The sequence below is a fragment of the Streptomyces sp. STR69 genome (assembly GCF_024519455.1).
Lineage (GTDB): Bacteria > Actinomycetota > Actinomycetes > Streptomycetales > Streptomycetaceae > Streptomyces.
The window spans coordinates 57672-108471 of the sequence record NZ_JALJRY010000029.1 but is presented as its reverse complement, the minus strand read 5'-3'; the positions used below and the strand labels follow the sequence as shown (position 1 = coordinate 108471).

General features: G+C 70.8%; 37 protein-coding genes (1 of these 37 running past the window's edge). 11 read left to right on the top strand and 26 right to left on the bottom strand.

The window, feature by feature from the left end; all coding sequences use genetic code 11:
- Together OC490_RS38740 and OC490_RS38735 are read right to left on the bottom strand one after the other, a co-directional pair.
- Positions 1 to 2763: glycoside hydrolase (locus OC490_RS38740; protein WP_262062732.1), on the bottom strand; the 2763-nt coding region annotated here is incomplete at its 3' end.
- Positions 2764 to 2896: 133 nt separating this feature from the next.
- Positions 2897 to 3781, bottom strand: coding sequence for a MurR/RpiR family transcriptional regulator (locus OC490_RS38735; protein WP_200713152.1), 885 nt, complete (start codon positions 3779 to 3781; stop codon positions 2897 to 2899).
- A gap of 118 nt (positions 3782 to 3899) precedes the next feature.
- Here OC490_RS38735 and OC490_RS38730 point away from each other — a divergent pair, with 118 nt between their 5' ends.
- Complete coding sequence (locus OC490_RS38730) at positions 3900 to 4664, top strand: SIS domain-containing protein (RefSeq protein ID WP_262062731.1); 765 nt, start codon at positions 3900 to 3902, stop codon at positions 4662 to 4664.
- Between the two features lie 214 nt (positions 4665 to 4878).
- Here OC490_RS38730 and OC490_RS38725 read toward each other — a convergent pair whose 3' ends face one another.
- From OC490_RS38725 to OC490_RS38700, 6 genes are read right to left on the bottom strand one after another with little or no spacing between them, the layout of a single operon-like run.
- Complete coding sequence (locus tag OC490_RS38725) at positions 4879 to 5961, bottom strand: class I SAM-dependent methyltransferase (RefSeq protein WP_262062730.1); 1083 nt, start codon at positions 5959 to 5961, stop codon at positions 4879 to 4881.
- Complete coding sequence (locus OC490_RS38720; protein ID WP_262062729.1) at positions 5958 to 7157, bottom strand: glycosyltransferase; 1200 nt, start codon at positions 7155 to 7157, stop codon at positions 5958 to 5960. The genes OC490_RS38725 and OC490_RS38720 overlap by 4 nt, the downstream gene beginning before the upstream one ends.
- Positions 7154 to 7966 carry an alpha/beta fold hydrolase gene (locus OC490_RS38715; protein ID WP_262062728.1) on the bottom strand — a complete coding sequence of 271 codons (813 nt, stop codon included), beginning with the start codon at positions 7964 to 7966 and terminating at the stop codon, positions 7154 to 7156. Before OC490_RS38715 ends, OC490_RS38720 begins: the two co-directional genes overlap by 4 nt.
- A 3-nt stretch (positions 7967 to 7969) precedes the next feature.
- Positions 7970 to 8272 (bottom strand): acyl carrier protein, encoded by a 303-nt coding sequence (locus tag OC490_RS38710; protein WP_019071397.1) that lies wholly within the window; start codon positions 8270 to 8272, stop codon positions 7970 to 7972.
- Positions 8269 to 12735 carry a beta-ketoacyl synthase N-terminal-like domain-containing protein gene (locus tag OC490_RS38705; RefSeq protein WP_262062727.1) on the bottom strand — a complete coding sequence of 1489 codons (4467 nt, stop codon included), beginning with the start codon at positions 12733 to 12735 and terminating at the stop codon, positions 8269 to 8271. The genes OC490_RS38710 and OC490_RS38705 overlap by 4 nt, the downstream gene beginning before the upstream one ends.
- A 1-nt stretch (position 12736) precedes the next feature.
- Positions 12737 to 19609 carry an SDR family oxidoreductase gene (locus tag OC490_RS38700; protein ID WP_410099229.1) on the bottom strand — a complete coding sequence of 2291 codons (6873 nt, stop codon included), beginning with the start codon at positions 19607 to 19609 and terminating at the stop codon, positions 12737 to 12739.
- A gap of 369 nt (positions 19610 to 19978) precedes the next feature.
- Between OC490_RS38700 and OC490_RS38695 the strand changes: the two genes are divergently transcribed.
- Positions 19979 to 20584 (top strand): GOLPH3/VPS74 family protein, encoded by a 606-nt coding sequence (locus tag OC490_RS38695; RefSeq protein ID WP_262062726.1) that lies wholly within the window; start codon positions 19979 to 19981, stop codon positions 20582 to 20584.
- Positions 20585 to 20887: 303 nt separating this feature from the next.
- Here OC490_RS38695 and OC490_RS38690 read toward each other — a convergent pair whose 3' ends face one another.
- Positions 20888 to 22342 carry a sensor histidine kinase gene (locus tag OC490_RS38690; protein WP_262062725.1) on the bottom strand — a complete coding sequence of 485 codons (1455 nt, stop codon included), beginning with the start codon at positions 22340 to 22342 and terminating at the stop codon, positions 20888 to 20890.
- Entirely contained in the window at positions 22339 to 23028 is a 690-nt protein-coding gene (locus OC490_RS38685; RefSeq protein WP_262062724.1) for a response regulator transcription factor, read from the bottom strand. The genes OC490_RS38690 and OC490_RS38685 overlap by 4 nt, the downstream gene beginning before the upstream one ends.
- A 150-nt stretch (positions 23029 to 23178) precedes the next feature.
- Here OC490_RS38685 and OC490_RS38680 point away from each other — a divergent pair, with 150 nt between their 5' ends.
- Genes OC490_RS38680 through OC490_RS38670 form a run of 3 tightly spaced genes read left to right on the top strand, consistent with a single transcriptional unit; the run spans position 23179 to position 25706 of the window.
- Positions 23179 to 24516 carry a ferric reductase-like transmembrane domain-containing protein gene (locus tag OC490_RS38680; RefSeq protein ID WP_026178960.1) on the top strand — a complete coding sequence of 446 codons (1338 nt, stop codon included), beginning with the start codon at positions 23179 to 23181 and terminating at the stop codon, positions 24514 to 24516.
- Between the two features lie 10 nt (positions 24517 to 24526).
- The gene (locus OC490_RS38675) at positions 24527 to 24973 is read left to right on the top strand and encodes an FMN-binding protein (protein ID WP_262062723.1); all 447 of its coding nucleotides are present in this window, start codon (positions 24527 to 24529) and stop codon (positions 24971 to 24973) included.
- A gap of 1 nt (position 24974) precedes the next feature.
- On the top strand, positions 24975 to 25706 hold the full coding sequence (locus OC490_RS38670; RefSeq protein WP_262062722.1) for an FAD:protein FMN transferase: 732 nt from the start codon (positions 24975 to 24977) through the stop codon (positions 25704 to 25706).
- Between the two features lie 72 nt (positions 25707 to 25778).
- On the opposite strand, the gene OC490_RS38665 is transcribed toward OC490_RS38670, so the two are convergent.
- Positions 25779 to 27944, bottom strand: coding sequence for an ArnT family glycosyltransferase (locus OC490_RS38665; RefSeq protein WP_262062721.1), 2166 nt, complete (start codon positions 27942 to 27944; stop codon positions 25779 to 25781).
- Complete coding sequence (locus OC490_RS38660) at positions 27941 to 28783, bottom strand: glycosyltransferase family 2 protein (RefSeq protein WP_315986726.1); 843 nt, start codon at positions 28781 to 28783, stop codon at positions 27941 to 27943. The genes OC490_RS38665 and OC490_RS38660 overlap by 4 nt, the downstream gene beginning before the upstream one ends.
- A 244-nt stretch (positions 28784 to 29027) precedes the next feature.
- Here OC490_RS38660 and OC490_RS38655 point away from each other — a divergent pair, with 244 nt between their 5' ends.
- The 3 genes from OC490_RS38655 to OC490_RS38645 are packed head-to-tail and all read left to right on the top strand — an operon-like array spanning position 29028 to position 31530.
- Positions 29028 to 30158, top strand: a complete 1131-nt coding sequence (locus OC490_RS38655; RefSeq protein WP_262062720.1) for an ABC transporter ATP-binding protein — start codon at positions 29028 to 29030, stop codon at positions 30156 to 30158.
- Positions 30155 to 30865 carry an ABC transporter permease gene (locus OC490_RS38650; protein ID WP_262062719.1) on the top strand — a complete coding sequence of 237 codons (711 nt, stop codon included), beginning with the start codon at positions 30155 to 30157 and terminating at the stop codon, positions 30863 to 30865. The genes OC490_RS38655 and OC490_RS38650 overlap by 4 nt, the downstream gene beginning before the upstream one ends.
- Positions 30862 to 31530, top strand: a complete 669-nt coding sequence (locus OC490_RS38645; protein WP_262062718.1) for an ABC transporter permease — start codon at positions 30862 to 30864, stop codon at positions 31528 to 31530. Before OC490_RS38650 ends, OC490_RS38645 begins: the two co-directional genes overlap by 4 nt.
- A gap of 65 nt (positions 31531 to 31595) precedes the next feature.
- On the opposite strand, the gene OC490_RS38640 is transcribed toward OC490_RS38645, so the two are convergent.
- Genes OC490_RS38640 through OC490_RS38625 form a run of 4 tightly spaced genes read right to left on the bottom strand, consistent with a single transcriptional unit; the run spans position 31596 to position 35636 of the window.
- A complete protein-coding gene (locus OC490_RS38640; protein ID WP_200715196.1) occupies positions 31596 to 32195 on the bottom strand; it encodes a GTP-binding protein in 600 nt (199 codons plus the stop codon).
- Positions 32182 to 32637: a DUF742 domain-containing protein gene (locus OC490_RS38635; RefSeq protein ID WP_262062717.1), complete on the bottom strand. Its 456-nt coding sequence runs from the start codon at positions 32635 to 32637 to the stop codon at positions 32182 to 32184. Before OC490_RS38635 ends, OC490_RS38640 begins: the two co-directional genes overlap by 14 nt.
- Before the next feature lie 36 nt (positions 32638 to 32673).
- Positions 32674 to 33150 (bottom strand): roadblock/LC7 domain-containing protein, encoded by a 477-nt coding sequence (locus OC490_RS38630; protein ID WP_019071413.1) that lies wholly within the window; start codon positions 33148 to 33150, stop codon positions 32674 to 32676.
- Positions 33147 to 35636: a sensor histidine kinase gene (locus OC490_RS38625; protein ID WP_262062716.1), complete on the bottom strand. Its 2490-nt coding sequence runs from the start codon at positions 35634 to 35636 to the stop codon at positions 33147 to 33149. Before OC490_RS38625 ends, OC490_RS38630 begins: the two co-directional genes overlap by 4 nt.
- 364 nt (positions 35637 to 36000) lie before the next feature.
- Here OC490_RS38625 and OC490_RS38620 point away from each other — a divergent pair, with 364 nt between their 5' ends.
- Complete coding sequence (locus OC490_RS38620) at positions 36001 to 36963, top strand: ABC transporter substrate-binding protein (RefSeq protein ID WP_019071415.1); 963 nt, start codon at positions 36001 to 36003, stop codon at positions 36961 to 36963.
- A gap of 76 nt (positions 36964 to 37039) precedes the next feature.
- Here OC490_RS38620 and OC490_RS38615 read toward each other — a convergent pair whose 3' ends face one another.
- From OC490_RS38615 to OC490_RS38590, 6 genes are all read right to left on the bottom strand, one after another.
- Entirely contained in the window at positions 37040 to 38437 is a 1398-nt protein-coding gene (locus tag OC490_RS38615; protein WP_262062715.1) for a glycoside hydrolase family 43 protein, read from the bottom strand.
- Positions 38438 to 38621: 184 nt separating this feature from the next.
- Complete coding sequence (locus OC490_RS38610; protein ID WP_262062714.1) at positions 38622 to 39557, bottom strand: ROK family protein; 936 nt, start codon at positions 39555 to 39557, stop codon at positions 38622 to 38624.
- Complete coding sequence (locus tag OC490_RS38605) at positions 39554 to 41209, bottom strand: dipeptide ABC transporter ATP-binding protein (RefSeq protein WP_262062713.1); 1656 nt, start codon at positions 41207 to 41209, stop codon at positions 39554 to 39556. The genes OC490_RS38610 and OC490_RS38605 overlap by 4 nt, the downstream gene beginning before the upstream one ends.
- Positions 41206 to 42084 (bottom strand): ABC transporter permease, encoded by an 879-nt coding sequence (locus OC490_RS38600; protein WP_262062712.1) that lies wholly within the window; start codon positions 42082 to 42084, stop codon positions 41206 to 41208. The genes OC490_RS38605 and OC490_RS38600 overlap by 4 nt, the downstream gene beginning before the upstream one ends.
- A complete protein-coding gene (locus tag OC490_RS38595; protein WP_262062711.1) occupies positions 42081 to 43040 on the bottom strand; it encodes an ABC transporter permease in 960 nt (319 codons plus the stop codon). Before OC490_RS38595 ends, OC490_RS38600 begins: the two co-directional genes overlap by 4 nt.
- A gap of 3 nt (positions 43041 to 43043) precedes the next feature.
- On the bottom strand, positions 43044 to 44801 hold the full coding sequence (locus OC490_RS38590) for a peptide ABC transporter substrate-binding protein (protein WP_262062710.1): 1758 nt from the start codon (positions 44799 to 44801) through the stop codon (positions 43044 to 43046).
- Positions 44802 to 44981: 180 nt separating this feature from the next.
- On the opposite strand from OC490_RS38590, the gene OC490_RS38585 reads away from it, so the two are divergent.
- Together OC490_RS38585 and OC490_RS38580 are read left to right on the top strand one after the other, a co-directional pair.
- Positions 44982 to 46175 (top strand): ROK family transcriptional regulator, encoded by a 1194-nt coding sequence (locus OC490_RS38585; RefSeq protein WP_262062709.1) that lies wholly within the window; start codon positions 44982 to 44984, stop codon positions 46173 to 46175.
- Between the two features lie 76 nt (positions 46176 to 46251).
- Positions 46252 to 47760, top strand: a complete 1509-nt coding sequence (locus tag OC490_RS38580) for a M81 family metallopeptidase (protein WP_262062708.1) — start codon at positions 46252 to 46254, stop codon at positions 47758 to 47760.
- On the opposite strand, the gene OC490_RS38575 is transcribed toward OC490_RS38580, so the two are convergent.
- The 4 genes in view from OC490_RS38575 to OC490_RS38560 are tightly spaced (at most 11 nt apart) and all read right to left on the bottom strand, a layout consistent with a single transcriptional unit that may run on beyond the window.
- Positions 47741 to 48358, bottom strand: a complete 618-nt coding sequence (locus OC490_RS38575; RefSeq protein WP_200715062.1) for a GTP-binding protein — start codon at positions 48356 to 48358, stop codon at positions 47741 to 47743. The two genes, OC490_RS38580 and OC490_RS38575, sit on opposite strands and share 20 nt — an antisense overlap.
- Positions 48345 to 48704, bottom strand: a complete 360-nt coding sequence (locus OC490_RS38570; RefSeq protein ID WP_262062707.1) for a DUF742 domain-containing protein — start codon at positions 48702 to 48704, stop codon at positions 48345 to 48347. The genes OC490_RS38575 and OC490_RS38570 overlap by 14 nt, the downstream gene beginning before the upstream one ends.
- Position 48705: 1 nt before the next feature.
- Positions 48706 to 49137 (bottom strand): roadblock/LC7 domain-containing protein, encoded by a 432-nt coding sequence (locus OC490_RS38565; protein ID WP_019071426.1) that lies wholly within the window; start codon positions 49135 to 49137, stop codon positions 48706 to 48708.
- 11 nt (positions 49138 to 49148) lie between these two features.
- Positions 49149 to 50800: the 3' portion of a nitrate- and nitrite sensing domain-containing protein gene (locus OC490_RS38560; protein ID WP_262062706.1), read on the bottom strand. 712 nt of this gene lie beyond the right edge of the window; only the last 1652 of its 2364 coding nucleotides appear in the window; the start codon falls outside the window, past its right edge — the gene reads right to left on this strand; its stop codon occupies positions 49149 to 49151.

The window sequence follows — 50800 nt, the reverse complement described above, 5'->3', positions numbered from 1 at the left end:
GGGGGGGGCTCCCGCCACCACGAGCAGCGGCAGCCGTTCCAGGTCGCGCAGGTCGGCCCCGGGCACCCACTCCTCGCGCAGCCCGGCACGCGGCGCGACCCACACCGCCGCCATCGCCCGCTCGGCCAGTTGCCGACGCAACTCGCGCCCGGCTGCCGGGTCCCAGCCGAGAGCCTCGGCGACCACCGAGTTGCGCTCGGGCGCGCCCACCGCGATCCGGAAGTCCGGGAGATTGGAGTCCACTTCGAGGTCCCCGTAGCGCGGACCGCCCGCGATCGTCGAGGTCGCGGTGACCCCGACGCGGACCAGGGCCGCCGCGAGCGCGGCACCGAGTTCACCGGCCTCGTCCCAGTCGGCGTAGACGAGTTCGGCGACCCCGATCGACCGGTGGCCGAGCAGCCGGCCCGACTCGTCGTGCACCGCGACCCGCGCGGTGGACCCGAGCCCGAACCAGGTGTTCGCCGGGTTGTCGAGCGTCCACGGGAACTCCTCGCTGTCCACCTCGACGAACCCGAACCCGCGCCCGATCACCGCGTCGGCCACCTCGTGCACGGGCAGTCCACCCGTCACGTCGGACGGCCAGCGCACCCTGATCAGCCGGTCGGCGCCGTCGTAGCCGTCGATCGTGGTCGTCACGTCCAGGCGTGGCACCCCCGTCCAGAGGGTCAGTCGCTGGGTGTACCGGAACAGCCCGAGGTCGGCGGTGACGGTGATCCGCGAACCGGCGGGGGAGTGCTGGACATCGATGTCGGCGGTGACGTCCCGGCTGCGGGCGGCGGTGGTTCCGGTGGGGGTGAGGTGCCAGGGGCCCTCGCCGAACCGCGGGTGGCGCGCGTACTCCTCCTGTACGACGAGTTCGTTGCCGATGTCACCCGCGCGCAGCAACTCCCGGCCCTCCTCGGCCAGTTCGCGCAGGCTGCTGACGCCGCCGCCGCGCGCGGGGTCGACCGTCACCTCGTAGAACTCGTTGCGGATGGTGAGGCCTTCGCCGGGCGTCCACTCGGGTACCGAACCCTCCGCGAGCGGGAGGGCCTTGAGGCCCATGCCGGGTACGTCCGGTACGACGAGCCGGAGTTGGTCGCCCTCGCGCACGGCGGGGAGGGGCAGGCCGGTGTCGTCGAGGGGGACCAGGCCGGGGTCGGCGACGGTCAGCACGTCGCGGCGCTCCCAGGTCGCCGAGTTGAACACCACCAAGTCGTCGGTCGCGCCCGGGAGTTGGGCGACCTTCCCGGCGATGGCCGCCGTCGCGTCGGCGTGCACCGTCTCCGCCAGGTCGTACAGCTCGCGCCAGCCGGTCATCAGGTCGATGTACACCTGGTCCGACTCGGAGCCGGTGATCGCGTCGTGGTGGGCGCCGTAGATGAGCTGCCGCCAGGCCTTGTCCAACGCCGCGTCCGGATAGGGGTGTCGGGCCACGAGCGAGGCGAGCGTCGCCCAGGCCTCGGCGTCGGCGAGGAGGGTCTCGCCGTGGCGCTGGGCCTGCTTGGTGTCGATGTACGAGACGTCCTTGCCGGTGTAGACCGGGTTCATGTCCCGGGTCTGCGGCGACGCCTTGCGTCCCTCCTCGGCCAACTCGGCGCGGACGGCCGCGAAGAAGTCCCGGGGGATCGCGCTGACGAAGCGCGGCCAGACGTAACGGGCGTTCCAGTCACGGTGGATGTCCATCACCCAGCGGCACGGCGGCGCGTAGTCACCGCCGACCGGCAGCAGCACATTGCGGGTGAGCGCGACCTTCTTGAGTCCCCGGAACAGCTTCAGCGCCGCCGCTTCGGCCTCGGGGAGCGTGGGCGCGTTGTCGATGGCCCAGCCGGCGCCGTAGTGGTTGACCATGTAGGCGGTGAGCAGCCCGCGCCCGGAGGGGGCGATCCAGCTGAACTCGGCCGGGAACTGCATGCGTTGGGGATCGCGCGGCTCCTCGCCGAAGACGGAGAGCGTCGGCCCCCACTGGTGGAACGGTCCGCGCGCCCACGAGCTGGAGGAGACTCCCGCGTCCGCCATGAGCCCGGGGAACTGCGGGTCGTGCCCGAACGCGTCGAGCTGCCAGGCGGTTTCGGGTGAGGCTCCCAGGATGCCGCGCTGAAAGCCGTCCCCGTACAGGGCGTTGCGCACGGTCGCCTCGGCGCCGGTGAGGTTGGTGTTCGGCTCGTTGTACGTGCCGCCCATGATCTCGACCCGGCCGGTGCGGATCAGCTCGCGCAGAAAGGCGCGTTCCTCGGGGAAGGCGTCCCAGTAGGGCTTGAGGTAGTCGACCTCGGCGAGGACGAAGGTGTACGCCGGGTCGCGGCGGGCCAGGTCGCAGTGGGCCCGGACGAGGCTCATGCCGGACTGGCCGCGCGAGTCGAAGGTGCGGGCGGGGAGACCCGTGGTGGCCGGGTCGTCGGCGACGTCCCAGGTCTCGGTGTAGGCGCCCTGGGTGTTCCACCAGACGGGGTCGTAGTGGAAGTGACTGACCATGAACATGGTCCAGCCGGGTTCGGCGGCCGTGAACTCGGTGCTGTACGTGGCCAGTTGGCCGCCGTCGGCCGCCGTCACCTCGATTGCGCACCGCTCGCCGGGCGCGAGGCCGCAGGCCACGGGTATCTCGGCGCGTGCGGTGCCGTCCTCGCCGACGACCGTCTCCGCGCTGCCGTGCAGGCCCGGACCCTCGACCGTGAGGCGCACCGGCCGGCCGGGGACATGGGCGAGTTCGACGGCCACCACCTGGAGCGGATGCTCGGCGGTACCGGCGAACAGCTCGGTCGACAGGGCAGCGGTGACGCGCATGGGTCTCCTACCAGAGGCTCGGCGGAGCGCCCATCCTGACATCGCGAAGATGATTCAAACAACCATCCCCGCGTAACTTCGGTGGTTCATCCATGCAGACTCGGCCGAGATCGTGGGCCGGTCCGGGTTCAGATCACCGGCCCCTGCGGGACTTCACCGTGTGCTCCCCGGCGATGTGGTCGGTGAGGGCCAGCGAGGCGCTCGCGCGCTGGTAGGAGAGCTGCGCGATGCGGACGTAGAGGCAGTCGATGAGGACCAGCACCGAGTGGCGGGCGCCGATGATGCCGGTGGGGAAACTGGTCGCCGAGGACGAGGAGATGAGCCGGATGTCGGCGGCGCGGGCGAGTGCGGAGCGCGGATCGGAGGTGAGGGCGATGGTGGTGGCGCCGCGCTCCTTGGCGAGTTCGAACGGTTCGATGGTCTCGCGCGTCGAACCCGAGTGGGAGATACCGATGGCGACGTCCGCCGGGGTGAGCAGCGCGGCGGAGGTGGCGGCGGCGTGCACCTCGGTCCAGCCGCGCACCGCGCAGCCGATGCGGAACAGCCGGGTCTCGGTCTCCTGGGCGACCGCCCCGCTGCCGCCGATGCCGTAGACGTCGATGCGCCGGGCGCGGGCGGCGGCGGTGGCCGCGCGCTCCACCGCGTCGAGGTCGATCCGGTCGATGGTCTGCTGCACCGCGCGCAGGTCCGCGCTGCCCACGACCTGCACGACCCGCTCCAGATCGTCGTCCGGGGAGATGTCCGGGCCGATCTCGGCGGTGCCCCAGTCGGACACCTCGCCGCGCCCGCGCTCCTGGGCCAGTTCGATCAGCAGATGCTGGTACGAGTCGAGGCCCACCGCGCGGCAGAACCGGGTCACCGTCGCCTGCGAGGTACCGGTGCGGCGGCCCAGCTCGGCGGCCGAGCAGTGGGTGACGGCGGCCGGATCCTCCAGGATCAGCTCGCCGACCTTCCGCAACGAGCCCGCCAGCCGGGGCAGCTCCGTGCGGATGAGGGTGGTGACGTCTGTCGGGGGCATGTGGAGAAGGTATCAGCCACCCCAGAGGCCTTCGATTGAATACCAGGACCGCGTGTGATTTATTGATTCATTGATCGGGAAAGAATAGGTGGTTTGATCCACCGGTGGGGAGTAGCGTGTGTCCGCCGAGTCCGTGAGTGCCGAGATCTTCGCGCGCGAGAGCCTGGCCGTCCTCCAGCACATCACCGAATCCAGCCGCGAGACCGTGTCCCGCGCCGCCGCACTGATCGCGGACTGCGTCCGCACGAACGGCGTCATCCAGGCCTTCGGCACCGGCCACTCCCAGGCCATGGTCCTCGAACTCGCGGGCCGCGCCGGGGGTCTGGTGCCCACCAACCGCCTGAGCATCGCCGACCTCGTCCTCTACGGCGGCGACGCCCCGAGCGTGCTCGACGACCCGCTGCTGGAGCGGCAGGCCGGAGTCGCCGACCGGCTCTACGACCTGGCCGCGCCCCACCCGCAGGACCTCTTCGTCATCGTCTCCAACTCCGGTGTCAACAAGGTGATCGTGGAAATGGCCCTGCGGGTGAAGGAGCGCGGACACCGCCTCCTCGCCATCACCTCGCTCGCCCACACCCACGCCGTCCCCGCCGGTCACCCCAGCGGCAAGAAGCTCGTCGACCTCGCGGACGTCGTCCTCGACAACGCGGCCCCGCGCGGCGACGCCCTCCTCGAACTCCCGGGCGGGGGTGCCGTTTGCGCCCTCTCCACGCTCACCGGCGCGATGCTCGTGCAGCTGACGGTGGCGGAGGCGGCGGCCCAGCTCCTCGCCTCGGGCGACCGGCCGCCCGTGTACGTCTCGGCCAATGTGCCGGGCGGCTTCGAGGGCAACCTGGAGCTGGAGAAGCGGTACGCGGGGCGAATTCGCCGTACCGCGAGCTGAGTTCAGGGTCTGTGGACGAGCGGCCGGAGCCCCCGGAACCGGGCCGCGACCGCTCGTCGTCACCTGCGCCGCACTTGTCGGAACTCAGACGGGAATTGCTGGAATCACCGGCTGATGCTAGACGCGGTGAATGCATCATTCAATGGGGGCCAGCCGGTAGTCGACCCGTGCGCAGCACCGTCGGGCCCTCTTCCCTGTTGCGGTCGACCACGGCTCAGTCGCGCCGTGCCACCAGCCGGTACGCGTTCGACACCCTCAGCCGGTGCGACAGCCCCTTCACCACGAACCGGTCCAGCAGCGTGCCGAGGATCAGCGCCGGAATCCCCGCGATCAGCACCGCCGCCCGGAGCGTACGGGCCGGAGCGGACGGCGGCTTCGGCAGCCACGGGAGGTTGTCGCGGGGGGCGGCCGTGTCCAGCGCCAGCCAGGTGCCGGCGAGGAGGTCGACCGGGTCGTGCGGCTCCGCGTGCTGTTCCGCCACGACCGTGAAGCCGAGGTCCGTGAGACGGGCCCGCAGGTTCTCCACCGGGATGAAGTGCAGATGCTGGGGCTGGAGCCACGGCAGCCACCAGCGGCCCAGCAGGCGGGAGTAGCGGCTGTCGGGGTCCGGGACCTCGATCAGCAGGTGGCCGCCGGGGCGGACCGCCTGGTGTGCGGCGGCCAGTTCGCGTTCGGGCTCGGTGCTGTGCTCCAGGTAGTGGAACATGCTGACGACGTCGTAGTGGCCCGCGAGATTCGGGGCCAGTTCCGGGAAGCTGCCGCGATAGCCGCGCTCCACCCGCCCCGCCTGCTCGGCGAGTTCGGCTCCGTCCGTGAAGTCGAGGCCGTCGAAGGTCGTGCCCGGGTACACCGTGCGGGCCGACTCGCAGAAGTGGCCGTGCCCGGTGCCGACGTCCAGCCAGTTCTTGGGAGTCGGCGCGTGCGCGAGCAGTGACTCCGCTCGCTGCTCGTACATCTTGGTACGGGCCGCGAACGTGTTGCCCAACTGCTTCTCGCCCAGGCCGTCGTAGAAGTCCCGGTAGTAGAACTCCAGTCCCGCCGGACTCAGTCGGGGATTCTGGAACGTGTGTCGGCAGTCCTCGCAGCGGTCCAGGACGAAGGTGCCCGGCTTGTGCTGGATCAGATCCCTCGTGCGCAGCCGGGTCTTGAGCCGCGACGAGTCGCACCAGGGGCAGGTCTCGCGCCGGGGCTCGAAGAAGCGGTCCAGGCCGTCGGCCAAGTCGGCCTGGTAGACGGGCCGTAGAGCCGCTACCTGGTCGTTGCGGCTCGGGGCCTGGGGTTCGTCCTCGGTGCTCACGGGGTCTCCTTCGGGGACGCGCCGGTGGCCAGCTGTTCCAGGTGGGTGGCCGCCGCGCGGCTGCCTCCGGCCGCGCGGAACGCCGTACGGATACGGTCGGCGGCGGCGCGGTGGTCGGGTTCGTGGAGTACGGCGTCGATCGCCGCGCCCAGCTTCGGCGCGGTGACCCGGCCGAAGCGGACCCGGATGCCCGCGCCCGCGCCGGTGACCTGCCCGGCGATCACCGGCTGGTCGTCGCGGATGGGCGCCACGACGAGGGGGACGCCGTGCCACAGCGCCTCGCACACCGTGTTGTGCCCGGCGTGCGACACAACCGCGTCCGCCCTTTCGAGCAGCGGGAGTTGGGGGATCGAGGGGAGGACCAGGAGATCCTTGTCCTGGTCGTCGGGTGCGCCCAGCGCGCCGCCCGGATCCGCGATCACCGCCTGTACGCGGTCTGTTCGCGCCCGCAGCGCCGTCACGCACTCGGTGAGGAAGCGGGCGCCCACATCGCTGTTGGCGGTGCCGAGGCTGACCAGGACCAGGGAGCGGGCCGGGTCCAGCCAGTCCCAGGAGAAGTCCGGTGCGGCCGGGCGGGGCGCGATCGAGGGGCCGACCCAGCGGATCTGCTCGCCCTGCCGTGCTTCGGGGCCGACGAGTTCCGGGGTGCTGAACGCGAGCACCAGATGCGGCGAGAAGCGGGGGTCGGCGGTGCCGGACGGGTCGCCGAGGTCGGCGCGGAGCCGGTGCAGCAACTCGTCCAGCCAGAGGCCGACTTTGGGGATGCCGGCGAACACGTCGGTGAACTCGGCCGAGGTGGTCGCCGAGGTCGCCCACGGCAGACCGAGGCGTTCCGCCACCAGGCCGCCGGCCAGGGCCTGTTGGTCGGCGACGACCGCGTCCGGCCGGAACTCCTCGACAGCGGCGGTGACTCCGGGCGCCATCTGTTCGGCGAGTGGCGCGAGGAACGCCTCCCACAGGAACTTCAGCGCCTCGGGGCCACGGAGGTCCGGCGGCCGTACGCTCTCGCCCGTGCCCGGCACCGGACCGGCGCACGGGAACACCCGGGCCGACTCGCCGGCGAGCCGCCGTACGAGCGCGGGGTCGGCGCAGGCCCACGCCAACTCATGTCCCCTGGCGGCGAGTTCGGCCGCCACGCCCGTCGCCGGGTTGATGTGGCCCACCAACGGCGGTACGACGAACAGGAACCGGCTCACCGGACGGCCACCTCGGTCGCGCTCGCCTCCTGGATCAGCGAGAGGATGTGGCCGCCGACCGTGCCCGCCGCCTCCACCAGCACCGAGTGCTCGTGGCCGGGGACGACGACGGTCCGGCAGTCCGGCAGCACGGACTCCAGCCACGGGGCGAGCAGGGCGAGGTCGGAGTCGCCGCCGTAGACGCCGAGCACCGGGCAGCGCACCGCCCGGATCTGATCCTCCGTCAACACCTTGCTGGCCGGGATGTCCTGGGAGAGGGAGGTCTCCCGGGCCAGCCGGGCCGCGCCCTTCGCGAGGCGGGCGGTGTTGTGGCCGCGGTTCGCGCTGATCCAGGCGATCGCGTCGTCCTCGTTGTGCGCCAGCTCGTGCAGCACGCGGTCCAGGATGCCGCGGAGCTTCGGCGCCCAGGCATCCGTCGCCGGTTCCGACTCGATGAGGGAGACACTGGCGGCCCGCTCCGGATGGCGGGCCGCGTAGCCGAACGCGACTGTCCCGCCGTAGGAGTTGCCGACCAGATGGACCGGGCCGGTCACATCGAGGCGGTCGAGCAGCGCCTCCAGGTCGTCGATGTTGTCGTCGAGGGTGTAGCCGGTCGCCGGCCGCCCGCTGCGGCCGTGACCGCGCAGGTCGTACATGACGACGTCGACGCCCGCCAGCGCGAACGGCGGGGCGATGGTGAAGTAGTAGCTGGCCAGGCTGTCGGTGAGCAGACCGTGCACCAACACCGCGGTCGCCGTGGGTCGGCGGCCCTCGGGCGGGCTCATTCGCTGTACGTGCAGCCGGAGTTGACCGGTGTCGACCATCGCCATGGCTCAGCCCGCCTCTGCTGCCTTGAGGCTCTGCACGACGTACTCGACGAGCCGGCCGACGGTGAGTTCGATGATCTCGTCGAACTCCATCCCGGCCAGGAACTCGGCGAAGTTGACCTTCGTGCCGTAGTGCTCCTGGAGCAGCCCGGCCAGGGTCACCAGGTCGATGCTCTCCAGCTCCAGGTCGCGGTTGAAGGTCGTCGTCATGGTGATCTCGACGTCGTCGACGCCGTACTCGTCCTCCAGGAGCGCGGTCAGCATGCCGGTGAGGTCGGCGAGGACGGTGTCCTCGGTGGTGGGGGTCATCGGTCGTACTCCTCTTCGTGCGCGGGTCCCGTCGTCCAGGCCACGACATAGGTCCTGTCCGGCAGATTGGGGGGATTGCCGGCCGGCTCGCAGTGCACGGTGTAGGCGCGTTCCAGTCGCCCCGACACCAACAGCCGTGATCCGGAGACCACTTGGAAGACGGCGAAGTCGCGCGGCCGGCCACCGAAGCCGGTGCCCTCCGCCTTGGCGACCGCCTCCTTCGCCGCCCAGAAGCGGGTGAACCACAGCGCCTCCGACTCGCCGGACGGGACCAACTGGGCTCTTAGCAGGGCGAGTTCGTCTTCACCGAGAGCGGTGGCGAGGGTGGCGGGGGCGCGCTCGACGACTTCCTCGATGTCGATTCCGGGCCCGGGTCCGGGGGAGTGCGGCCGTACGATCGCGACGGCGGCCTCGGCGGCGTGGGCCAGCGAGACATCCAGCGGGGGCAGGGTGCGGCCGTGCAGGCCGGTGACGTACGGGCGGCCCGACTCGTCGTTGTGGACCCGGATCTCGGCCGGGAAGACGGGCCCCTCGCCGTGATCCCACAGCCACTGCCGTACCGCGTCCTTCAACGCGATCCGGCCCAGCAGCCACTGCCGGCGACCGCGCGGCGGATGTTCCGCGTACTGCGAACGCTCCATGCTGCTCAGGGAGTTGCGCATGATGAGGTCGCGGGAGGCGAGGTCGGGCCAGCGCTCGTTCAGCAGGGTCCGGCCGCCGGGGCGGGCCTCGGAGAGCGTGTTGCGTTCGGGGAAGCGCTCGACCGGCCTGGTCTGCGGGTCGTTGTCGAAACGCCGGTCCTGCCAGCCGGTCAGCTCCGCCCACACCACGCCGTCGACCGTGAGCTGTACGTCGGCTTCGAGCGCGGTGTCGGTGAGCGAGGTGATCCGCACCAGGCACTCCACCTCCGTCCCCGGGCGCGGATGGGGGCCGTAGAAGCGCATCTCGCGCATGCCGACCGGGAAGACGACGGTGCGTTCGGTGCGGGTCGACATGATCCAGTAGCCGAGGATCTGGCCCACGTTGTCGAGCAGGGAGCCCGGGGCGGGCGGGGTGGTGATCACGCCGCGTACGTGACGGTCGCCGATCGCGGTGAGTTCGGTGACGCCCTGGAACGCCGGACCGTGGAACATCCAGCGCTCGTCGTAGAGATGGGACGCCGTGTGGTCGGGGACGCGTTCGGAGACGGGGTCCGGGCGGGGGCGGGGCGGGGGCGACGGGGCGTGGGCGGGGGCCAGTTCGACCACACCGCGGGCGTGCGGGCCGAAGGAGACGGCGAGCCGGCCGGAGGCCTCGGTGACCACCCGCACCGGTACGTCGACCGACGGCGTCGCCGTCAGCCAGCGGTCGAACCGCGCGTCGTGCACGGCGACCGCCCGCATGCCGGGCGCGGTCCGCTCCGCCGCCTCGATGATGTGCTGCACGATCGTGGTGGCCGGGACCACCGGCCAACGGTCCGCCACATCCGGCCAGTCGGGGCGTTGCGGGAAGAAGCAGTGGTCCATGAGATAGGGCATGGACTCGGGTGAGACATGGACCGTGGTCTGCCATTCCCGGGGCGGAGCGGGCGGCTGCCGGGGTGGAGCGGGGAGGGTCGCCACAGTACGGCGGCTGCCCGCGGTGAGGAGTTGGGCGGCCGTGTCGGCGGTCTCGCGCATCAGGGCGTGCAGTTCGGCGGCGGCCGGGAAGCGGTCGGTGAGCGCGTCCAGGGGGGACGCGGCGGCACTCGTCGGGAGCGGTGTGCGCAGCTCCGCCCGCAGCTTCACCAGGCTCGGGGCGTCGAGGGACACGAGTGCCCCGTCCAGGTCGAGCCGTACCGGAGGCCGCTCCTGTCGGCGAGCCGGTTTCTGCGGGGCCAGTGTCAACGGATCCACCGTTGCGCCCGCCGCCCACAACGCCACTGCCACCCGCCGGAGTTGGGCGAGGCCGGAGCGGTGGGGCGAGTTGGCGGCGACGACCAGGTGATCGCGTCCGCCGAGCGTGGCGTCGATGAGAGAACCGAGTTGGCCGGTGCCGACCTGGACGAACGCGCGATGACCGGCGTCGTACATGGCCTCGACGAGCTGCCGGAAGCGCACGGGCTCCAGCAGATGGCGGACGAAGAGTTCACGGACCGCCTTCTCCTCCGAGGGATACGGCGAGGCGGTCGTCCCGGACCACAGGGGGACCGTCGGAGGATGCAGCCGGAAGCGGTTCGTGGCCTCCTCGATCGGCGCGAGGTAGGGCCTCAACATCGGTGTGTGGAAGCCGGATCGGAACGGCAGCACCTGGCTCAGGACGCCCTGCGCGCGGAAGGACCGCACGAACGCGTCCACCGCCTGGTCCGGCCCGCACACCATGGACTGGCCGGGTGCGTTGTCGTGGGAGAGGACGATCCCGGAGTCCGGCCACTCGGCGGCGAGCGCCGACAGCACACGCTCCGCGGGAGCCCCGATCGCGCCGAAGGCGAGCCCCGGCACCGTCACCGAGTCCGGGTCGAACGACTCCATGAAGTCGCTCACCTCGTCCGGCGAGTACACCCCGGCGGCCGTCATCGCCGTCCACTCACCGACACTGTGCCCGGCCACCGCGTCCGGCACGACACCCATCCGGCGCAGCGCGGCGTCCAACAGCCGCCCGACGCCGACGACATCGAAGCCGTGGCGGCCGACATCCCCCACCTGCGCGGGAGTTGCGGACCTGTTCTCGCGCAGTCCGAAGTGCGTGGCGACATCCTCGACCCGGGGCGCGAAGTCGCCCTCCAGGCCCGGGAAGACGAACGCCAGCCTGCCCCCGCCGGGCCCGAGCAGCGGGCTCGGCGTGAACCACACATCGCTGCGGCCCTGCCACGCCCGCCCCTTGGCAACCGCCCGGCGGGCCAGCGCCAGCCGCTTGGCGTCCGGGGCGACGATGCCCAGCCGGGAGCGGCCGGACAGGGGAGTGGTCGAGGCTGTGGCCAGTAGTGCGGAGTCGTCCGCGTCCAGCAGCGCGGCCAGCGCCTCGGGGCTGTCGGCGGCGAGGGTCAGCACGCGTTCCGGCTCGTCGACGACCACCGCCGACGCACGTGATGCGCGAGCCCCCGGCGCCTCCTCCAGTACGACATGCGCGTTGATGCCGCCGAACCCGAAGGCGTTCACCGCCGCCCGCCGCACCGGCTGTTCGGGCGTGGTCTCCCAGGGCGCCGCCTTCTCCAGCGGACGGAACCGGGTGGCCGCGAGCGCCGGATGCGGGTCGTCGCAGTGCAGGGTCGGCAGCAGCGTCCCGTGGTGCACGGCGAGCGCGGCCTTCACCAGCCCGGCCACACCGGCCGCGGGCATCGTGTGACCGATCATCGACTTCACGGAGCCGATGACCGCATCACCGTCGGGGCCGAACACCTCGGCGAGCGTGGCCAGTTCGGCCCCGTCGCCGGCGGGCGTCGCCGTGCCGTGCGCCTCCAGCAGACCGATCGAACCGGGCAGCGCCGGATCCAGCCCCGCCGCCTCCCAGGCCTGTCGTACGGCGTGGGTCTGGCCGGTCGAGTCGGGGTTGACGAGACTCGCGGCACGGCCGTCGCTGGACACACCGGTGCCCCGGATCACGGCGTAGATCCGGTCGCCGTCGCGTTCGGCGTCGGCGAGGCGCTTGAGGACGACGACTCCGGTGCCCTCGCCGATCAGGATGCCGTCGGCGTCCCGGTGGAAGGGGCGGATCCGCTGGCTGGGGGAGAGGGCGCGCAGCTGGGAGAACACGCTCCACAGGGTGATGTCGTGGCAGTGGTGGACGCCCCCGGCGAGCATCAAGTCGCAGCGCCCGGCGGCGAGTTCGGTCACCGCCTGGTCGACGGCGATCAGCGAGGACGCGCAGGCCGCGTCCACCGTGTACGCCGGGCCGCGCAGGTCGAGGCGGTTGGCGACCCGGGACGCCGCGAGGTTCGGTACGAGGCCGATGACGGACTCGGGACTGTCGGGGCCGAGCCGGTCGGTGAACGCGGTGCGGATCCGGTCGAGTTGGCCGGCGTCCAGGTCGGGCAGCAACTCGCCCAGCGTGCGGACGAGTTGGCCCGCCGTACGGACCCGCTGGTCGAGGCGGACCAGGCCGGGGGTGAGATAGCCGCCCCGGCCGAGAACCACGCCGACGCGATGCCGGTCGGGCAGTCGGGACTCGCCGCCCGCGTCGGCGAGGGCGGCGGCGGCCACATGGAGGGCGATGAGCTGGTCGGGTTCGGTGCCGGGCACCGAGTTCGGCATGATGCCGAACTGGGTGACCTCGACCTCGGCCAGTGTGTCGACGAAGCCGCCGCGCCGGCAGTACACCTGGTCGGCCACGGCCGGACCGCTCGCGGAGTCCGGCCGGTAGTAGTCGGCGTCCCAACGCCCGTCCGGGACCTCGCTGATGGCGTCCGTGCCGCTGAGCAGATTCCGCCAGTACGCGTCGAGGTCGGCGGCGCCGGGCAGCAGCACCGCCATTCCCACGATCGCGACCGGCACTTGACGGTCGGTCATGTCACCAGCCCGAGGCGGTGTAGACGACGGCTCCGGCCGACTCGTCGCCGAAGGCGAGCTCGCGCAGCAGGGCCGCGGTGCCCTCCTCGGGATCGATCAGCGAGATACCGCGCCGCGCGTACTCGCGTCCCAACTCCGGGGTGACCATGCCGTGGTGACCGCCGGTGGGCGCCCACGGACCCCAGTGCACGGTCAGCGCCCGGTGCCCGGTGCGCGCGGACCAGGCCGTGCCGAGGCTTTCCAGGGCGTCGTTGGCCGCCGCGTAGTCGACCTGCCCGCGATTGCCGAGCACGGCCGAGATGGAGCCGAACAGGACCGCGAAAGCAGGGCCGTTGGGCAGTTGCTCCAGCGCCGACAACAGGGTCTCGGCGCCGTGCGTCTTGGTGCCGTAGACCCGCTGGAAGGACTCGGTGGTCTTCTCGGCGATCAGCCGGTCCTCGATGACCCCGGCCGCGTAGACGACACCGTCGAGCCGGCCGTGTTCGGCGTGGATCTCCTTGACCGCCTGGAGCGCCGCGTCCGGTTCGCGGAAGTCGACGGAGTGGTAGCGGGCCTGGCTGCCGAGGGCAGCGAGTTCGTCCAGGGTCGCCGTGATCTCCCGCTGGGCGAGCAGGAGTTCGGCGGTGCGGTTGATCTCGGCCGGTGTGCGTCCGCCCTGGCCCGCGAGGGCCGCGCGCAGTTCGGCCGGGGTGCGGGCTCCTGCGGTCGCCGGGTCCTCGGGTCCGGCCGGCGCGGCCGTCCTGCCGAGGAGTTCGATACGGCACCGGGAGGCCGCGGCGAGCGCGACGGCGAACTTCGCGGTGATGCCCCGCGCGCCACCCACCAGCAGTACCACCGCGTCACGGTCGAGGCCGATGGCGGCGGCCTCGGCGACCCCGTCACCGGCCGGCCCGGCACCGTTGGTCGCGAGCGCGCCGAGCGGAGTCTCGACCAGCTCAAGTCCGTGCCGTCCGACGGCTGTTCGCAGTACGACCGGCTCGTGGCCGGGCGCCAGCAGCTCGGCGAGCAGCGCGTCGGCGACGGCGGCCGGTGCCGTGTCCGTCACCTCGACGACCCGGGCGACGGTGTCCGGATACTCGCGCGCCACCGTACGGAACAGCCCGTGCAGGCCCGCCGATCCGTTCTCCGCCCCCTGTACGGCGATCAGTTGGCGCGGGCCCCGGCGCAGGGCGGCCTGGAACACGGGGAACGCTTCGGGCAGCACCGGCGCCGCCGCGGTGAGCGGTGCGAGATACAGGACGCCGTCCACCTGGCCGTCCGAGTCGGTGAGTTGGTGCTCGGGGTCGACGACCAGCGCCTCGGCACCGTACGAGGCGAGCCGGGCCACGACGGCCTCCGCGCCCTCGCCGTCGCCGTACAGGACGAACCGCCGTCCGCCCAGCACGGACGCCGGGTCCGCCGGGTTGTCGCCGTCCTGGTGCGCGAGCGGCACAGGCCGCAACTGGAGCCGCTTGGGCGCCGCACCGGCGACCTCGTCCTGCTCCTGCGGGGCGCTGTCGGCCGGGGCCGCGTCGGCCGCCGGAGCGGACTCCGTCAGGCGGGCCGCCAGCCAGCCGGTGACCGAGGCCGCCGTACGGGCCTTCGCCAGGTCCTCCAGCTCGGCGTCGTCGAGCGAGGCGATGTCCGCGCCGCCGCCGATGCCCAGCCGCTGGGCCAGCTCACCCGCGATCTCGGCCCGCTTGATGGAGTCGATGCTGAGGTCCGCCTCCAGGTCGAGGTCGGGCTCGATCATGTCGACGGGATAGCCGGTGCGTTCGCTGATGATCTCCAGCACGACCCGCAGCACATCGTCCTCGGTGACGGCCTCGGGCGCCGACTCCGGCTGTGCAGTGGGCTGTTGGGCGACCGGAGTCTCGACGGCGGCCGGCAGGGCGGGCAGCTGCGGGAGCGCCTCGACCACGGCGGGCGCCGGTGCGGGAATCCAGGTCCCCTGGGGCACCGTCGCCTGCGTCGCGCCGAAGTAGGTCAGCAGCACGTCCCGTTGCGCGGCCACCATCTCCCGGCTGGTGCGCAGGAATTCGGAGATGAGCGCGTCCCTGTTCGCCTCGACGGGGGCGCCGCCCTGAGGGTTCGTCGTCACAGTCGTCTCCACAACACGTCGGGCCGGTGCGAGGGCACCGGGGAGGAGTTCTCCGGCGGCGGTGCGGACCAGCTGTCCGTCGACCGTCCAGCCGGGCCGCTTGGGCACAGGAGTCCGGGCCGCGTCGACGGCGTCGCGCCCGTTGAACAGCCATCCGGTGCGCACCGGCAGCCCCGCGACGGCCAGTTGGGCCAGTGCGTCGAGCCAGCCGCGCAGCCCGCTGTCCTGCCGGGGCTCGCACGCGACCGTGCGGTGCGGACGCTCCCCGAGGATCTGGGCGACCAGCCGGGTCAGCACCGAGCCGGGGCCCGCCTCGACGAAGACCCGCGCCCCCGCCTCGTACATCGCCTCGATCTGCGCGACGAAGCCGACCGGCGCCCCGATCTGCGCGGCGAGTTCGGCCCGGACCGCGTCGGCGTCCTCGCCGTACGGGGCCGCCGTGCGGTTGGACCACACGGGGAACTCGGGTGTGAGCACCGCCTGTTGGGCGAGGGCCTGGGCGAACCGTTCGCCCGCTCCGGCCACCAGCGGGCTGTGGAAGGCACAGGCGACGGGGATGCGCTTCGCACCGAGACCGGCCTCGCGCAGCAGCCCTACGGCCTCCGCGACCGCCTCCGTCGGGCCCGAAATCACCGTCTGGCGGGGCGAGTTGTGGTTGGCGACGACGACCGAGTCGGGTGCGCCCGCCGTCTTCAGGGCCTGCTCGACCTCCTCGGCACCGGCCGCGACGGCGGCCATGGTGCCCGGGTCGTCGGCGCCGGTGGCGTCGAGGATCGCCGCCGCGCGTTCCGCGCTCAGCTGCAGCAGCGCTTCCGGCGCGATGGCGCCGGCCGCGCACAGGGCGACCAGCTCGCCGTAGCTGTGCCCGGCCGCCATGTCGGGCCGCACGCCCGCCTCGGTGAGCAGCGCGTGGGCGGCGAGTCCCGCGATGCCCAGGGCGGGCTGGGCGACCCGGGTGTCCGTCAGACCGGCCTGCTGGCGGTCGCGGGCGGTGTCGTCGAAGGCGGTCGGCGGATAGAGCGCGTCCGCGTGGTCGCGGCCGAGGTGCAGATAGTGCTGCAGCTCGGGGAAGGCGATGAACACGTCGGCGAGCATCCCGGGCCGCTGACTGCCCTGACCGGGGAAGAGGAAGGCGACCTGGCCGGCGTCCTCCTGGAGGTCGGCCGCGTGGATTCCCGAAGCGGGATCGTGCTCGCCTTCGAGGGCCCGCCGCAGCTGTCCGGCCAACTCCTCGACATCCGTGGCCACGACGGCCACCTGCACCGGCTCGTGCCGGGCGTCGGAGCGGCGGGACGCGCTGAGGGCGAGGTCGCGCAGCTTCCAGGAACCCGTCTCGGCGAGCTTCAGGGTCTCCTCGATGCTCCGGCGCGCCGTGGCCCGGTCCGCTCCCCGGAAGGTGAACAGCTCGGCGGGCCACGCGTCCAGGCCCTGCGCGGGCGGTACGGCGTCCCCGTAGGCCTGGATCACCGTATGGAAGTTGGTGCCGCCGAAGCCGAACGCGCTGAGTCCCGCGACGCGTTCCTCGGCGGGAGCCGCCCAGGGACGGGGCCGGGCGTGGAAGACGAACGGGCTGCTGTCCTCCTTCCAGGCCGAGTTGGGCTGCTTCATGTGCAGGGTGGGCGGCTTGACCCCGGTGTAGAGGGACAGCACGGTCTTGATCAGACCGGCCAGTCCGGCGGCGCACTTCGTGTGCCCGATCTGCGACTTGACCGAGCCGAGCGCACAACTGCCCGTCTGGGCCCCGGACTCGGTGAACACCTCGCTGAGGATGGAGAGTTCGGTCCGGTCGCCGACGACCGTGCCGGTGCCGTGCGCCTCGACCAGACCGACCGTGGCGGGGGAGACGCCCGCGTTGCGGTACGCCCGCTCCAGCGCGGCCCGTTGTCCCTCGGGCCGGGGTGCCGTCAGGCCCAGTGAGCGGCCGTCGCTGGAACTGCCGACGCCCTTGATGACGCCGTAGATCCGGTCGCCGTCCCGCTCCGCGTCCGCGAGCCGCTTGAGGACCACGCAGGCGACACCCTCGCCGAGCGCGATGCCGTCCGCCGAGTCGTCGAAGGCACGCGAGCGGCCGGTCGGGGACAGGGCGTGCACGGAGGAGAAGAGGACGTAGTCGTTGATGCCGTTGTGCAGGTCGGCGCCCCCGCACAGCACGACATCGCTGGTGCCGCCCACGAGTTCCTTGCAGGCGACGTCGACGGCGGCCAGCGAGGACGCGCAGGCCGCGTCGACCGTGAAGTTGGCCCCGCCGAGGTCGAGCCGGTTGGCGATCCGGCCCGAGATGACGTTGGAGAGCATCCCGGGGAAGGAGTCCTCGGTGAGCGTGGGGAGTTGCTCCTCGATGCCCTGCGGGATCCTCCCGTAGTACGAGGGCAGTACGGCGCGCAGCGTGGTCGCGTTGGACAGGTCGCTCCCCGCCTCCGCGCCGAACACCACGGAGGTACGCGCACGGTCGAACTCCCGCCCCTTGTCGCCGTATCCGGCGTCCTCCAGGGAGCGCCGGGCCGCTTCGAGGGCCAGCAGCTGGACCGGTTCGATGCTGCCGAGGGAGGTCGGCGGGATGCCGTAGCGCAGCGGGTCGAAGGGGATGCGCGGCAGGAAGCCGCCCCACTTCGACGGGGTGGCGCCGCTCTTGTCGTCCGAGTAGTGCACGGCGGGGTCCCAGCGGTCGGCCGGGACCTCGCTCACCGCATCGCGTCCGCCGAGGATGTTCGCCCAGAACGTGGGCAGGTCGGGGGCCTGCGGGAACATGCAGGCCATGCCGATGACAGCGATGTCCAGCGGGGCGGGCGGCTCCGGCTCGGTCTGCTCCTCAATTCCCAGGAGAGCGCGGGTGGTTCGCGCGCCGGCGGCCAGGAAGTCGGCGGCCTCCTCGGTCACCGAGTGGTGCAGGGCGTCGACGGTGGTGGTCGCCGAACGCAGCACGGCGACCTCACCGGCCATGAACATCCCCTCGGCGAGCTGCCGTTGCTCGTCCACGGCGGCCAGCGTTCCGGCGGCGTCCCGCTCCACACCCTTGCTGGCGATGCGCAGCCGGCCGACGTTGAGCCGCTCCAGCCGCTCCCAGATCTGCCGGTCGGGCACACCCTGTTCACGCAACTGGGCTTCGAAGTCCAGGTAGTTGTCGCTGAAGGGGCTCGGGACGCAACGGGTGGCGTGGCCGGGTGCGGTCTCCAGGAGCGCGGTCCGCTTGGCTTCTATCACCTGTTCCTGGAAGAGCGGCTGGACCGCCCCGCACGACACGGCCTCCTCGGTGAACAGGTAGGCGGTGCCCATCAGCACGCCGACGGCCGCGCCGCGGGCGGTGAGCGGTGCGGCGAGGGCGGCCACCATCGCCGCCGAGCGGGCGTCGTGGACGCCGCCCGCGAAGAACACCTCGACCTGCTCGGCCGTACCCGCCTGGGCGGTCGCCAAGAAGTCTTCCAGTACGGCGAGTTGGGCCTCCCACAGCGGGAAGCTGCCGCGCGGCCCGACATGCCCTCCGCACTCGGAGCCCTCGAACACGAACCTGCGCACCCCCGCGTCCAGGAACTGCCGCAGCAGCCCCGGCGAGGGCACGTGCAGGAACGTGGAGATCCCGGCCCGCTCCAGCACCTCCGCCTGCGAGGGCCGTCCGCCCGCGATGATGGCGTGCGTGGGGCGCAGTTCCCGTACGGCGTCGAGCTGGGCGTTGCGCAGTTCCTCGGGCGCGAAGCCCAACACCCCGACTCCCCAGGGCCGTGTCCCCACGGTGGCACGGGTCTCGGCCAGTACCGTCCGCGACTGCCCGCCGCTCGCCAGCGCCAGCGCCACGAACGGCAGGGCACCGCCTCCGGCGACGGCCGCGGCGAACTCCGCCTGGTCGCTGACACGGGTCATCGGGCCCTGGGCAACGGGGAGTCGGGTGCCGAGCCGCCGGCTCATCGGCGAGCCGGCGCGCAAGGCTCCGGCCGGTGCTTCGTCCCGTATCGACTCCCGTACGGCGGCGGTCAGTTCACGCACCGTCCGGCCCACGTCGCCCCAGCGCTCCGCGAACCGCGCGGCGAGGAAGCCGTCCTGGCCGACCGGCAGCAGCTGGGTGCGCGGATCGCGGGCGCCGAGCAGTTCGGAGACCCGCTCGGCGGGCACCCGCGGGGCGTCCGGGCCCCGGCGCAGCAGCACCCGGTGACCGGCGACCACCGTGGTCTCGGAGCCGTCCATCGAGCGCAGCGCCGCAGCCGCCGCCTCCGGCAGCGCCGACTCGGCGAGCAGCGCCAGCTGGCTGTCCAGCACGACCCCGGCCGCGCCACCGGCCACCGCCGCGGCGGCCGTACGCGGGCCGATGCCGCCGCAGGCCCAGACCGGGACGGTCACACCGGGCTCGGCGAGCAGCCGCTGGAGCAGCACGAACGTGCTCAACTCGCCGATGCGGCCCCCGCTTTCGGCACCCCGGGCGATCAGCCCGTGCGCACCGGCGCGGACCGCCGCCAGCGCCTGGTCGGGATCGGTGACCTCGACCAGTACCCGGTGGGCGCCGATGACCTCGTCGACCCGCCACGGAGCGTCCACGGCGAGCACGACGGTGTCCGGGCCGCCGTCACCGGCCGTGGCGAGTTCCGAGGGGCCGATCCGGCAGTGGGCACCGACGCGTACCCCGAAAGGGCCAGGGGACCAGCGTCGGATTCGCGCCAGAGCCTCTCTGGATCTTCGGTCGCCAATTCCCAGGTCCAGTACGCCGAGCCCGCCGGCGCGGCTCACGGCCGCCGCGAGTCGGGCATCCGGTTCATGGAACGGCGTGATTCCAATGATCATTTCTGCGGCGCGCGCGACAGACGTCATGATTCTCCGAATAAACGGTGAAACTGCACGGTGGGGGGATTCGGCCTGTAGGCGCCGAACGGAATCGCAGAGACGCGAGATGGCTGGTTGAAAGCTAGCGTCACTGTTACTCGGCGGTCAACAACGGAAAGGTAAGCGCCAAGTCCAGGGAAATGATCCGGCCAGCCCCGGCGGGTCCCCAAACAACCGAAAACCCTGCCAATTTCCTTCAGAGGGCACGCCATTCGGACCGCAGTGGCGCAAGCGGTCCAAAAGCCCCCGGTATTCATCCGAGGCTCATGGTCCCGAAACATGACCGACAGCGGAACAGAATTATGTAAACGTTGGGTGTCGCTGCCTCCTCGCATGACCCGCGCTAGGTTGGCACCCATGAGCACACCCCGGGACCTGCTGATCATCGCCATGGACGTCGACCCCGACCGCCCCGTCGAGTCGGGTGATCTTTCGCTCGCGCTCGCGGGAGCCGAGGTGGTCGACCTCCTCGCCGCCGAAGCCGTCGCGCTGGACGGCGAACTGATCGTGCCGAACGTCCAAGTTCCCCTGCCGGACGGCCTGTTGGACGAGGCAGCGACCGCCCTCGTGCGGGAGGCGCCGTACGAGTCGGTCGAGGACTGGCTGTGGCGGCGGGGGCGGGGGCTGTCCTCGGCCTATCTCGCCGCGCTGGAGAACGAGGGCCTGGTCGCCCGGCAGCGCGGTCGCTGGATCCCGGTCCGCAGCGGCAAGGCGGCCCTGGTCGACTCCCCGGCCCGCAGCCGGGCGGCGGACCGCTGGGCCACGGGCGAACCCGTCCTCGCCCAGCTCGCCGCGGCCGTCGGCATCCGCGAGGTGTCGGACGAGGACTCCGCGAAGGTCACCGACGAGGCCCTGGACACCGTCCTCGCCACCGTCCACGACGCGGTGACGGAACTGGAGGCCGTCCGGCAGCGCAAGAGCGTCGAGGACGCGGCCTATGACAACGTGTGGCGCGGTATGTGACAGCGGTTTCGTGTCCACGCGGCGCGGCAACTGCCGGATAAGCAGAGCCAATTGATGGTTCTGAGCCGCAAGTGACGCCACGTCACCCATGGTAGTCGCAAGCCGAGCGCGGAGCCTAGGGTCTGTCCGGCGGATCAGGTCGCAGGAAACCATCGGCGCCTGATCAGCGCCGGTGAGCGGGGTCTGGTGCGTCCAGCTGCAAGGCGGAGGAGGGAGTCCGACGCGGAGCGTCGGCGACCGACGACAACGCCGCCGGTGGGCGTGCCAGACCCCGCGTCTGCGGCATGATCCGCCGGACAGGCCCTAGGTCCAGGCCGAGGCCGCCCCCAGCGGAATCGTCACTGTGAACACCGTCGCCCCCGGCTCCGACGTCAGCTCGACCGTGCCGCCGTGGGCCATCGCCAGCGAGCGTGCCACCGCGAGGCCGAGGCCGCTGCCGCCCCGGTCGCGGCTGCGGGCCTTGTCGACACGGTAGAAGCGGTCGAAGACCTGGGCCCGGTCGGCGTCCGGGATGCCGGGACCCGCGTCGGCGATCCGTACCGACGCCGTTCCCGCGGCGACCGTCACCGACACCGACACCCGCGTGCCGGGCGGGGTGTGCACGGCCGCGTTGGTCAGGAGGTTGTCCAGCACCTGCCGGATACGGACCGGGTCGACGCGCAGCCGCACCGGGGCCGGCGGAACCGTCACCGTCAGCGGACGGTCCGGATGCCCGGCGCGGAACGCGTCCGCCGCCTGCGCCACCAGCTCCACCAGGTCCGCGTCCTGCAGCCGGATCGGAGTCTCCACGTCCGCCGCGTCGAGGCGGGCGAGCAGGAGCAGGTCGTCGAGGAGGATGCCCATACGGGCCGCCTCGGCACGCAGCCGGGCCAGATGCCTGTCCCGCTCCTCGGGTACGTTCGCCGCCGCGTACTGGAACAGGTCCGCGTAACCGCGCACCGACATCAACGGCGTCCGCAGCTCGTGCGAGGCGTCCGCGACGAACCGGCGCAGCCGCTGCTCCGCCTCCGCGCGCACCGCGAGGGAGTCGTCGATGTGTTCCAGCATCGTGTTGAACGCGGTACGCAGCTCCTCGACCTCCGGGCCGCCGCCCCGCTCGTCCGCCCGCAGCGGCAGCCTGGCCGCCGACTCGGACAGGTCGTGCGAGGCGATGCCGTGCGCGGTGTGCGCCATGTCGCTCAGCGGCTGCAGCCCGCGCCGCAGCAGCCTGCGGCCGAGCACCACCAGCGCGAGCAGCGCCAGCCCGAAGGCGACCACCTGGATGATCACGAGCTGTCGTACCGTGTCGTCGATGTCGTCCATCGGCGCGCCGCTGACCAGCACCACACCGGGTTCGACCGCGCAGCCGCGCAGCCGGTACTCGCCCTCGCCCGTGATGTCGCTGGTGCGCAGCACCTCGGTGCCCTTGGCGATCTGGGACCGGGCCACCGCGGTGAGGTCGCCGATGTCCGCCGGCAGGTCCGAGCTCTCCTCGGGCTTGCGGAGCACCGGCTTTCCGTCCTTGACGTCGTACACGGCGTAGTACCAGCGGTAGTACTTCTTGCCCTGGAGGGTGCCGTTCGCCGCGATGGACTTGGACTGAGCGACCTGGGCGAGCCCGAGCTGGTCGTCGAGCTGGGCCGACAGATAGTCCCGCATGTACGTCGTCAGAGCCGTGCCCACGACGGCGAACACCACCAGGGCCAGCGCCCCCAGCCCCAGCGCGAGCCGTGTGCCGAGGCGCAGCCTGCGCCAGTGCCGCCGCAGCCGTCCGATCATTCGGCGGCCTGCCGGATCACGTAGCCGAAGCCGCGCACGGTGTGGATCAGCGGATCGTGCCCCTCGTCGAGCTTCCGGCGCAGCCGGCTGACCACCAGTTCCACCACATTGGAGCGGCCACCGAAGCCGTACTCCCACACATGGTCGAGGATCTGCGCCTTGGTGAGCACGGTCGGCGACTTGCGCAGCAGATAGCGCAGCACCTCGTACTCGGTCGGGGTGAGCGTGATGAGGTGGTCGCCGCGCCGCACCTCCCGGGTGTCCTCGTCCATCGTCAGGTCCGCGACGCGCAGCACGGAGCGCGGGAAACCGGGCCCGGCGCTGCGCCGCAGCACGGTCCGCAGCCGGGCCATCAGCTCCTCCACCGCGAACGGCTTGACCAGGTAGTCGTCACCGCCCCGGGTCAGCCCCGCGACCCGGTCGGCGACCGCGTCCCGCGCGGTGAGGAACACCACGGGCACCATCGTCCCGGAGTGCCGCAGCCGGTCCAGCACACCGAAGCCGTCCAGGCCGGGCAGCATCAGGTCGAGCACCACGATGTCGGGTTGGAACTCGGCGGCGACGGTCAGCGCCTCCTCGCCGGAGTACGCGCACGCGGCCTCCCAGCCCTCGTAGCGGGCGACCGTCGCGACGAGGTCGGCGATCGGCGGGTCGTCGTCCACGACGAGGAGTCGAACTTTGTCCACCCGCTCATAGTGCTTCACCCGCCGTCCGGCGCCAGACCCGCGGCACCGCCGCACCCACATCGATAAGTACTTGAAAGTTGTTCGACAGGAAAACGACAGCGGCCCGAGGTCAAGCTCGTCTCCCAGGACCCGATCAAGGAGCTGCCGTCCGTGACGACCGTCCAATCACCCCCTGCGCCCCCCACGGCGATACGCCCCAGGGTGGTGGCCCGCACCGGCCTGTACGCCGTGCTGGCCGCGAACGTCGCCGTGGTGACCGTCTTCTTCGCCCAGGCCGGATTCGCCTCCAACTCGCTGATCGTCATCGGCCGCCTCCTCGGCCTCTACGGCGCGCTCGTGATGGCCTTCCAACTGCTGCTCGTGGCCCGCCTGCCCTGGCTCGACCGCCGCATCGGCATGGACCGGATGACCTCCTGGCACCGCTGGACGGGCTTCGCCCTGCTCTGGACGCTGCTCGGGCACCTCGTCTTCATCGCCTTCGGCTACGCGGAGGGCACCGACACCGGCCCGGTCGGCGAGGTCGTCGACCTGGCCGAGACCACCGAGGGCATCCTGCGCGCGCTCGTCGCCTTCGCCCTGATCCTCGTCATCGGCGCGACCTCCGCCCGCTACGCCCGGCGCCGCCTCGCCTACGAGACCTGGCACTTCATCCACCTCTACACCTACGTGGCCGTGGTCCTCGCCTTCACCCACCAGGTCGCGGTCGGTACGACCTTCACCGCGTCCTCCGCCGCCACCACGTACTGGTACACGGTCTGGGGCGTGGCCCTCGGCTCGGTCGCCCTGGGCCGCCTGGTCCTGCCGCTGTGGCGGAACCTGCGCCACCAGTTCCGGGTCTCGGCGGTCGTCCCCGAGTCCGACAACGTCGTCTCGATCTACATCACCGGCCGCGACCTCGACCGACTCCCGGCCCAGGCAGGCCAGTTCTTCCTCTGGCGCTTCCTCACCAAGGACCGCTGGTGGCAGGCCAACCCCTTCTCCCTGTCGGCCGCCCCCGACGGCACCGGACTCCGCCTCACCGCCAAGACGGCCGGCGACGGCACGGCGGCCCTGCGCCACCTCAAGGTCGGCACCCGCGTCTTCGCCGAGGGCCCCTACGGCGCCTTCACCACCCTGCACCGCAGGAAGACCGAGTCCCTCCTCATCGCGGGCGGCGTCGGCGTCACCCCGATCCGCGCGCTGCTGGAGGACCTGGAGGGCCACGCGGTCGTCATCTACCGCGTCTCCGCCGAACGCGACGCGGTCCTCTACGGCGAACTGGCCGAGCTGGCCCGGGCCAAGGGCGCCGAACTGCACCTGCTCACCGGCCCGCCCGTCCCCGACAAGCTGGCCCCGCGTGAACTCGCCCGCCTGGTACCGGACATCGCCGACCGGGACGTCTTCCTCTGCGGACCCCCACCGATGATGAACGCGGTACTGCGCACCCTCGGCGACATGGGCGTGCCCAAGCAGCAGATCCACTTCGAACGCTTCAGCCTGGCGGGATGAGAGACATATCGTGAAGCGAGTCATACCTGTCCTGGTGCTGTCCGTCGCGGGTCTGATCCCCGTGTGGCGCTACGAGCCGTCCGTCGGGACGACGACGAGCTCGACGAGTACGACGACCTCGGAGGCGGTCTCGACGCCGACTCCTACGGCCACTTCGTCGTCCTCCTCGTCCTCGTCGGCCCCTTCCACCTCCTCGAAGAAGGTCGTCCAGGGCACCGCGATCAACACCGAGAAGGGCACCGTGCAGGTGCAGGTGACCTTCGAGGGCGACAAGATCAGTGCCGTGAGCATGCTCCAGCAGCCGAACCATCCGCAGACCACGGCGGCCGTCCCGGTGCTGATCGAGGAGACCCTCAAGGCGCAGAGCTCGAAGATCGACACGGTCTCCGGCGCCACGATCACCAGCGACGCCTACGTCCAGTCCCTCCAGGCCGCGATCGACGCCAAGGGCGCCTGAGATGAACCGTGTTGAGCATGTGATGGGGTTCCCGGTGTCGTTGCGCGTCGACGACGAGGGCATCCGGGAGGTGACTGTGGACGCGCTGTTCGCCTGGCTGCGCGAGGTCGACGCCCGCTTCAGCCCGTTCCGTCCGGACAGCGAGGTCTGCCGTTACGACCGGGGCGAGCTCCGACTCCCGCAGCTCAGCGCGGACTTGACCGAGGTCCTCGACCTCTGCGAGCAGTACCGGGTCGCGACCGGCGGCGCCTTCGACGTCCGGCTGCCCGGCCGCCCCCTCGACCCCTGCGCGGTCGTCAAGGGCTGGTCGGTGCAGCGGGCGGCGGAACTGCTCACCGCCGCCGGGGCCCGGCGCTTCGTCCTCAACGCCGGTGGCGACGTGGTCGTGGCCGGCGGTCCCTGGCGAGTGGGCGTACGGCACCCCGAGCACGCCGACCAGCTGTGCACGGTACTGGAGTTGACCGACGGGGCGGTGGCGACCTCCGCGCGCTACGAGCGTGGCGACCACATCGTCGACGGCCGCACCGGCCGCCCCGCGACCGGACTGCTCAGCCTCTCCGTCGTCGCCACCTCCCTCACCGAGGCCGACGCCACGGCGACCGCGGCCTTCGCGATGGGCCCGGAGGGCGTCGACTGGGCCGCCGCCCGGCCCGGCTGCGAGGTGTTCGCGGTCGACGCGGAACGCCGGGTCCGCCGTACACCGGGATTCCCGGTCGCGACGGTGGCGGCGTAAAGACACGACTGCATGCGGAAGGGCCGCCGGGGTTGCCGGCGGCCCTTCCTGTCGGGAAATGTGGCTTGTGGTTCAGCTGACGTCGGAGGCGTCCAGGCGGTACAGGCCGCTGCCGGTGGAGGTCGTGGTCGACGAACTGGTGCTGTATGCCGAGGACTTGACCGCCGTGCCGTGTGCCTTGACCCAGGTCGCGATCGCGGAGTTGGTGCCCTGGCCGCCGTCGCTGCTGACGATGATGTAGTGCAACTTGCCGGACTTCACCAGGGACTTGAGCTTGGCGAGGGTCATCGCGTTGTCGCTGCCGGACCAGCCGCCCATGGAGATCACGGGCTGACCCGACTCCAGGATGATCGAGGACGCCGTCTGGTCGGTGGACACCGCCAGCAGCCAAGTCGCCCCGTCCTGGTGCTTCTTGAGGTAGGCGATCATCTCGGACGAGACCTGCGTGCCGCCGCCCATACCGCCACCGCCGGCCTGCTGTGCACCGGACTCGGAACCGGACTCCGTGGAGGTGGAGGTGGAGGAGTTCGAGGAGGACGAAGGCGCCGAACCACTGCCCGAGGGCCGGGTGCCGGACGGGGCCGAACCGCTGGGCTTCGTACCGGACTTGGTGCCGCTCGGCGCGCCGCCCATACCGCCACCGCCGCCGCCCATACCGCCACCGGTGCTCGGACCGGCCGTCGGGTTGGTGCCGTTGGTCGAGGAGGTCGCCGCCGAGACCGAGTAGGCCGCGGGACCGGCGAGGAGGGCGACGACCGCCGCGAGGGCCGCGAAGCCCATCAGACGGTGGCGCCGGGTGAACCGGCCGACCAGCAGGCCGAGTACGGAGGCCGCGCCCGCCACGGCGACCACGATCTCCGCGACCGTGTACACCGTGCCGGAGCCCGACACCCGCTGGAGCAGCACGACCGCCCAGACCGAGCTGGCCGCGATGGCGACCGGCAGCACCCAGGCCCTCCCCCAGTCTCGGCTTCGCTCGACCGGGGGGACCCCCACCGCCGCGGCGCCCTCACGGAAGGCGCGGTACAGCAGCACGCCGCCCGCACCGGCCAGGGCCGCGATACCGGGCGCCATGGCGGTGACGTAGTACGGGTGGAAGGTGCCCTCGGCGAGCGAGAAGGTCAGGAAGTGAAGAACGAACCAGCCGCCCCAGAGCATGAGCGCCGCCCGCTCGGGGTCGGTGCGGGGAGCACGGCCACGCAGCACCAGACCGGCGACGAGCGCGATCGCCGCGAAGGGGATCAGCCAGGAGATCTGGCCGCCCATGATCTCGTTGAACATCCGGTACAGGCCCGAACTGCCGCCGAACGAAGCCCCGTTGCCCTGCGAGCCGACCGAGGAGCTGGCGCCGAAGATCCGGCCGAAGCCGTTGTAGCCGATGACCAGGTCCCACACCGTGTTGTCGGTCGAGCCGCCGATGTAGGGGCGGGAGGACGCGGGGATCAGGTCGACGATCACCATCCACCAGGCGCTGGAGACGATCAGCGCGACGGTGGCGACGGCGAGGTTGCGGATGCGCTTGCCGAGGGAGACGTTCGTGGCCCAGAGGTAGACGAGGAAGAACGCGGGCAGGACGACGTACGCCTGCATCATCTTGGTGTTGAACGCGAAGCCGATCGCGACCGCCGACCACACCAGCGGCATCAACTTGCCGTTGCGGACGGCCTTCAGGAGGGCCACCGCGCCGAGCATCATCAGCAGGACGAGGATCGGGTCCGGGTTGGTGTCACGGGTGATGGCGACCGTGATCGGGGTGAGGGTGAGGACCAGTGCGGAGATCGTGCCCGCGACCGCGCCGAAGTCCCGCTTGACGCTCCGGTACAGCAGGGCGACCGAGCCGGTGCCGGCCGCGACCATCGGGAGCATCAACTGCCAGGTGCCGTACCCGAATACGCGGGCGGAGAGGCCCATCACCCACAGGGCGAACGGTGGTTTGTCGACCGTGATGAAGCTGCCGGAGTCGAGCGCGCCGAAGAAGAACGCCTTCCAGCTCTTGGTGCCGCTGTAGACGGCCGCGTCGTAGAAGGTGTTGCCGGTGATCGAGGTCAGGTTCCAGGCGTAGAGCGCCGTGGCCAGGAGGAGGATCGCCCACAGGGCCGGGCGGGCCCAGCGCGGGTCGTCCTCCGGGCCCGTGAAGAGCCTTCTGGCACGGGAGTTGAGGCCACCGTCGGCGGGCGGGCCCGCGCGGTGGGAGCGGCGGGTGCCTTCCTGGCTGGGGGGCGGGGCGAGGGTCGTCATGACGCGTACTCCAGGTGTTCCGCGGAAGAGGCGGGCGCCCCGACGGGCAGGACAGGGGTGGTGGTGCGGGTGCGGTGGGGTACGGCGGCGATGCGGGCGCGGCCGGTGATCGTCTGCTTGAACATGCGGCGCATGCCCTTGAGGTCGTCGAGGGCGGTCCGGACGATGTCGACGCGGCTGTCGGGGTCGTCGATCCAGTCGACCGGGACCTCGTGGATACGGAGTTTGTTGCGCTGGGCGAGGACGAGGAGTTCGGTGTCGAAGAACCAGGCGGTGTCCTCGATGTGCGGGGCGAGCGCCCGGAACACCTCGGTGCGTACGGCCTTGAAGCCGCACTGCGCGTCCGAGAAGCGGGCCGCGAGGCCTGCCTTGAGGAGGAGGTTGTAGGAGCGGGAGATGAACTCCCGCTTGGCGCCGCGCTGTACGGCCGCCTGCCGGTGCAGTCGGCTGCCGATGGCCACGTCGCTGTGGCCGGAGAGGAGCGGGGCGACCAGGGGGAGGAAGCCTTCGAGGCCGGTGGACAGGTCGACGTCCATGTACGCGACCACGTCCGCCTCGGAGCGGCTCCACACGTGCTTCAGCGCGCGGCCCCGGCCCTTGGCGTCGAGGTGGACGGCGTGCACGTGCGGCAGCCGCTGGGTGAGGTCGAGCGCCGCCTGCCAGGTGGCGTCGGTGCTCGCGTTGTCCGCCACGGTGATCGTGAACGGGAACGGGAAGGACGATTCGAGGTATGCGTGGAGACGGCCGACACTGCCGGCGAGGACGTGCGCCTCGTTGTAGACCGGCACCACGATCTCGACCGACCGCTGCCGGGCGCCTCCCGCGTTCTGTTCGTTCATGACGGTGACTTTCCGGGCCCTGTCTAGGGCGTCCCTGTGCCTTCGCTGAACGGTCGATGAGAATCAGCGGACTCACAGGAAGGGCACAGTCGATCCGCGTCGAACCCCCAGGAAGCGGCACCCAAAACCCCTCAGGTGCCCGCCAAGTTCCCGCAACACAAGCCGTCTAGACTCTCCCCTCAACGGCCTGAGACAGCGGCCAGGAACGGGCAGTTTCTGCCACATCCGAAGGGTATTCGGCGCTTTGATACGGATAGATTCAGTCACCAAGCGGTACCCGGACGGCACGGTGGCGGTCGACCGGTTGTCCTTGGACATACCGGACCGCTCGATCACCGTCCTCGTCGGCCCTTCGGGCTGTGGCAAGACGACGACCCTGCGCATGATCAACCGGATGGTCGACCTCAGCGAGGGCACGATCTCCCTGGACGGCGCGGACATCACCAAGCAGCCGGTCAACACCCTGCGCCGGTCCATGGGTTACGTCATCCAGAACGCCGGACTCTTCCAGCACCGCACGATCGTCGACAACATCGCCACCGTGCCCCGCATGCTCGGCTGGGGCAAGGAGAAGGCCAGGGCGCGGGCCACCGAACTCATGGAGCGGGTGGGCCTCGACGCCTCCCTCGCCAAGCGGTATCCCTACCAGCTCTCCGGCGGCCAGCAGCAGCGCGTCGGCGTCGCCCGCGCCCTCGCCGCGGACCCGCCGGTGCTGCTGATGGACGAGCCGTTCTCCGCCGTCGACCCCGTGGTCCGTAAGGGGCTGCAGGACGAACTCCTGCGCCTCCAGGACGAGTTGGGCAAGACGATCGTCTTCGTCACCCATGACATCGACGAGGCCATCAAGCTCGGCACGATGGTCGCGGTGCTGCGCACCGGCGGCAAGCTGGCCCAGTTCGCCCCGCCCGCCGAGCTGTTGTCCGACCCGGCGGACGCCTTCGTCGAGGACTTCCTCGGCGCCGACCGCGGCATCCGCCGGCTGTCCTTCTTCTCCTCGTCCGGCCTCGACCTCAAGACCTCCCCGATCGTCGCCGTCGACTCCACCGCCGAGCAGATCGCCGAACGCACCACCCCCGGTGTGCCGTACCTCCTCGTCACCGACCTGGACGGCAGGCCGCTCGGCTGGAGCGAGCCGGGCGCGCTCACCGCCGGAGCCGTCGACACCGCTCAACTCCTCGCCTACGGCCGCCCGTTCGCGGCCGGCAAGGACTCCCTGCGCGCCGCGCTCGACGGCTCCGTGCTGTCGCCCACCGGCTGGGCGGTCGGCGTGGACGACACCGGCCGGGTCGTGGGCGTCGTATCGCAGCAGGCCGTGGGCGAGGCGATCCGGAGCGCGCACGCGGCCGGTCGTAGCGGCACGAAGGTCCTCGGATGAACGACTGGTTCCGCATCCCCAGCGACCTCCAGAACAGCTACTTCGGCCTGATCGGGCTGCATCTGCGCGAGGCCGTGATCCCGGTCCTCGTCGGCCTGGTGGTCGCGCTGCCCATCGCCCAACTCTGCGTGCGGCTGCGCTGGTTGTACCCGCCCGTGCTGTGGGTGACGACCGTGCTGTACGCGATTCCCTCGCTGGCCTTCTTCGTCGTCCTCATCGACTACACCGGCCAGACCGAGACCACCGTGATGATCCCGCTCGGCGTCTACAGCCTGGTGGTGTTCGTCCCGGCGATCGTGGACGGCGTCCGCTCGGTACCGCAGGAGACCCTGGACGCGGCGACCGCGATGGGCCTCGGGCCCGTACGCCGCTACCTCCAGGTGCAGTTGCCGATCGCCGTGCCCGCGATCATCGCCGGCCTTCGGGTGGCGACCGTGTCCAGCATCTCCCTCGTCAGCGTCGGCATGCTGATCGGCAACCAGGGCGCGCTGGGCAACCTGCTCAACGACGGCCAGATCTACCACCAGCCGCGGCTGATCTGGCTCTCCGTGATCACCACCGCCGTCCTCGCCATCGTCGTGGACGCCGTCCTGGTCGCCGTACGCCTGCTCCTCACGCCCTGGATGCCGCGCGGTACCCGCAAGGCCCGCCCCGCCGAGGACCGGCCCGAACCGGCCGAACTCGCACTGGAGGACGCAGCCCGGTGAACGTACTCCACTACATCAACCTGTTCTTCAGCGACAGCACCCACTGGCACGGCTACGACGGCATCCCCACCCGGCTGCGCGAGCACGTCCAGTACTCGCTGCTCGCGCTCGCCATCGCCGCCGCCATCGGCCTCCCCGTCGGTCTGCTCACGGGCCACACCGGACGCGGCGGCAACGCCCTCTCGCTCATCGCCACCGCCGCCCGCGCGCTTCCCAGCTTCGGCCTGCTGGTGCTGATGTTCGTGCTGATCGGCTTCGGCCTGGTGCCGGTGATGATCCCGCTGGTCGTCCTCGCCGTACCGCCGATCCTGGTCACCACCTACGAGGCGATGCGCTCCGTCGACCCGTCCCCGGTCGACGCCGCCCGCGGCATGGGCATGAACGAGACGAACATCCTCTTCCAGGTGGAACTGCCGGTCGCGCTCCCGCTGATCCTCAGCGGCCTGCGCTCGGCCGCCATCCAGATCGTCTCCACCGCCACCATCGCGGCCTACGTCAGCCTCGGCGGCCTCGGCCGCTACATCATCGACGGCCTCTACCAGAAGAACTACGAGAAGGTCGTCGGCGGCGCCACCCTGGTCGCCGGGATGGCCCTGGTGACGCTTGCGGTCTTCTGGGGCATCGCGCGGCTCGCGGTGTCGCCGGGGGTGCGCAGGAGCAACTGAGCGCCGCAGTAAGGGAAATGGGGGGGAGGGCTCAGGCCCTCCCCCCTCTCTTGTTTCTGCCGCCGTCAGCCCTGGGAGCGCGCCAGCGCCAGCTCCAGGACGACCAGCAGCGCGTCCCGCACCGAGCCGCGCTCCCGCGCGTCGAAGGCGATCACCGGGACGCGTTCGTTCACGTCGAGCGCCCAGCGGACCTCGTCGAGGGAGTGCTCGATCTTTCCGTCGAAGGCGTTCAGCGCGACCGCGAACGGGATCTGCTTGTGCTCGAAGTAGTCGACGGCCGCGTAGCAGTCGTCGAGCCGGCGCGTGTCGACGATGACGAGACCGCCGACCGCGCCCTCCACGATGTCGTCCCACATGAAGCCGAACCGGTCCTGCCCGGGCGTACCGAACAGATACAGCTTCAGGGTCGGGTCGATGGTGATGCAGCCGAAGTCCATCGCCACCGTGGTCGTGGTCTTGCGCGGGGTGTGGGACAGGTCGTCCACGCCCGCCGCGACCTCGGTGATCGCGGCCTCGGTGGTCAGCGGCTCGATCTCGGAGATCGCGCCCACGGTGGTGGTCTTGCCCACGCCGAAGCCGCCCGCGACGACCATCTTCACCGGCAGCGGCGGTCGTACGACGGTCTGCGCAGCCGCACCGCGGGCGACCGGTTCAGTCGGTGTCACGGAGTACTCCCCGGGAGTTGGGGATGGCGCGGAGGCCATCGATGACCCTTCGCAGGACGGTTGCGTCATGGGTGATGTCGGTGTTCGGCACGTGCACCGTCAGGTACTCGGCGGCACGCAGGTCCTCGGCGAGGACCCGCACCACGTTCAGGTGCAGCCGCAGCCGGGCCGCGATCTCCGCGAGGGACTGCGGCTGCCGGCAGGCGGCGACGATGTCGTGCTGCTCGAAGGAGAGCCGGTCGAGCACGTCGAGCCCGGCGGCCGTCGCCACCACCTGGGTCTCGACGGGGATCGGCCGCCCGGAGGCGGTGGCTCCCGCACCCGCGACCCGGCCGGCGGTGACCAGGAACGGCCGTACGGCGGAGGGCGTGCGCACCGGATCGCGATCCGGGGGTGTGGCCCCGTCCGCGCCGGCACCGCTCGGAGTGCGGCCGTCGGGCATGAGTGGCTGTTCCTCTCTCGACCGGTCGGGGACCGGTCACCGAGCCGAAGCGGCGCCGACGCTGTTCTTCAGCTGGAGCACCAGCTGCGGGTTGAGCGCGGAACCGGCACGGTTGGCGAACAGCGTCATCTCGTAGGCGATGTTGCCGAGCTTGGCCTCCTTGTCGGTGACGACGCCGAGGACGGCGCCGCTGCCGATCGCGGAGACGAGGACGTGGCCGCCCTCCAGGTCGATGATGACCTTGTTCAGGCCGCCGAGACCGTAGTTGCCGGAGGCGCCGGCGGCCAGGCTGGTGATGCCGGAGACGATGGCCCCGAGCCGCTCCGAGTGGGCGTGCTCGCGCAGTTCCGCCACGGCGATCAGCAGACCGTCGGAGGACACCGCGATGGCGTCGACGACACCCGCGGTCTCCGTCGCGAAACGGTTGAGCAGCCAGTTGAAATCGGCCGCGGCTGCCTGCAGTTCGGCCGGCGTGGTGCCTCCCCTGGGAGTTTCACCTGTCGACGTACTCACTGCTCCGCTCCTTTCGGGAGGTGGTTCCGGTCGTGCGGGTGGTCCGCGTCCGTGGGGCGCAGGCCCGTGAGGGTGTCGCTGTCGCGATGGGCCTGTTCCACGGCGGCCTCGAACTCTTCGAGGGCCGAGCGGACGGCGTCCGCGTCGGCGGGCCGGGGGGCCTGCCTGGCGGCTTGCTGGGCGGCGTCGTCGGCGCCCGTACGAAGGGTGGCGCCCTTGACCCGTCGGCGCAGGGGGCGGGAGCCTCCGGGGCCGGTGTCGAAGGCGGCGGAGTCGTCCGCCGGGGCGTGGTGGGTGAGGGGCGGAGGAGCCGGGGCGGCCGTCGGCGCCGTCTCGTACCGGGAGACCCGGCGGGGCAGCGGGACGGGCTCGTCCTCGGCACGCACATGCTCGGACACGGCCGGCTCGGGTCTGCTCAGGGTGATCGACGGACGCGGTCCGGAGTCCGAGGCGGCCCAGGAGGGAGCCGGACGGCGTTGCTCCTCACCGGAGTTGAGCCCCGACCCGGCGGGCGCGAGCGCCTTGTCGGGCCCCGCGTGTCCTTCCGCCGAACCGCCGGAGGCCAGCGCGCTCATGCGCAGCAGCAGCGTCGCCGGGATGGTCACCTCGGCCGTCACACCGCCGCCCGGCGTGCGGGCCAGCGTGACGTCGATGTCCCAGCGGCGGGCCAGCGTACCGACCACGAACAGACCGAGCACCTTCGTCGGCACCAGGTCCAGACGCTCACGGCGGATCAGCCGGGCGTTCTCCTCGGCGATACGGTCGGCGCTCATTCCGAGACCGTGGTCGGCCACGACGATCAGCGCGTCGTCGCCGTCGGTGCGGACGACCACCTCGACGGGGCTGCCCGCGGGGGAGAACGAGACCGCGTTCTCCAGGAGTTCGGCCACCATCAGCGTGAGGTCGCCGATGATGTCGGGCTCCACCATGATCTCGGTGTCGGCCCGCAGACTCACCCGCTGGAAGCCTTCGATCTGGCCGAGCGCGGCCCGTACGACGTTGGTGAGTTCGGTGGGTCCGCCGTCGAGCACGGTCTCGCGGATGCCGGCGAGCAGCATCAGGCTGTCCGCGTTGCGGCGCAGACGGACGGCGATGTGGTCGATGGAGTAGAGGCGTTCGAGGAGCGCGGGGTCGGTCTCGCCGCGCTCCACCGCGTCGATCAGCGCGAGTTGACGGGTCGTCAGGTTGCTGACACGGCGGCCGACGTTGCCGAACATCTCGGCGACGTTGCGGCGGCTGACGACCTGGCGGGCCAGCAGCGCGGCGGCCGTGGTCTGCACATGGTTGAAGGCCTCGGCGAGGTCACCGATCTCGTCCTTCGCGGTGACCGGCATGTCCCGCAGCATCGGCGGGCCGTCGTCCTCCGCGTCGTCGTCGGCCACGCGGGCGAGTTCACGGCCCGCGACCTCGGCGACCTGCTTGGCGGCGCCGGTCAGGGCCTGCACCGGGCGGACCACCGAGCGGCGCACGATCACCACGAAGGCGAGCCACAGCACGAAGCCGAGCAGCGAGAGGCTCAGCAGCAGTCCGGCGCGCCAGGAGGCGGAGCTGGACGCGTCGTCGGCGCGGGTGGCGATCTGGCCGATCAGCGAACTGGTGATCTTCAGCCGGGCCTCGGCCTGCTGCGGGTAGGAGGGGTAGTCGCTCATGGCGTCCGCGAACGCCTTGCGGACCGCGCCGGGCGACTCGGCCTGCAGCCCACTGGGGTCGATCTGCAGCTCGGCGTACGCCTCGGCGATCTCCCGCTGCGGGGTGGTGTGCTCGACGCCGGACAGCTCGTCGGCCTGCTCCTCGGTGGCGAACCGGGCGAAGCGGGAGGCCTGGTAGGTGTACAGGTCGTAGGAGCCGACGGCGTTGGTGAACTCGATGAGCGCGTTGCTGTCACCGGTCGTCGCCGAGAACACGCTGGTCTCGAACGAGCTGTGGGCGGCATCGGCCCGCAGCACGGAGTCCAGCAGGTTGCCGGTGAAGGTGGTGGCGAGGTTCGCGTTGTGCTCCAGGTCGAGCCCGTCGATCAGACCGTCCGAGGCGCTGGTGTACGCGGGGTCGATGTTGTCGGCGGGCAGATAGCTCTGGGCGACCGTGTTGCGCAGTGTCTGCAGGCCGTTGATCTCCCTGAGCGCCTGGGCCTCGCCGGCCGGCAGCCGGTCGCCGAAGGTGTCGCGCACCTTCTCGACCTGCTTGTCCACGGCCTGCTGGGCCTTGCGGTAGGCGCTCTGCGAGGGGGTGCCGCCGTCGTTGGTGGCCTCGAAGCGGACGGAGAGCAGGATGGCCTGCTGGTGCTCCGCCTCCACGAGGTTCACCAGCCTGGCGACCTGGCCGCTGTCCCGCACCAGCTGGGCCGCGTCGCTCGCATCCGTCGACTGCCCGATCTCATCGGTGATGAGATACGTCAGCAGCACCGCGACCACCGCGAGCGGTACGCCGACGAGCAGATTGAGCTTGCGCCTGAAGGGCCAACGGTCTGCGAAGCCCCGTATGGACACCAGGCCTCCTTCGTGGGGTGTTGTCACGGTACGCGCAGCGATACACGTGACTGTTTTTGATCCAAGCGGCCCCCGCACACCGCTGTGACCGACGCCAACTCCGGGGAGACTACCGCCTCTTTGAACGATCAAGTGCGTCGCCCTACGTCAAGAATCAATTACAAAGCGCCTGTGTTCGTGACCGGTCTGTTTACGTTGCCTTCACAACTGGGCACTCATTGAGGCCAATCGGTGACCAGAGTTCTCTTGACTGACCAAGAACCGGCTGGATTGGATCAGCGGAGTGCGGCATTCACGCCCCGCGCGTGGACGCCACAGCCATGCCTGCACGCCTGTGCCAACATCCAACCCCGGAACGGGAATTGTGACTTCTAAAGCGAAGAACAGCTGGTCCAGCACTAGGTACCCCGGCGCGGCGGCCATCGCCCTCGCCGCCACGGCTGCGCTTGTCACGGGATGTGGGTCGTCCTCCGACAGCAAGTCCGACAACCCCCTCTCGGGCGGCAAGGCCAGTGGCGACACGGTCGTCGTCGGCTCGAACAACTTCGCCGAGAGCATCCTGATCGCCGACATCTACGGCGAGGCCCTCAAGGCCAAGGGCGTCAAGGTCACTTACAAGCCGAACATCGGCAGCCGTGAGACCACGTACGGCCTGCTCAAGAACGGCTCCATCACGGTGCTGCCCGAGTACAACGGCGCCCTGCTGGCCTACCTCGACCCGAAGGCCGCCCCGGCGACCCTCGCCGCGACCACGGCCGCGATCAACGCCAAGCTGGACTCCAAGCTGACGCTGCTGGACCCGGCCGCCGCCGAGGACAAGGACACGGTCACCCTCAACGCGGAGACCGCGAAGAAGTACAACCTCACGTCCGAGTCCAGCATCGGGGACCTCAAGTCCATCGCCAAGGACCTGGTCATCGGCGCCTCGCCGGAGTTCCAGACCCGGCAGCAGGGCCTGGTGGGCCTGAAGTCCGTCTACGGCCTGGAGTTCAAGTCCTTCAAGGCGCTGGACGCGGGCGGCCCGCTGACGGCCGCCGCGCTGAAGAAGAACACCGTGCAGGCGGCGGACCTCTTCAGCACGGACCCGACCATCACCAAGGAGAAGCACGTCACGCTGCAGGACCCGAAGCGGCTCTTCGGCTTCGAGAACGTGCAGCCCCTGGTCTACAAGAGCGGCCTCTCCGCCGCCGGTGTGGCCGCCCTCAACGCGGTCTCCGCGAAGCTCGACACGGCGACCCTGCTGGACCTCGACACCCAGGTGGGCTCGCAGAACAAGGACCCGCTGGACGTCGCGAAGGCCTGGCTGAAGACGGCCGGCCTGAGCTGACCCGTTCCGCCGCGGACGCGGGTGCCTCCGTTCTCCGGGAGGCACCCGCGTCGTCGTGCCCGTCGTGCCCGGGGGCTCAGTAGCCGACGTAGAACGTCGCGTCCTGCTGGTCCGTGGCCGTCGAGATCGGGTCGATGCGCAGCACGTAGTTGGAGTGCCGGATGTAGCGGGTCGGGTTGTTGTACGACCGGAACGACGCCCAGCTGGAGTCCGCCAGGCCCGCCGTCCGGTAGAACGTGGCGTCCCCGGCGAACGTCGACGTGCCGTCGTTCACGTCGAGTTGGAGCGCGTAGTCGTAGTGCCGCAGATACCGGGTCGGGTAGTTGACCGACTGGAAGGACACGCCCGCGCTGTCCGCGAGGCCCGGCACCAGCGTCCACTGCGAGTCGGTGTACGGGTCGAAGGCGTACGCGTCGATCCGCCCGATGAAATTGGAGTGCCGGACGTAACGCGCCGGATAGTTGTAGGACTTGAGCCGGTTCCAGGCGGGCGTGCCCCACTTCGCCACGAGGTTGTTGTACTCGGCCGCGGTGATCGGCTCGATGCCGCAGTGCTTGGAGTTGAGCGGCTGCGTGTAGAGCTTCTGGTCCACGGCCGTCCAGGTGCCGGCCGCCAGACTGCTGGTCTGCCAGGCGTAGAAGACGCCGTTGGGGTCCCAGGTGTCCCCCCAGAGGTACCAAGTGGAGCTCGACGCAAGGGACTTGACCAGCGTCGGGGCCTCGGTGCCGTTGTGCGAGACCGCCGTGCTGAACTCGGTGAAGCTGCCGGGGTCCAGGGACGTGGACTTGGCGCCGACCAGCGTCGAATTCTTCTTGAAGTAGAGGTAGTTGACCCCGTTCACGCCCACGGCGAGATCGCCGTCGATGACGTCGTAACCGGGGTCGAAGAACACCTGCGGATCCCCGGCGGTCACGAAGTCGCTCGTGTAGTTGACCATGATGACGTTGTGGCCGCTGTCGTTGACGGCCGAGTAGATCACCCCGTACTGCCCGCGCCCCGCGTCCCAGAAGGACTCCGGCGCCCAGGCGTGGGTGTCCAGGCTGTGCACCTTCATCCGCCGGTACCCGGTGAAGGTACGCAGATCGACGGAGTCCCAGACATGGATGTACTGGCTGACGTACGACCAGTCGGTGCCGTTGAGGTCGGTCGCGAGGACCGCGAACGTGCCGTCCTGCTTGCGCAGGATGAAGGGGTCGCGCAGGCCGAGGGAGCCCGCGGTCGGGGTGGCGACGGGCGCGTTCTGGTTCAACGGGGTCCACTGCAGACCGTCGAGGCTGACGGCCAGGTGCAGACCGTAGTTGGCGCCCAGGAACGTCGGCGACTCGGTGAAGTAGCACATGACATAGGCCGAGTTGGTCGCCGCCCGCGCGCTGCCGGCGCCGAGCGTGAGCGCGCCGGTGGCCGCGAGGGGGACGGTCGCGGCCATGCCGAGGAAGAGGCGGCGGGAGGGGTGGGGGAGAGGGGGGACGGCCATGTGTTCTCCAGGGGATGCGAGTGGGGTGCGAGCGGCCCATCGTTCCGAAATGTTCGATATTCCGAACGGAGTTCGGTAAGTCGATCAGAAGGTAGGGATGGGGCGTGTGCGCGTCAATCACACGGTCGTGCTTGGCCGGTTCTCGCCGTTCACGTAGGCGTCTGCTGGGTGCCCCCTGTGTGGATCACGAGCCTCCGGTGTGGATCAGGAGTTCCGTCCGCGCCCGGGCCGCCGCCCCGATCGCCACCGCGTCACCGCCGAGCCTGGCCGGCAGCACCCGCACCGGGTGCCCGCTCACCGGCGGTTCCAGCGCCAGCGTGTCCCGCACGGCCGACTCGACCAGTTCCCACGAGCGGCTGACGCCCCCGCCGATCACACACGTCGTGACATCCAGCAGCCCCGCCGTGATCAGCAGCGCACGGGCCACACCACGGCCCGCGTCCCGGTAGACGGCGAGCGCGTCCGGGTCGCCGCCGTGGGCCGCCCCGGCGACCTCGCGGGCCGTGAGCGCACGCCCCGTCCGCTCCCCGTACCGCGCCGCGATCGACCGCCCCGACGCCAGCGTCTCCAGATGCCCCCGCCCGCCACACGTGCACGGCAGCTCGCCGAACCCCGGCACATGGCCGATCTCACCGGCCGCCCCGCGCGGCCCGTCGTAAAGGGCGTCATTCAGCCACAGCGCGCCGCCCACCCCGGTGCCGAGCGTCATCCCGAGCACGTTCTCCTCACCCGCGACGGCCCCCTTGGCGACCTCCCCGCGCAGAAACGCGTTGACGTCGTTGTCGAGGAACGCCGGTACGTCCAGGGCCCGTTCGACAGCGGCCGTCACCTCGAACCCGGCCCAGTCACGGAACGAGTCGCTCGCCACGAGAATCCGCCCGGCCCGCACATCCACGAGCCCGGCCGCGCCGACCCCGACCCCGAGCAACCGGGCGGGCGTACGGTCCAGCAGCCGCCGTAGCGCGGAGAGGGCGGCGTCGAGCATCGCCGTCCCGCCCTCGCTCGCCGGGGTCGGCACCTCCACCCGGTCCAGGACGTCGAGCCGGTCCGTGCACAGCACGACCTGAGTGGTGGTCCCGCCGATGTCGACGCCGGCGATCACCCGGGGAGCCTCGCTCACGCGCCGGCCTCCGTCCCCGACGCCACCCGGCGTTCTCTGCGCTCCCGTTGGAGCACCGGATCGGGCACGGGCACGGCGGCGATGAGCCGACGCGTGTACGCGGTCTCCGGACGCAGCAACGTGCTCATGGTCGCCCCCTGTTCCTCGACCCGCCCACCCCGCATCACGACAACCCGCCCCGCGAACCGCTGCACCACGGCCAGGTCGTGCGACACGAAGAGACACGCGAACCCGAGCTCCGCCTGCAACTCGGCGATGACCTCCAGCACGGTCTGCTGCACACTCACGTCCAGCGCGCTCGTCGGCTCGTCCGCGACCAGCAACCGCGGTGCGAGCACCAGCGCCCGCGCGAGGCTCACCCGCTGCCGCTGCCCACCGGACAGCTCACGCGGCCCACGCCGCGCCAACTCCCTTGGCAGCCGCACCAGTTCGAGCACCTCGGCGACCCGCTCCCGCCGCTCGGCCGCGCCCATGCCACGCCGGTGCACCCGCAACGGCTCGGCCACACACTCCGTGACACTCATCCGCGCGTCCAGCGAGGCCACCGGATCCTGCAGCACCACACCGACCCCGGCCAGCAGGGCCCGCCGCGCCCGTCCCCGCGACTTGCGCAGATCGGCCCCGAAGAGCGAGACGTCCCCGGACTCCGGCGCGACCAACCCCAGGGCCACCCGAGCGGCGGTCGACTTCCCCGACCCGGACTCACCGACGAGCCCCACGGTCTCCCCGGCCCGCACGGTCAGCGACACGTCCTCCAGCGCTCGCACGGCACGCGACCCCCGCCCGAACCGCACACCCACACCCCGGAGTTCGACGACCGGCGCCCCCTCGGGAGTCTCTTCGCGCACGGGACTCTCTGCCCCGCTCACGGCGAGCCGGGGCACGGCCGCCAACAACTTCCGCGTGTACTCGTGCGTGGGCCGCAACAGCACGTCCTCCACCGCCCCCGTCTCCACGACCTCCCCCTCCAGCATCACGGCGACCCGGTCGGCGAAATCGGCGACGACCCCCATGTTGTGCGTGACCAGCAGTACGCCCGTGCCCGAGTCGACGGCCAACGCCCGCAGCAGATCCAGGATTTCGGCCTGCACGGTGACATCGAGCGCGGTGGTCGGCTCGTCCGCGACGAGCAGCCCCGGCGAGTTGGCGATGGCCATGGCGATGACGACCCGCTGCCGCTGCCCACCGGACAACTGGAACGGAAACGCGGAGGCCCGCCGCTCGGGGTCGGGAATACCGACCCTGCGCAGCAACGCGACGGCCTCGGCAGCGGCCTCCTGCCGGGAGACGTCCCGATGATTCCGTACGACTTCCGCTATCTGCCTGCCGATTCGGGTCAGCGGATCGAGCGCGGTGGCAGGCTCCTGGAACACCATCGAGGCCGTACGCCCACGCAGTCGCGAGAGTTCGGCCTCACCGGCGCCGACCACATCAGTACCGCCGACCGAAACACCTCCGGAGGCACGGGCGTTGCCCGGCAACAGCCCGAGGGCGGCAAGCGCCACGGTCGACTTCCCCGACCCGGACTCACCCACCAGGGCCAGCGTCTCGCCGGGCGCGACCCGCAACGAAACCCCGCGCACAGCGGGCACATCACCGTTCTCCGTCGAGAAGGTGACGCCCAGGTTCTCCATCTCCAGGATGTTGTTCATCCGCGTCCCTTTACGTCGAAGGCGTCCCGCAGTCCGTCACCGATCGCGTTGAACGCGCACACGACGAGGATGATTGCGAGGCCCGGCGGCACGATCAGCCACCAGCGTCCCGAGTAGGCGGCCGTCAGCCCGGCCGAGAGCATGCCGCCCCAGTCGGTCGCCGGCGGCTGAACTCCCAGCCCCAGATAGGACACATAGGCGACGAGCAGGATCGCGTCGGCGACCTGGAAGGTGGCCGCGACGACGATGGTCGACACCGAGTTGGGCAGGATGTGCCTGGTGATGGCCCGGCTGTGCGAACCGCCGATGGCGCGCAGGGTCAGCACATAGTCGCGGCTCTTCAACGTCAACGTCTCCGCCCGCACCAGCCGCGAAGGCACCAGCCAGGACACCAGCCCCAGAATGACGATCAGCCCGCCCGTGTCCGGCGTGGTGATGGCGGACACGACCAGCAGGATGAACAGCGCCGGAATCGCGATCCCGGCGTCCACGACCCGCATCATCACCGCGTCGACCCACCCGCCGGCATACCCGGCGACAGACCCCCAGACCGTCCCGATGACGGTGGCGAGCACCCCGGCCGCGAGACCGACGAGCAACGACACCTTCCCGCCGTACATCAGCCGCCCGAGCTCGTCATGCCCAACGGCATCGGTACCGAGCCAATGGGAGCCGCCGGGCCCGAGGTTGACCTGCGTGAGGTCGGTATGGGTCTGGTCGGTGGAGTAGAGGAGGGGGCCGACGAAACAGAAGAGAAGGAAGAGGGCAACGACTACGAGTCCGCCAACCGCGAGCCTGTTGCGGGCGAAGCGAGCAACCAGGGGCGCGGGGAACTGCGCGACCAGCCCCCACCGGCCGGCACTTTGAACACTCATGTCCGACCCGCCTTCACTCGGGGATCCACGATCCGCTGAACGACGTCAGCAAGGAGGGTCCCCACCACAGTCGCCACAGAGATCACCAACACACACCCCAACAGCACCGGATAGTCGGACGACTGAGCCGCACTCCAGAACAACAGCCCCATCCCGGGGTAGTTGAAGAGCTGCTCAACAACCAACGCACCCCCGAACAGCACCGGCACGTAGTACCCGAGCATCGCGATCACCGGCGTCAACGAGTTCCGGAACACGTGCTTGAAGAGGATCGCCCGCTGCCGCGAACCCCCCGCTCGAGCCGTCCGGACGTAGTCCTCGGACAGGTTCTCCAACGTCGCCGCCCGCATGTACCGACTGAACACGGCAACCATCGAGGCCGCCCCCGTCACCACCGGCAGCACCAACGCAACGGGATCCGCGAAGACTTGAGCCACCGTGTCCCCCTGCGGCGCCTGCGAAGGAAACCACCGCAGCACCTGCGTGAAGACCATCACCAGCACAAGTCCCAGGAAGTACACGGGAGTCGAGTACGCCACGAAGCTCAACGTGGTGATGACGTAGTCGGCCGGTTTGTTGCGCCGCACGGCCTGCCACATGCCCAGCGGAAGGGCGAGCAGCAGCCCGACAACCGCCGACAGCACGGTCAACACCAGTGTCTTCGGCAGCCGTTGCTCGATGAGCTGGGACACTGCCTCGTTGAGGGTGTACGACGTGCCGAGGTCGCCGTGCAGCAACTGCCGCAGGTAGTACAGGTACTGCACGGGCAGCGGCCGGTCGAGCCCCTGGTCGTGGTTGAAGAGCGTGATCTGCTGGGGCGTGGCCTGCGGGCCGAGGATCCCGCGTGCGGGACCCCCGGGCAGCGCGTGCAGCAGACCGAACACCACGACCGTCACGATGAGGATGACGACCAGTGCCTGGGCGATCCGCCGGGTGAGGTACAGGAGGGTGTCCATGCCTCAGCTGGTCCACTTCCACTGTGCCGGGTGGAAGTTGGCGAGCGGGTCCTGCGAGAAGCCGCCGAGGCCGTTCTTGACGACGGAGATCTGGTAGTCGGGCTCCGGCAGCCAGATCACCGGCAGGTCCTTGGCGAGAGCCGCGCTGTAGTCCTGGACCGCCTGCGCCGAACTCGACGTCGTGGACGCGGAGATGAGCTTGTCGACCTCGGTGTTGGAGTAGTTGCCGAAGTTCGCGCCGCCCTTCGTCTGGAAGAGCGAGTCACCGGTCGGGAAGGCCGGGAAGTACCAGCTGCCCGCCGTACCGAAGTAGGACAGCTGCCACTTGCAGATTGACTGCGAGGCGGTGCACTGCGGGGTCTGCGACAGCACGGAGTTGACGGGCGCGGTCTTGATGGAGAACTTGATGCCGGTCTTCGCCAGCGAGGACTGGATCGCGCTCATCATGTTGTCGGTCACCGTCGAACCGGACTGCGACAGCACCTGCATCTGGAACTTCGTCCCCTTGGCGACCCCTTCACCGCACTGGGCGGCGCCGGTGCCGGGGCCGGTGCAGGTCATCACCCCGCCCTGCTCGCTCCAACCATGGCTGCTGAGCAGCGACTTGGCGGCCGAGGTCGAGAACGGATACGGGTCGCTCTTCTGCGTGTCCGACAGGAACGACGAGCTCTGCGCCTGCGGGACCGGCCCGTAACCGGGCACCGCCGTCCCGTTGAAGATGACCTTCGCCAGGCTGCTCTGGTCGATCGACCGCTGCACGGCCTGCCGGGCGTAGAGCTGCTTGAACACGGCACCCATGGAAGGGTTGTTGAAGTTGTACGGCATGTAGGTGATCGCCCAGCCCGACCACGGCTTCACGGTGTAGCCCTGCGCGGTGAAGCTGTCCTTCTGGTCGAGGTCGGTGGCCTCGATGTAGCCGTAGTCGACGCTCCCGGAGCGCAGCGCGTTCTTCTCCGCGTCCGCTGTCGTGAACGGGAGGAGGTTCACAGTGGGGATGCCGGCCTTCTCGCCGCCGTCGTACTTCGTGTTGGCGGCCAGGACGACCTTGCCGGCCGTGGAGAAGGACTTCACGGTGTACGGGCCGCTGACCGTCTTCCACAGGGCGTTCGTGGCGTACCCGTTGATGTTCTTCGCCGCGCTGTTGAGGTACGTCCAGTCCTTCTTGGCGTCCCCGGCCTTGTCCCACACGTGCTGGGGGAGCGGGTTGATGGAACTCAGCTCGTTGGCCAGCATCCACTGCGGGTTGTAGGCCTTGTCGAAGGTGATGGTGAAGTGCCGGGCGTCCACGGTCTTGAAGGACGTCCAGTTGTCCGGCGCCTTGCCGGGGTTGTAGCCCGCCCACTGGGACTTGTTCGCCTTGATGAGGTCGAACCAGAACTTCACGTCGGCGGAGGTGATCGGCTTGCCGTCGCTCCAGTGCCGGTCGCCGAGGGTGATCGTGACGCTCTTGTTGTCGGCCGCGAAGTCGGCGGCGGTCGCCACCGAGCCCTTCTTGTTCCAGCCCATGGCCCCGGTCGAGCCGTCGTAGGCGATCAGCGGCTCCCACAGCGCGTTCGCGATGGAGATGTTGTTGGTGTTGAGGTGGGCCGCCGTGCCGATCGGGAGGATCCAGTTCGGGGTGAAGTTCGCGGGCAGCGCGTAGTTGATCGAGTCGTGCGACCCGGAGGACGACGTACCGCTCGACCCGGAACAGCCCGCGAGCAGCAGCGAGGCCGTGGTCAGGGAGGCACCGGCGAGGAGTCTCTTGCGGACAGGGGACATGGTTCTCCTCGGAAAAAGAGGGGCGGAGGCGGGAGTGAGGACAGTCAACGACCCCTGTGGTCGAAGAAACAGGCGTGCCGCTGTAAAAAGCCTGTTACTGCCGTTCTGGAAAAAGCGCACAGGGCGTGTAGGTGACTTACGCTCGTCGCCTCGATCGCCGATCCGGAAGTAACTTCCTTCATGCCTGAAAAAAGTGCGCATCGCCGGAAGAGCACCTCGGGCGTCTCCTCACTGGCCGAGCACGTCCTCGAACTCCTCGCCTCCGGGCAGGCCGCCACCCGCACCGACCTCGCCGAACTGCTCGGCGCCGCGCCCTCGACGATCTCCCTGGCGGTGGGCCAACTCGTGTCCCTGGGCCTGGTCGCCGAGCACGGCACGCGCTCCTCCACCGGCGGCCGGCCGCGCAAGGTACTGCGGCTGGGCGGCAGCGACGGCTTCGCGGTCGCTGCCGAACTCGGCGGCAAGCACGCGCACGTGGGCGTCGTACTCCCCGGCGGCGGCCTCACCGACGTGTCGACCGTCCCGTTCGCGACGGCGGACGGTCCGGAGGCCGCGCTCCCGGGTCTCGCCGACACGCTCACCGCCCTCGCCGAGCGACGCGGCCCGGAGCTGCTGCGCGGGGTCGGACTCTCGCTGCCGGGCCCGGTCGACATCGCGGGCGGAGTCGTGACCCTCCCGTCCCGGATGCCCGGCTGGAACCGCTTCCCGGTCCGGGCCTGGCTGGAGGACCGGTTCGGCGTCCCGGCGGCCATCGAGAACGACGCCAACTGCATGGCCGTGGGCGAGCACACCGTGCAGCCCGCCGAACGCCGTCAGTCGATCATGGTCAAGACGGGCACCGCGATCGGCGCCGGCGTCATCGCCGACGGCCGCCTCTACCGCGGCGGCACCGGTGCGGCGGGCGAGATCACCCACGTCCGGGTCGAGGCCGCCCACGACATCCCCTGCTCCTGCGGCAACACCGGCTGCCTGGAGACCGTCGCCTCGGGCGCCGCCCTCGTCCGCATCCTGCGCGGCCACGGTCTGGACGTGACGACCACGGAGGACGTCGTACGCCTCGCCACCGACGCCCACCCCGAGGCGACCCGAGCCGTCCGCCAGGCCGGCCGCTACCTGGGCCAGGTCCTCGCGGCCAACGTCAACTTCTTCAACCCGGACGCCGTGTATCTGGGCGGCATCCTCTCCACCCTGGAACCCTTCGTCGCGGCAGTCCGCAGCCAACTCTATGAAGGCTGCCATCCGTTGGTCACCGAACACCTGGTGATCGACCGCGCCAGCCTGGGCGCGGACGCGGGCTTGGTGGGCGCAGGCCAGTTCGCCCTACAGCGAGCACTGGCGCAAGCCCTCCAGACGGTCACAGACAAGACACGGTGACTTGTTTTTCAGGGGCGCGGGGAACTGCGCGACCAGCCACAACGAACCCGCACCCGACACACGACCTGGAGCCCCCATGCCTTCTTCTCGTCCTGTCATCGCGATCGCCGGTCTCGGTATCGAATCCTCGACGTTCTCCCCGGCCCGCACGGAGGCCCCCGCCTTCCACCCCCAGCGCGGCCCCGAGGTGTTGACCCGCTACCCCTTCCTCGCCCCCGGCACCCCCCTCAGGGAAGCCGCCGACTGGCAGGGCGCCCTCGTGGGCAAGGCCCTCCCCGGCGGCACGGTGACGTCCACCGCCTTCACCGCCCTCTCCGACGAACTCATCGACAGACTCAGGCACTTGGGCCCCCTGGACGGCCTCTGGTACGACATCCACGGCGCGATGACGGTAGAGGGCATGGACGACGCCGAGGCCCAACTCCTCACCCGCATCCGGGAAACCGTCGGCCCGCACACACTCGTGTCGACCTCCATGGACCTCCACGGCAACGTCTCCCGAGAACTGGTCCACCAGAGCGACCTGATCACCTGCTACCGCATGGCCCCGCACGAGGACGCCATGGACACCAAGGAACGCGCCGCCCGCAACCTCGTCGACCTCCTGGCGAGCGGCGCCCCCCGCCCGGTCAAGGCCTGGATCCCGGTCCCGGTACTGCTCGCAGGCGAACAGACCTCCACCCGCATCGAACCAGCGAAGAGCGTCTACGCGGCCGTAGAGGAAGTGGAAGCGACCGAAGGAGTCACCGACGCGGCGATCTGGGTCGGCTACGCGTGGGCCGACGAGCCCCGCAACCGGGCCGCGGTCGTCGTCACCGGACCGTCCGTCGCCCAAGTCGCCGCCGGCGCCGAACAGTTGGCGCGCAATTTCTGGGAGGCCCGGCACGACTTCGAGTTCGTCGCCCCGACCGGCACCCTGGACGACTGCCTCGACGAGGCCCTCGCCGCCACCGCCCGCCCGTACTTCATCAGCGACACCGGCGACAACCCGACCGCCGGCGGCGCGGGCGACGTCACCTGGGGGCTCCAACAGGTCCTGGAACGCCCGGAGTTCAAGGACCAGGACGGACCTACGGTCATCTACGCGTCGCTGCCCGGACCGGCCGCCGTAGCGACAGCGGAGCGTGCCGGTGTCGGCGCCACCGTCACCGTCACGGCGGGTGCCGGGGTCGACGACCGCCACGCGCCCCCGCTCACCCTCACCGGCGTCGTCCACTCGGTCCGGCACGGCGACCGGGACGCGGAGACCGAAGTGGTTCTGAGGGTCGGCAGCGTGTACGTGATCCTGACCCGGCTGCGGAAGCCGTACCACCACGAACACGACTTCACCGACCTGGAGTTGGAGCCGCGCGCGGCCGATCTCGTGCTCGTCAAGATCGGCTATCTCGAACCCGAGCTCTTCGCCATGGCCGCCGACTGGAAGATGGCCCTCACCCCCGGCGGGGTCGACCAGGACCTCGTCCGGCTCGGTCATCACCGGATCCGGCGGCCGATGTTCCCCTTCGACCGGGACATGGCAGAGCCGGACCTCACGGCCCGGGTCATCGCCTCCTCGGACGAGCCGCTCAGCGGGGCGGACGAGTGAGTCTGCCGCCCCCGCCGTCCTCGATGGCGGCGGCGATCAACTGGTCGAGCAGCGCGATCAGTACGTTCCGGCACGAGTCGCGGTCCCTGGCGTCGCACAGCAGCACCCGGACGTCCTCCGGGAGCGCCAGCGCGTCGCGGACCGCCTCCGCCGGATACGGGTGCTCGCCGTAGAAGCCGTTCACGCCCACCACGAACGGGATGCCCCGGCGTTCGAAGAAGTCGACGGCCGCGAAGCTGGACTTCGGGCGGCGCACGTCGATCAGGACCACCGCGCCCAGGGCGCCGAGTGCCAGGTCGTTCCACATGAACCAGAACCGCTGCTGGCCCGGGGTACCGAACAGGTACAGCACCAGGTCCTGGCCGATGGTGATCCGGCCGAAGTCCAGGGCCACGGTGGTGGCCCGTTTCTCCTCGATGCCGTCGAGGTCGTCGACGGCCAGGCTCGCCGAGGTGAGCGGTTCCTCGGTGCGCAGCGGCGCGATCTCGCTCACCGAACCGACCATGGTGGTCTTTCCGACGCCGAAGCCCCCCGCGATCAGGATCTTGACCGTCTCGGGCGGCGCGGGTGCCGGAGCGATGGTGTCAGAGCCGGCCAAGGCCCTCCCTCACTTTCTGCAGCAGGTCCATGTCCGGGCTGGTACGGGAGACCGGGTGCGGCGGACGGGCCGTGATCAGGCCCGCCTCCAGCAGATCGCAGAGCATGATCACTACCACGCTCACCGGAAGGTCGACAAGGGCCGCGACCTCCGCCACCGCCAGCGGCTCGGCGCACAGCCGCAGGATGCGGGACTGCTCCGGCTGCGGCCGGGGCGCCCGCGCGGGCGTCGGGTCGACCGCGGTCACCGTGGTGATGAGGGTGAAATCGGCGCGGCTGGGCCGGGTTCTGCCACCGGTCAGCGTGAACGGTCGTACGAGCCGTCCCGCCGCGTCGCCACCGCTCACCTCACTCGCCGGAGCCGGCCGCGGGGCCGACGTTGGCCCGCGGCGCGGCGCTGAGATGCTCGCCTATCTTCTTCACCAGCATGTTCATCTGGTACGCCACGACCCCGACGTCCGCGCCCGGACCGGTCAGGACGACCAGATGGGCGCCGGGGCCCGCCGAGGTGAGGATCAGATAGCTGTTCGCCATCTCGATCAGCGCCTGGCGCACCGGACCGCCCCGGAAGTCCATGCTGACCCCCTTGCTGAGGCTCATCAGCCCGGACGCGGTGGCCGCGAGCCGCTCGGCGTCGTCGCGCAGGAACCCGGTGGACTTGCTGACGACGAGGCCGTCCTCGGACAGCACGACGGCCTGGTTCACCTCGGCCACCCGGTCCACGAGTCCGGTGAGCAACTGGTCGAGTTGGGTGTGCGTGGCGGGCACGGGACGTGTCATGGCGGAGTCCTTCATGAGCGATCGGCGGGCGGATTCGAGGAGGCGGCTGCTTCCTCCCGGTCGTACTGCGACGGCGCGTCGTCGTCGATGGAGTCTCGCGCCTGGAACGTGCCGCGCTGGAATCCGGCCAGCGAGGAAGCCGCACGTTCCGCGGTGAAGTCTTCCAGCTCCCCGTCCTCCTCGGCCGGTCCTGCCTCCTCCCGCAACTCACTGGCCAGACTGGTCTGCGGCACCCGCCGTGGCAACGGGGTGAGCCCGCCCGGATCGGCGGTCACCGTCGGCTCGGCGGACCGGGCCGGGGGAATGGCGGGCAGCGCCCTGGGCGTGGGGCCCGGTATCTCGGCCGCCTTCTCGGCCACGGCGCCGACCCGCTCCACCGTGACGGCCTCGTCGGCGCCCTTCGCGGCGACCGGCGCCGGCTCGTCCAACGGCTCGGGTACGACGATCTCGTGCGGGATCAGCACGATCGCGGTGGTGCCGCCGTACGGCGAGGAACGCAGCGTCACCGCGATGCCGTGCCGGGTGGCGAGCCGGGCGATCACGAACATGCCCAGCCGCAGGTCGTCGGCGAGCGCGACCACGTCGAACTGCGGGGGTACCGCGAGCTGTTCGTTGAGCGAGGCGTAGTCCTCCTCCGACATGCCGAGCCCGCGGTCCTCGACCTCGATCACCAGACCCTTGGCGACCATCGCGGCCCGTACGCCGACCGGGCTGGGCGCGGGGGAGTACACCGTCGCGTTGTCGATCAGCTCGGCCAGCAGGTGGATCACGTCGGCGACCGCGGGCGGCGCGAGACACACCTCCTCCTCGGTGTGCACCTCGACCCGCTGGTACTCGGCGACCTCGCCCACGGCACTGCGCAGGATGTCGATCAGCGCGACCGGCTCGGTCCAGCTGCGGCGGGGCTGCTCACCGCTGATGACGACGAGGTTCTCCTCGTAGCGGCGCAACTGGCTTGCCGTGGAGTCCAGTTCGTACAGGCCGCGCAGCACCTCGGGGTCGTCGTGCCGGCGCTCCAGCTGGTCGAGCTTGGTGAGCTGGAGGTTGACCAGGTTCTGGCTCTGCCGGGCGATGCCGAGGATGACCTTCTGGAACCCCCGCCGGGTGTCGGCGAGTTCGATCGCGGTGTGCACGGCCGTGCGCTGCGCGGTGTTGAACGCCTGTGCCACCTGGCCGAGTTCGTCGCCGCCGTAGTCCAGTGGCGGGGTCGCCGACTCCACGTCGATCTTCTCGCCCCGGTTCAACCGGGCGACCACGTCCGGCAGTCGGTCCTCCGCCAGGCTCAGCGTGGCCATCTTCAGACCGCGCAGCCGACGGGACAGCGAGCGGGTGATCCGCCAGGACATGCCGACGCACAGCAGCAGGGCGGCGAGTCCGCCCGCGCTCAGCCATGCGGCGGTGACGAGCAGGCTGCGCGCCTTGTCGGAGCTGCGGTCGAGGAGTGCGGCCGTCTGCTGCCGGATCAACACCTCGTACTCGGCGGCGACTTGGGTCAGGGCCGCGTTCCACTGCTTCTGCTCGCCGGGCAGGACGATCTTGCCGGCCGAACCGTTGTCCGGCACCGCCTTGTCCGCCGTACCGGCCGTGAGCACTGCGTCCTCCGTGGACTCCAGGGTGCTCCAGGCGACGCTCTGCAGAATGTGCTCGATCTTCGTCTTGGTCG

Coding starts and splice junctions, on each gene's coding strand:
- OC490_RS38735 (WP_200713152.1), bottom strand. CDS start 3,781: ATGCCCCCGACAGACGTCACCACCCTCATCCGCACGGAGCTGCCCCGG.
- OC490_RS38715 (WP_262062728.1), bottom strand. CDS start 7,966: ATGGCGATGGTCGACACCGGTCAACTCCGGCTGCACGTACAGCGAATG.
- OC490_RS38710 (WP_019071397.1), bottom strand. CDS start 8,272: ATGACCCCCACCACCGAGGACACCGTCCTCGCCGACCTCACCGGCATG.
- OC490_RS38705 (WP_262062727.1), bottom strand. CDS start 12,735: ATGACCGACCGTCAAGTGCCGGTCGCGATCGTGGGAATGGCGGTGCTG.
- OC490_RS38700 (WP_410099229.1), bottom strand. CDS start 19,609: ATGACGTCTGTCGCGCGCGCCGCAGAAATGATCATTGGAATCACGCCG.
- OC490_RS38695 (WP_262062726.1), top strand. CDS start 19,979: ATGAGCACACCCCGGGACCTGCTGATCATCGCCATGGACGTCGACCCC.
- OC490_RS38690 (WP_262062725.1), bottom strand. CDS start 22,342: ATGATCGGACGGCTGCGGCGGCACTGGCGCAGGCTGCGCCTCGGCACA.
- OC490_RS38670 (WP_262062722.1), top strand. CDS start 24,975: ATGAACCGTGTTGAGCATGTGATGGGGTTCCCGGTGTCGTTGCGCGTC.
- OC490_RS38665 (WP_262062721.1), bottom strand. CDS start 27,944: ATGACGACCCTCGCCCCGCCCCCCAGCCAGGAAGGCACCCGCCGCTCC.
- OC490_RS38660 (WP_315986726.1), bottom strand. CDS start 28,783: ATGAACGAACAGAACGCGGGAGGCGCCCGGCAGCGGTCGGTCGAGATC.
- OC490_RS38650 (WP_262062719.1), top strand. CDS start 30,155: ATGAACGACTGGTTCCGCATCCCCAGCGACCTCCAGAACAGCTACTTC.
- OC490_RS38635 (WP_262062717.1), bottom strand. CDS start 32,637: ATGCCCGACGGCCGCACTCCGAGCGGTGCCGGCGCGGACGGGGCCACA.
- OC490_RS38615 (WP_262062715.1), bottom strand. CDS start 38,437: ATGGCCGTCCCCCCTCTCCCCCACCCCTCCCGCCGCCTCTTCCTCGGC.
- OC490_RS38605 (WP_262062713.1), bottom strand. CDS start 41,209: ATGAACAACATCCTGGAGATGGAGAACCTGGGCGTCACCTTCTCGACG.
- OC490_RS38600 (WP_262062712.1), bottom strand. CDS start 42,084: ATGAGTGTTCAAAGTGCCGGCCGGTGGGGGCTGGTCGCGCAGTTCCCC.
- OC490_RS38595 (WP_262062711.1), bottom strand. CDS start 43,040: ATGGACACCCTCCTGTACCTCACCCGGCGGATCGCCCAGGCACTGGTC.
- OC490_RS38590 (WP_262062710.1), bottom strand. CDS start 44,801: ATGTCCCCTGTCCGCAAGAGACTCCTCGCCGGTGCCTCCCTGACCACG.
- OC490_RS38585 (WP_262062709.1), top strand. CDS start 44,982: ATGCCTGAAAAAAGTGCGCATCGCCGGAAGAGCACCTCGGGCGTCTCC.
- OC490_RS38580 (WP_262062708.1), top strand. CDS start 46,252: ATGCCTTCTTCTCGTCCTGTCATCGCGATCGCCGGTCTCGGTATCGAA.
- OC490_RS38565 (WP_019071426.1), bottom strand. CDS start 49,137: ATGACACGTCCCGTGCCCGCCACGCACACCCAACTCGACCAGTTGCTC.